Origin of the sequence: Amycolatopsis sp. NPDC051061, from assembly GCF_040682935.1 — a bacterium.
GTDB lineage: Bacteria > Actinomycetota > Actinomycetes > Mycobacteriales > Pseudonocardiaceae > Amycolatopsis.
Window position 1 is genome coordinate 1 of the sequence record NZ_JBFBBZ010000054.1, and the last position, 55,404, is coordinate 55,404.

Below are 55,404 nucleotides of genomic sequence, written 5' to 3' on the forward strand. Positions count from 1 at the left end.
CAAAACCCCAAAACAGGGGGCCCCCCAAACACACACACCCCACCCCACACCCCCCCCCGCCCCCGGGCCCCCCCCCGGGGGGGGGCCCACCCGGCGGGGGGGCGCCCCCCCCCCGGGGGCCCCCCCCCGACGGCAAAAATGTTAGCGATAACACTTGCCCGGGAGAAGATCGTGATGAACAGAAGAAGTATCCGGCCCCGGATCGCCGCACTCGCCGCCGCGGCGACGGTCGCGGCGGCGTCGGCGGTGACGCTGGGCGCGAACTCGGCCCTGGCCGACGTCACCGGCGCCCTGCACGGCGCCGGTTCGGGTCGCTGCCTGGATGTCCCGAACGCCACCCAAACCGACGGCACCCTCCTGCAGATCTACGACTGCTCGGGCGGCGCGGGCCAGCAATGGACGTCGACCGCCGCCGGCGAGCTGAGAGTGTTCGGCAGCAAGTGCCTGGACGTGCCCGGCGGCGCGACCACCGGCACCCGGGTCCAGATCTGGACCTGCCACGGCGGAGCCAACCAGCAGTGGCGGCTGAACTCCGACGGCACGGTGGCCGGGGTCCAGTCCGGGCTCTGTCTCGACGTCACCGGCGCCGGCACGGCCAACGGCACCGCGGTGGAACTCTGGACGTGCCACGGCGGCGGCAACCAGAAGTGGACGGGCCTGTCGACGACCCCGACGACCCCGACCACGACCACGACCGGTGGGGGCAGCAGTTGCGCACTCCCGTCGTCCTACCGCTGGTCCTCGACCGGGGTGCTGGCGACGCCCAAGAACGGGTGGGTCTCGCTCAAGGACTTCACCAATGTCGTCTACAACGGCAAGCACCTCGTCTACGCGTCCAACGTCTCGGGCTCGTCCTACGGCTCGATGGCCTTCAGCCCGTTCACGAACTGGTCGGACATGGCCTCGGCGGGCCAGACGGGGATGAATCAGGCCGCGGTGGCGCCCACGCTGTTCTACTTCGCGCCGAAGAACATTTGGGTGCTGGCCTACCAATGGGGTGCCTGGCCGTTCATCTACCGCACATCGAGCGACCCGACCAATCCCAACGGGTGGTCGGCGCCGCAGCCGCTGTTCACGGGCAGCATTTCCGGTTCCGGGACCGGGCCGATCGATCAGACGTTGATCGCGGACGGTTCGAGCATGTATCTGTTCTTCGCCGGGGACAACGGCAAGATCTACCGGGCGAGCATGCCGATCGGGAACTTCCCGGGCAGCTTCGGCTCGTCGTACACGACGATCATGAGCGACACGCAGGCGAACTTGTTCGAGGCGGTCCAGGTGTACAAAGTCCAGGGCCAGAGCCAGTACCTGATGATCGTCGAGGCGATGGGCGCGAACGGGCGCTACTTCCGCTCGTTCACCGCGAGCAGCCTGAGCGGTTCGTGGACCCCGCAGGCCGCCGGCGAAAGCAACCCGTTCGCGGGCAAGGCCAACAGCGGCGCGAGCTGGACCAACGACATCAGTCACGGTGACCTGGTCCGCGCCAACCCGGACCAGACCATGACCGTCGACCCGTGCAACCTGCAGTTGCTCTATCAGGGCAAGTCGCCCAACGCCGGCGGTCCGTACGACCAGCTGCCGTGGCGGCCGGGTGTCCTGACGCTGCAGCGCTGACCGGCACCGCTCCGGGGAGGAATCCCAGCCGTCCGCCGGCTGGGGTTCCGCTCCGGCGGCCTCACTTCAGGGCCATTCCCGGGACCCGGGCGCGGATCGCGTCCATGGTCGCCTCGTCCGAGACGCCCTGCCAGTCGTACCGCGGCGTGTAGGGAGCGGTGAGGGCGCGGACGTCCTCGTCGGTGAGCTCGACGTCCAGCGACGCGACCGCGTCGTCGATCTGCTCGACCGACCCGGCGCCGACCAGCGGGGCGGTCACCACGGACTGACGGTGCAGCCAGGCCAGGGCGACGGACGCGCGGCTCACGCCGTGCTCGGCGGCGACTTTCCCGACCGCGTCGATGATGGCGTGGTTCGACGCCTCCTGCTCGGGCGAGTAGAGCGCGTCGGCGTAGGCGCCGTCGGTGCCGGAGCGTGCGGTCGACTTCGCGTCGTCCCACGCGCGCGCCAGGCGGCCGCGGGCCAGGGGGCTCCAGATGATCGTGCCGACCCCCTCGTCCAGGCAAAGCGGGATCATCTCGCGCTCTTCCTCGCGGGCGAGCAGGTTGTAGTGGTCCTGCATGGACACGAACCGGGCCCAGCCGTGCTGCTTCTGCAGGTGCAGCGCCTTGGCGAACTCCCAAGCGAACATCGACGACGCACCCAGGTAACGCACCTTGCCCGCCTTGACCAGGTCGTGCAGCGCCTCGAGGGTCTCCTCCAGCGGCGTCGCGTGGTCGTTGCGGTGGACCTGGTAGAGGTCGATGTAGTCGGTGCCGAGCCGCCGCAGGGAATGGTCGACCTCGGTCATGATCGCCTTGCGGGACAGTCCCTTCCCGTTGGGGCCGGGCCGCATCGGGTGCCGCAGCTTGGTGGCGATCACCACGTCGTCGCGGTCGGCGAAGTCCTTCAGCGCGCGCCCGAGGATCTCCTCGCTGGAGCCGTTCGAGTACATGTTCGCGGTATCGAAGAAGTTGATGCCCGCGTCCAGGGCGTGCTTGATCAGCGGACGGGACCGGTCTTCGCCCAGGGACCAGACGGGGTGGCCGCGATCGGGTTCACCGTAGGTCATCGCGCCGATGGCGATGGGCGAGACGTCGAGGCCGGTGGTGCCGAGCTTCACATAGCGCATGAGGGTCTCCTGGGGACACGAACACGCGGAGAGTTCTCCGCAAGTGCCACCAAACTAGCGGAGAGTTCTCCGCATGTCAAAGCGTGCGGCATCATCGAGGCATGACCGACCAGACGCCGGGCACCTACGGCACGCAGCGCATGGCCGCCGCGCGCAACCGTGTCGCGATCATCGAAGCCGCCCACGACCTGTTCGCGGACGATCCGCTCGTGCCGCTGAACGACGTCGCCAAGCGCGCCGGTGTCGGCGCCGGAACGCTGTACCGCCACTTCCCCACCCGGCAGGACCTGATCCTCGCGACCTACCAGCACGACATCGAGCGCCTGACCACCACCGCCGAGGAGGTGCTGACCCGGCATTCCTCGGCCAAGGCCGCGTTCGTCGAATGGTTCGAGACCCTCTCGGCCTACATCCGCGTCAAGCACGGCCTCGGCGACGCGCTGCACGGCGCCGCGGCCCAGGACGTGGTCAGCGCCTCCTGGGCTCCGGCCACCGCGGCGGTCGCGAAGCTGGTCGACGCGTGCGTCGCGGAGGGCACCATCGCCCCCGGGCACGATCCGGCGGACATCATCCTGCTGATGAGCTTCTTGTGGCGCGTCGCGAACGACGCCGAGGGCGCCGCCCAGGGACGGCGGTTGATCGCCGCTGTGTTCTCCGGCCTGCAAGCGGCACCCCGGCCGCTCTGAACGTGCCGGTCGCCGGCAGCGGGAACGCCTGGTCCACGATCTGCGGGGCGCAGCTTCCCCCGGTCCTCTGCCGGGATCTCACGCCGCCGTCATGAGGACGGCCGGGCGTGGTGGGCGGCGAGGTAGCCGAAGACCAGGCCCGCTCCGATCTGGCACCCGGCGCCCGGGTACTCGGAGGCGGTCATCGACGCGGCGTCGTTACCGCACGCGTAGAGCCGCGAGATCGGCTCACCACGGCCGTCGAGGACTTCGGCGTCGACGCTGGTGCGCAAGCCCAAGGCCGTCGCCAGCGGGGTCGGGACCACCGCGATCGCGTAATACGGCGGTCTCTCGACGGTACCGAGGTTCGCGTGGGGACGATGAGCCGGATCACCGTATTGGCGGCCGTACGGGCTCTGTCCCTTTCCGAACTCGTCGACGCCGTCGCGTGCCGCCCGATTCGCCGCGGCGACCGTCTCCGCCAGTCCGGCGGGGTCGACGCCGATCGCTCGCGCCAGCTCCGCCGGTGTCTGTCCACTGTGGAGATATCCGTCGCCGAGGTGCCGGCGGAGCACCGCCGGGCGGGCGTGCGGGCGGATCAACCCCAGTCCGTAGCGCTTCAGCGTGTCCGCGTCGAGCACCAGCCACGCCGGGATCGCGTCCTGCCCGGCGTACATCGCCCGGGTGAAGCGGTGGTAGGACACCGACTCGTCCACGAACCGGCGGCCCGCGGCGTTCACCGCCACGATGCCGGGCTTCGCGCGGTCCCAGATGTGCGGGAAGACCGCCGTGGACCCGTCCTTCCGGCGGCCGATCGAACTCGGGAACCACAACGCGTTGTCGTCGCGGGGTTCGGCCAGCGCGGCGCCGACGGACCGGGCCAAGGCGAACGTGTCGCCGGTGGCGCCTTCGGCCGCCGGGGTGAACTGCGGTACCGGCGAGGGCAGGTACTCGGCACGCAGTTCCGGGCTCGCCGAGAATCCGCCGCCCGCCAGGACGACCCCGCGGCGGGCGGCGATGCGCACCGTCCGTCCGCGGTGGGACACGACAGCGCCCGTCACGCCGCCGGCGTCGTCGGTCCGCAGTTCCGTGGTGCGAGCGGTGAACCAGACCTCGCCGCCTCGGCGGACGAGCTGGTCGCAGAGGGCGGCGACGAGCGCGTTGCCCATCGTCAGGCGGGTCCCGCGCCGGTGGCTCAGGCGGTCACGCGCCCAGCGCGCGCCGAGGCGGAGCGCCACGGCCATACCGCGCACCGACCCGTCGAACACCTTCAGCAGCTGGTCGGCCTCGCGCCGGCGGAGCATGAGAGTCCCGCCGAACAGCGCGAACTCCCGCACCGGCCAGCGGACGCGGTCGAAGCGCCACCGGCCCAGCCGGCGTCCGTCGAACACGCGTGGCTCGAGCGCCCGGCCGATTCCGGCGCCGGGCAGTTCCGGGTGGTAATCGACCACGCTCGCCGAGTGCCAGAAGCCGATGCCGAGCCGTTCGAGGTGGTCGATCACCTCCGGCCCGTGCCGCAGATAAGCCTCCCGCAGGTCCCGCGGCGCACGGTCGCCGACGAGCGCGTCGAGGTACCGGCGGGCCGCTTCGGTGTCGGCGACCGGGTCGGCCTGGTGCCGGTGCCCGGGGATCCAGCAGGTGCCCGCCGAGTAGGCGCTGGTTCCGCCGAGCCACTCCGTCTTTTCCAGCACCAGCACGGAAAAGCCCTCGGCGGCCGCGACGACGGCCGCCGCCAGGCCGGCCGCGCCGGACCCGAGGACGAGCAGGTCGGTCTCGTGTTCCGCGGTGGTCACGACCCGGCCGGGAGCGCCGTCGGCAGGATCGACGTCGGCATCGGCCCCTTGTTGCGCCGGCCCTGCGTCGTCTCTTCCCAGGCGTGGGCGAGGATCCCGACGCTGCGGCTCAGCACGAACAGCCCGCGCGCCAAGGGCGCCGGAAAGCCCAGCTCGGCGTAGATCACCGCGGTGGCGCCGTCGATGTTCATCGGCACGGGCTTGGCCCGCCCTCGGTTCAGCGACGCTTCGACGGCGAGCGCGGCACGCAGGAACTTCCCCTCGACGACTCCGTCGGCGACGGCCTCGTCCACCAGCGCCAGCAGGGGGTCGCGGCGCGGATCGCGCGGGTGGAAACGGTGACCGAAACCGGGCACATAACGGCTGTGCTCACGGAACTCCGCCACGACGGCCTCGGTGGCGGCCTCCAGCGGATCCCCGGCGGCCTCGCGCTCGACGATCGCCGACAGCAGCTCCACGCACTGCTGCCCGGCACCGCCGTGGGAGTCACCCAGCGCGTTCACCCCGGACGCCATCGCGTTGTTGAGGCCGACCCCGCAGGTCGCGGTCATCCGGGCGATCGCGATGGACGGGGCCTGCGGACCGTGGTCGACCGACGCGACCATCGCGGCTTCGAGCAGCGCGGCCTCCCGGGGATGCGGACTCGATCCCCGCACCATCAACCAGATCGTGGCGACGAAGCCGTGGGAGCCGATCAGCTCCTGCACGGGCTTGCCGCGCAGTTCGACGACGCCGGGTGCCATCCGGCAGATCGCGGTGGCCCACCAGTCCGCGACGTCGCCCACGGTTGCTTCGTCAGCCATCTCAGTCCTTGTCCGCGGGGGCGAGCGACGGTTCCGGTGCCGGCCGGGGAATGGCGGTGCCGGTGTTCCACCGGCGAGCGAGCTCGACCGCTTCGTCGTTGTGTTCCCCGAGCAGCGGCGGTCGCGCACTCGGCCGCAGCGGCTCGCCGTCGAGCAGGACGCCGTTGCCGCTGGCACGCAAGGTCCGTTCGGCCTGGCCGGGGAACGGCAGCTCCGTGAAGAACCCGCGGTGCGTGAGCTGTTCGGACTCGATCGCTTGCGGCACCGTGAGGATCCTGGCCGCCGGAACGCCCGCGTCGGAAAGCAGGCGCTCCCATTCCAGAGCGGGCCGGGCGCCCAAGGCCTGGTTCAGCTCCGCGTCGAGATCCGCGCGGTGGGCCTTGCGGTCTTCCCGGTCGGCGAACCGGGCATCCGTGATCAGGTCGGGCCGTCCCACCAGCGTGCACAAGGTGGTGAACTGCTCCTGCCGGTTCGCCGCGATGTTCAGCGGCCCGTCCGCGGCGAAGAACGTGCCCGAGGGTGCGGCGGTGGCGTTGTCCCGGCCCATCGGCACCGGCGCGACACCGCTGATGACGTAGTTCGACACCGCCCAGCCCATGGCCGAAATGGACGCTTCGAGCATCGACAGGTCCAGGAAACACCCTTCGCCCGAGCGGTCCCGGCCGACCAGGGCCGCCGAGATCGCGAGGGCGGCCATCAGGCCGCCGACGGTGTCCGAGACCGGGAACCCCACGCGCAGCGGCGCGGTTTCGGGCGTTCCGGTCACGCTCATCATGCCCGAGAGGCCTTGGATGATCTGGTCGTACGCCGGCGCCTGGCTCATCGGGCCGCTCTGGCCGAACCCCGAGATGGCGCAGTACACCAACCCGGAATTGAGGGCCCGCAAGCGTTTCCAGCCGAACCCGAGGCGGTCGAGCACGCCCGCCCGGTAGTTTTCGAGGACGACGTCCGCGCCGCGGACCAGGTCCTCGAACAGCGCTCGTTGCCCACCGTCCTTGAGGTTCAGCTCGATCGACTTCTTGCCGGCGTTCTGCGCCAGGAACGACGTGCCGATCCCGGCCCGGTTCAGGACCGCGTCCGGCCCCAGGTTCCGGGCGAGGTCGCCCGACCCCGGCAGCTCGACCTTGACCACCTCGGCACCGAACAGCATCAGCTGGTAACTGCAGTACGGTCCGGCGAGGACGTTGGTCAGGTCGAGCACCCGGATACCGCGAAGCGGTCTTTTCGTCATTCCCTCTCCTTGCACCAGACGACGAGCCCCGGCCGGAGTCAGCCGGCGAACGGATGGTCGAAGCCCCGCTCGCTCATCCGCGAAGCGGACTCGAGGAGGTCGGCGACGAACTCGGCGATCCGGTCTTCGGAGAATCGGACGGTGGGGCCGCTCAGCGACAACGCGGCGGCGACGGAACCGCTCTTGCCGAGCACGGGAACCGCCACGGCCGACAGGCCCGCCTCGCGTTCGCCGTGACTCACCGCGTACCCCTGGTCGGCCGCTTCGGACAGTCCTTTGTGGATACTGTCGGTCTGGTCGACGCCACCGGGGGAACTGCGCGCGATCCGCTTCAGCAAAGCAGGAGAAGCGTCGCGGAGCAAGACTTTCGACGAAGCACCGCCCCACAGCGGAAGTTCGTCACCGACCCGCACGACGTGCCGAAGCGGCTGCGGGCTTTCCTGCTGGGCCACGCAAACCCGGTACATGTCCCGCCGGACGTAGAGGTTCACCGTCTCCCGCTGACGATCGCCGAGCTCGCGCATCAGCTGCATCATCTCCGCCGGCAGTTCCCAGCTCTGCCGGGCGAGGTGCGCCCACCGCCACAGCCCGGGTCCGGCCATGTAGCCCTTGCTGGTCGACCACAGCAGGCCGTTCAGCTCCAGCGTCTGGGCCAGCCGGATCGCCGTCGTCTTCGCGAGACCGGTCGCTTTCACGATGTCGGAGATCGTCACGGCGGGCCGCTCGTCGGTCAGCAACCCGAGGATGTCCAACGCGCGCTGGACGCTTCGCACGCCCCCTTCGCCGGGTGAGCCCTCTCGTTCGTCGGCACCGTCGTCCTTCATCTCTGCCTACCCCTTCGTTCCGTTGCGGGTCCCCGGCCGGCGGACCAGTTCACAACGAGTTCGGATCCCTCTCTTGCCACCGGTGGGCGGCTGACCGTACGTTACACGGAGTCCGCAGAGCGGTCCAGATGTGCCGTTTGATGGTTCACAAGGGAGTGTGGCGGTGCTGGAGCAGATCCTCGAAGCCGCGAAATCCGATACCCCGGCCGAGGCCGCCGCGTTCGTCGCCGGGCAGTGGTCCCGCGCCGGATCGCCGGCCGAGCGCATCGGCCCCTACCAGCGAAAAGTGGTCACCACGTCGTTCACCGCGGACGATGACCAAGTTGCCCACGCGGTCCGCTACGCCGCCGAGTCCGCGCCCGCCGTCGCGCGGCTGGCGCCGGCCACCCGCGCGGCGATCCTGGAGCGCGCCGCGCGGCTGGCCGAAGACCACCGGGACGACATCGCCCGGCTCATCGCCCTCGAACTCGGGAAGCCGCTCAAGGACGGGCGAGGCGAGCTCGACCGGGTCGCCGACACCTTCGCCGTCTGCGCCGCGGAAACCCGCCGCATCGGCGGCGAGAACCTGCCGGTCGCCGGCTGGGCGCGCGGGACCGGGAACACGGCGCTGACCTACCGCGCCCCGGCCGGGGTGGCCTTGGCGATCACCCCGTTCAACGCCCCCGCGAACCTGCTCGCCCACAAGCTGGGCGCCTCCTTCGCCGCGGGCAACACCACGCTCGTCAAGGCCCCACCGCAGGCGCCGGCCACGACCGCCGCCGTCGTCGCGCTCCTGCTCGAAGCGGGCATGCCACCGGAAGCGGTCCAGCTGCTGCACGGCGGCGGAGACGTCGGCGCCGCACTCTGCGCGGCCCGCGAAGTCGCCGTCATCAGCTTCACCGGCAGCGCCGAAACCGGCAACGCGGTCGCCCGGGCCGCCGGAGCGAAGCGGCTGGTCCTCGAACTGGGCGGCAACGCCGCGACACTCGTGTGCGCGGACGCCGACCTCGCGCTCGCCGCGCGGACCTGCGCGCGCACCGGCTACAGCAACTCCGGCCAGAGCTGCATCTCCGTCCAGCGGGTCTACGTGCACCGCAGCCGGTTCGACGACTTCCTCGCCGCCTTCCGCACCGAGGTCGAAGGCCTGAAGGTCGGCGACCCGCTCGACCCGGCCACCGATATCGGCTCGATGGTCGACGACGAGGCCGCGGCCCGCGTCGAGAAGTGGACCGCCGAGGCGGCGGCCGGGGGCGCGCGGGTGCTGCTGGGCGGGACTCGTGACGGGGCGACGCTGCGGCCCACGATCGTCGCCGACCCCGCGCCGGACGCGACAGTTGTCGTCGAGGAGGTCTTCGGCGCGCTGGTCGCCGTGCTGCCCTTCGACGACCTCGGCACCGTCATCGCCTCGTGCAACGCCAGCCGGTTCGGGCTCCAGGCCGGGATCTTCACCCAGGACGTCGCCGCGATCTTCACCGCCTGGCGGGACCTGCAGGTCGGCGGCCTGATCGTCAACGGGTCGTCCAACTTCCGGCTCGACCACGTGCCCTTCGGCGGGGTCAAGGACTCCGGCTTCGGCCGCGAATCCCCCGGCCCCATGATCGACGACTACACCGTCGTCAAGACCCTCGTGCTGCGCGGCCTGTCGATCTGGGGCGAGCAGTGACCGGAACCGCCGAGCGACCGAGGAGTTCGACCTCGATGACCCACCCCGCCGCGACCATCACCGCCGCCGAAGCGCTCGTCCGCCAGCTGGAGTCCTACGGCGTCGAGTACGTCTTCGGCCTGTGCGGGCACACGAACATCGCGTTCCTGGACGCCTTGGGCCGCAGCCGCATCGACTTCGTGATGGCCCGCCACGAGCAGGCCGCCGCCCACGCCGCCGACGGCTATGCCCGCGCCACCGGCAAGCCCGGCGTCCTGCTGGTGCACGTCGGCCCCGGCATGATGAACGCGGTCACCGGCGTGGCCACCGCGGCGTTCGACTCGGTGCCGCTGATCACCATCTCCGGCGACATCCCGTCCTACTTCCACGGCCGGCACCCGCACCAGGAAGTCAACCTGCACGCCGACGCCGACCAGACCGCCATCTACCGCCCGTTCGTCAAGCGGGCCTGGCAGGTGCACCGCGCCGAGGACCTCGCCCGGTTCACCGAGCGCGCGTTCTGGACGGCGACCTCGGGCCGTCCGGGCGCCGTGCTGCTCAGCGTCCCGATGGACCACTTCTCCCGCGAAGTCCCGCTCGTCGAATACCCGCTCGTCGCACACACGGCGAAGCCCGCGCTGTCGGACGCCGACGCCCACCGGATCGCGCAGGTCCTGGCCGGTGCCGAACGCCCGCTCGTCTACCTCGGCGGCGGCCTCCGCTCACCGGAAGGACGGGCCGCGCTGCTCGAACTGGTCGAGCACCTGGACATCCCGGTGGCGCACTCCCTGATGGCCAAGGGCACCCTGCCCGACCGCCACCCCCTCGTGATGGGCATGACCGGGTTCTGGGGGCTCGAGCTGACCAACGAGTACACCCGCAAGGCCGACGTCGTCCTGGCGCTGGCGACGCGGTTCGCCGAGACCGACGCCAGTTCGTGGAACTCGGAGTACACCTGGGCGTTCCCGCCGGGCCGGCTGATCCAGGTCGACCTCGACGCGGCCGAGATCGGCCGCAACTACCCCGTCGAGATCGGCGCGGTCGCCGACGTGAACCACGCGGTGCCGGCGATCACCGCCGCCGTCAAGGGCTTGGTGGCCGAGCCCGTCGAGCGGTCCGACGTCCGCGAGCAGATCGGCACGGTCCGCGCCGAGCTGTTCGCCGCGAGCCAGGAACGCGGCCGCAGCACCGATTTCCCGCTGCGGCCCGAGCGGATCCTGGAAGACCTGCGCACCACGCTGCCCGCGGACGCCGTGCTGGTCACCGACGTCGGGTGGAACAAGAACGGCGTGGCCCAGTGCTACGAGCTGCCCGAAGAGGGGCGGTTCATCACCCCCGGTGGCGCGTCCACGATGGGCTTCGGCCCGGCGGCCGCGGTCGGCGTGCAGCTGGCCCAGCCCGACCGCGTCGTCGTCGCGCTGGTCGGCGACGGCGGGATGAGCGCCCAGCTGCCCGCCGTGCCGCTGGCCGTCGAGCGGGGACTGCCCGTGCTGTTCGTGGTGATGAACAACAAAGCGCACGGCACCATCGCGGACCTGCAGGCCCACAACTTCGGCCGGAGCTTCGGCTGCGAGTTCCGCGACCGCGACGGCAACCCCTTCTCCCCCGACTTCGCCGCCTTCGGCCGGTCCTGCGGCGCCGACGGCTACACCGTCGAAAGCCCGGACGGCTTCAGAACCGCACTGCGCGAGGCGATCGCGAACCGGCGCCCGGCCGTGCTCGACGTCCCCATGGTCAACGAGCCGGTGCCGACGCCAGGGCACTGGAACATCAACGACATCTACCAAGGCGTCTTCGAATGATCCCCGCCACCGCACACAACGGAGTGTCCCCCATGAACCGACCCGGAATCAGACTGCTCCTCGCGTCGATGACCGTGCTCGCCGCGGCCGCCTGCAGCGCACCCGGCGGCTCGTCGCCGTCCACATCGGACAGCAGCGGCCCGATCAAGATCGCGGTGGTGAACGCGCAGAGCGGCCAGCTCAGCTCGCTCGGCGCGTGGGAGTACAAGGGCGCGAAGCTGGCCGTGGACCAGTGGAACGCCAAGGGCGGCGTGAACGGCCGCAAGATCCAGCTCGACGTCTTCGACGACGCCGGCGACCCGACCGTGGGCACCAACCTGGCGCGCAAGATCGCCAGCGAGGGCTACCTCGCGATGATCGGCACCGCCGAGAGCGCGGTCACCGTGGCGATGGCGCCCGTCCTGCAGCAGTCGAAGATCCCGAGCATCACCTCCGGGCAGTCGCCGGCCATCATCGCGGTGAAGAGCCCGTTCCAGTTCCTCAACGGGCCGACGAGCACGACCTACGACGAGACGCTCGGCAAGTACCTGGTGGACCAGAAGGGCCAGAAGAACATCGCGTTCATCACGAACAACGGCTCCTACGGCAAGGGTGAGCACGACGCGTTCGGCAAGGTGCTCGCCGGTCGCGGGGTCACGCCGGTCGACGACCAGGTCGTCACCACCGACCAGAAGGACTTCAGCGCCGCGCTGACCTCCATCCGCCAGAAGAACCCGCAGGTGCTGTTCGTCGGGACCGAGGAGGTCGAGGCGGGGCTCATCGTCAAGCAGGCCCGCGAGCTGGGCATCACCGCGACCATCGCCGGCGCCGCTCCGATGGGCACGACGGTGTACCTCACCACGGCCGGCGCGAGCAACGCCGAAGGCACGGTCGTGAGCAGCCCGTACCTCAGCAACGAAACCAGCGACGCGGCCCGCCAGTTCGCCCAGGCGTACAAGGCGGCGTACAACGAAGACGCGGAACTGCACGGGGCCAAGGCCTACGACGGCACCAGCATCTTCCTCACCGCGCTGAAGACGTCGAACGGCGCCACCGGCCAGCAGCTGGCCGACGCCATCCGCGGCACGAAGTACCCCGGACTGCTCGGGAACTTCACGTTCGACCAAACCGGTGTCGGCATCCACGCCACGTCGATCGGTGTCATCACCGGCGGCAAGCTCGTCGCGGCTCCCGCCAGCTGATCCGCCTCCAGGGGGCCGCGCCGCCGGAGTGCGGCCCCCTGCCGGTGAAAGGACCCCTCATGCAAGTTCTGCTCCAGACGCTCGTCGGCGGGCTCAGCTTCGGAGCCGTCTACGCCCTCGTCGCGATGGGCTTCTCGATCGTCTACCGCACCATGGGCCTGGTGAACTTCGCCCACGGCCAGGTGGTCATGGTCGGCGCTTACGCGGCATCGACCTTCTACATGTCCTCACGGCTCCCGTTCATCCTCGCCATCGTCGTCGCCATGGTGGTCACCGGGCTCATCGCGCTGGTCATGGAGCGCGTGCTGCGCCCGCTGGAGAACAAGGACTTCGACCTGATGCTGATCGGCACGATCGGCTTCGGGGTGGTGCTGGAGGCGCTCGCCACGATCATCTGGGGTGCCACCGGGCACGCGGTCCCGACGCCGGTCGACTCAGGGCCGCTGGATCTCTTCGGCGTGCGCGTCCGCACCTACAACCTCGTGGTGCTCGGCATCGCCGCCGTCGCCACGGTGCTGCTCCTGCTGTTCCTGCAGCGCACCAAGCGCGGGGCCGCCATGCAGGCGGTGGCCATGGACCACGAAGCCGCGACGGCCGTCGGCATCCACGTCGGACGCAGCAACGCCATCGCGTTCGCGATCGGCGCGGGCCTGGCCGCCCTCGCCGGCGGGCTGGTCGGCCCGCTGCTCTACGTCAGCCCCACCCTCGGCGGCACGCTGGGCATCAAGGGCTTCGCCGCGGCCATCCTCGGCGGCTTCGGCAACATCGGCGGCGCCATCGCGGGCGGGCTCGCCATCGGCTTGCTCGACTCGTACGCCTCCGGCCAGTTCCAGGGCTATTCGGACCTGGTGGTGTTCCTCGCCTTCACGGTCATCATCATGATCCGGCCGACCGGGTTCTTCGGCGAACGGACGGTGAACCGGGCATGAGCCTCCTGCGCACCAGACCGGCCGCGATCAAGGTGCTCGCGGCCGCCGCGATCGCCGTCGCCGCCTGGTTCCTGCCCTACGGCCTGGACACCTACGGCATCCACGTCATCAACATCGCCGTGGTCTTCGCGCTGCTGGCCGTCGGCCTCGGCCTGGCCATGGGCGTGGCCGGGCAGATCAACCTCGCCCAGGTCGCGTTCTTCGGCATCGGCTCCTACGCCTTGGCGATCTTCACGACGAACTCGGGCCTCGGCTTCTGGGTCTCGGCCGTGCTCGCGATGCTCGCCACCGCGCTGGCCGGGCTCTTCGTCGGGATCCCGGCGTTGCGGGTCCAGTCGCACTACCTCGGCATCGTCACCCTCGGACTCGCCCTGGCCTTCACCAACTGGGTCACCAACGCCCAGGTCGCCGGCGGCGCGTCGGGCATCAACGGGATCCCGGCCCCGCCGGCGTTCGGGATCGACCTGACCAACGAGTACCTGTACTACTACTTCGAGCTGATCGTCTTCGCGCTCGCCATCGGGTTCGCGCTCTTCCTCGTCCGCACCGCGCTCGGCCGGCGGTTGCGGGCGATGCGCGACGACTCGCTGGCCGCGGGCGCGGTCGGCGCTCCCGTGCCCCTGCTGCGCATGACGGCGTTCCTCGCCGCGAGCGTCTACGGTGGCGCGGCCGGGATCCTCTACGCCGGGCTGATCCACTACATCGCGCCCGAGTCCTTCAGCGTGGCCAACATGTTCCTGCTGCTCGCGATGGTCATCATCGGCGGCCGGCAGAGCATCATCGGCTGCGTGATCGGCGCGATCGCGCTCGCGCTGGTGCGGGAGGCGCTGGTCGACTTCTCCATCTACGCGCAGCTGGGCTACGGCTCCGTCGTGGTGCTGATGGTCGTGTTCGCGCCCACCGGCCTGGCCGGGCTCCCCCAGCGGATCCGGACGGCGATCCGGCGACGGCGGCACCGGGCACCGGGGGCGCTCGCCGCGTTCCGGCCGTACGAGCCGGCCACGGAGGAGTCCGCGTCCGGCTCGCTGGAGATCTCGGGGATCAGCAAGCAGTTTCGCGGGCTGCGTGCCCTCGACGGCGTGACGCTGTCGGTCGAGCCCGGCGAGATCCGCGGCATCGTCGGGCCCAACGGCTCCGGCAAGACCACGCTGTTCAACGTGATCAGCGGGATCTACACCGCGAGCGGCGGCACGGCGACGTTCGACGGACGGCAGCTCGTCGGCCGGCGGCCGTACCAGCTCTCGCACCAGGGGATGTCGCGGACCTTCCAGAACCTGCGCCTGTTCGGGGAGATGACGGTCGAGGAGAACCTCCTGGTGGCCCTCGACCGCACCCCGATGCGGGCGGCGTGGCGGTACGTGGTGTGGCCGATCGGCATCTGGCAGCACGAACGCCGGCTCCGGCGGGCCTCGGCGGACCTGCTCGACCGCTTCGGCCTGACCGATTTCGCCGAGGCCGCGCCGCGTTCTCTCCCCTACGGCATCCAGCGGCGCGTCGAACTCGCCCGGGCCATGGCCGCCGAGCCCAGCCTGCTGCTCCTCGACGAGCCCGCGGCGGGCCTCAACGGGCAGGAGGTCGGGCAGCTGCAGGAGATCGTGCGGTCCATCCGCGACAGCGGCGTGACGGTGGTGCTGATCGAACACAACATGAGCCTGGTGATGTCCCTGTGCGACCGGGTCACGGTGCTGGCGAGCGGCCGGGTGATCGCCGAAGGCACCCCGGCGGAGGTCGCCGTGCGCCCCGAGGTGATCGAGGCCTACCTCGGCGACTCGTTCAGCACGGCCGAAGTCGTGGAAGCCGTGGAAACGGAGGCGTTGCCGTGAACCCCGAGACCCGAGGCGACCTGGTCGTGGAGGACCTCGCCGTGCACTACGGCGGGGTCCGGGCGGTCAACTCCGTGTCGTTCACCGTCGGGGCCGGCCGCTGCCTCGGCATCATCGGGGCGAACGGCGCCGGGAAGACGTCGACGTTGAAGGCGCTGATGGGGCTGGTGCCCCGCAAGGTCGGCACGTTCCGCCTCGGCGACCGGGACCTGACCAAGGTGAAGCCGAAGGACATGGTGCGCCACGGCATCGGTTACGTGCCGGAGGGCCGGCACGTGTTCACCGGCTTGACGGTGGAGAAGAACCTGCTGCTCGGCGCCTACCTGCGGTCGTGGAAGGGCAAAACGCGGGAGACGCTCCAAGAGGTCTACGAGATGTTCCCGGTGCTGGGCGAGATGCAGCACCGGCTGGCCGGGGCGCTGTCGGGCGGTCAGCAGCAGATGCTGGCCATCGGGCGCGCGCTGATGTCCGAGCCGAGGCTGGTGCTGCTGGACGAGCCGTCGATGGGCCTGTCCCCGAAGCTGGTCGAGGAGATCCTCGGCACGCTGCAGCGGCTGTCGGCTTCGGGGCTCGGGCTGCTGTTGGTGGAGCAGAACGCGAAGCTGACCTTCGAGGCGACGGAAACCTGCGTGGTCATGGAGAACGGGCGGATCGCGATGACCGGCAGCTCGGCCGAGCTGGCCCACGATCCGCTGGTCCGGCAGATCTACCTCGGACTCTGACGACCGCGTGCGAAACCCCCGGCCGGAATTCCGGCCGGGGGTTTCGCCTTCCCAGGGTCAGCGGCAGAACGGAGCCGCGCCGGCGGCGGACTTGATGCCGTTCGCGATCAGCGTCTGGAAGTACGCCGCGCCGTCCGCGGTCGTCGTGTTGGTGAACGCCCAGCTCTCGTGGCCCAGCGTGGTCACCCACGACCGGCCGCCGTCGTAGTACTGGCACCAGGCGACCGGGTGGTTGTCCCCGTGTCCGGGGTGCCCCATCGAGCCCTTGACGCCCTTCGCCAGGGTCGACTCGTCGACCTTGGCCAGGAACCGCACGTCGCTCGGGAACGGGACGAGGTTGTACCACTCGTCGGTGAAGGCCCACCGGTTCGGCAGGCCCTTCGTCGACACGTCGTCGCGGTCCACCGTCTGCACCACGCCGGCCTGCGCGGGGCCGTGGTCGTAGTAGTTCGCCCCACCGAGCAGGCCTTCGTACCAAGGGAAGTTGTACTCGGTGCCGAAAGCGTTGTGGATGCCGACGAACCCGCCGCCGCCCCGGATGTACTGCCGCAACGACGTCTGCGCCGCGTCGTCCAGCGCGTCGCGCGTGGTGCTCATGAAGATGACGGCGTTGTACTTGAACAGGGTGTTCGGGCTGGCGAGCTGGGTGACGTCTTCGGTCCAGTCGACGGCGAACCCGTTCTTCTTGCCGAGTTCGATCAGCCCGTTCTGCGCGACGTTCGCCGCGGTCAGCGGCGGGTTCAGGCCCGGCCCGAGCGCCGGCCCCAGGTTCGCGTGGCGCGGACCGGCGGTGCGCGAATAGACGAGGACCTTGACGCCCTTGCTCAGGTCGAAGTTGCCCCAGTTGTGGTAGCAACGCGCGTCGAGACCGCGGCACACGCCGTAGTCGGGGTCGCCGAGCGCCTGGGCGCCCTGCTGGTTCTTCCCGTCGTGGGCCGAGGCGGGCATCCCGATCAGGGCGGCCGTGGTCAGCGCCGCGGTCACCGCGCTCCCGACCATCGTCACCAACGTCGTTGATCTCTTCTTCATGGTGTTCCGACCTTTCTCCGGGCACGGCGGTGCCACGGGGTCCATGGGGAGGGGAGCCGGTTACAGCTCGAGCGATTGGCCGTCGAAGGCCACGGCCGCACCCGCGGCGACGACTTCGGCCGTCTCCGGCGCGTCCGGCCGGAGAAGCGGGTTGGTGTTGTTGAGGTGGGTGAACAGGAAGCGCGTGCGCGGGCGGGCGTGGATCAGCGGGAGCTGCTCGCGCACGGCGAGGTGTCCCATGCCCGACGCCGGGCGCGCGGGACCCATCTCGTCTTCGGTGAAGAACGTGCCGTCCACCGCGGCGAGGTCGGCGTCGGAAATCGCTTTCTCGAACGCGGGGGTCCAGGCGGCGAGGCCGGGTGCGTAGACGAAGGAGCGGCCGCCGGCGTCGAACCGGTACGCGCACACCGCTTCACCGGGCGCCTGCTCATTCGCGTAGCGGGGACGCTTGGCACTCAGCACGGTGGCCGTGACGCGGAGGCCGCCGGCCAGCGTGACCGGTTCCCCGTCGCGGACGTCGTGCCGGCGCACCCGGGTGTATCCGGAAAGGACGGTGTGCAGGGGGAACGCCGTCGTCAGAGCCTCGTGCACCCACGCGGTGGCGTAGACGTCGAGTTCGGCGGCTTCGCGGAGGCCGAGCAGACCGAGGGTGTGGTCGAGTTCGGCGCTGGTGAACAGGATCCCGCGCACCGGGGTGTCCCGCGTTCCGGCGGGCGGGCGCAGTTCGGCGGTGGCCAGCAGCTGCGCGCGCAGGTCCGGGGAGGCGTTGACGAGGTACCACGCGCGGCCGTCCCCGCTGACCGCCACGCCGTCCTGGGTTCGCGACCTCCCGGTCGCCCGGGCCTCCTCGCACTCCGGGCAGCCGCAGTTCCACTGGGGAGAGCCGCCGCCGGCCGCGGTGCCGAGGATGCGGATCTTCATTGCATCCGCCGGGGTACGGCGGGTTCCGGGGCGAGCTCCGCGATCCCGGCCAGTACGAGGTCGTGGTGCTCGGACAGGTCGCAGACGGGGTCGGTCACGGTCGCGTCGCCGGTCAGCTGGTAAGCCTGGCAACGGCAACCGCCGAAGTCGATCTCCTTGAGCGCGCAGCCACCGCAGGGTTCGGGCAGCCACTCGGTACCGCGGAACTTCCGGAACGCCGGCGACTCGTACCAGATCGCCGCGAGCGGATCCGTGCGCACCGAAGGGACTTCCAGCCCCGGCAACGTCTCCGCGGCCAGGCAGGGCAGCACGTGACCGTTGGGCGTGACGGTCAGCTGCCGCGCGCCCCAGCCGTAGTTGCACGGCTTGGGGCGGGGGTCGTAGTAGTCGGCGGCGACGTGCACGACCTCGAAGCCGTACCGCTCCCGGACCTCGGCGACGTCCCGGGCCGCCCGGTCCACCTGCTCGCGGGTGGGCATGAGCGCGGCGCGGTTGCGCAGCGCCCAGCCGTAGAACTGCGTGTGGGCCAGCTCCAGGCGGTCCGCGCCCAAGCGGTCGGCCAGCGCGGCGATCGCCGGGACGTGACCGGCGTTTCCGCGGTGCAGCACCACGTTGAGGGTCAACGGGAGACCGGCGGCGCGAACCGCCTCGGCGACGACGAGCTTGCGGTCGTGCGCCGCCCGCCCGGCGACGCGGTCCGCGGGGGCCGCTTCGGCGTCCTGAAGGGACAGTTGGAAGTGGTCGAGACCGGCCTCGGCGAGGCCCGAGATCCTGTTCGCATTCAAGGAAATGCCGCTGGTGACCAGGTTCGTGTACAAGCCGAGCCCGTTCGCGGCCGCGACCAGGTCGGCCAGGTCGCGGCGCAGCCCGGGTTCCCCGCCGGACAGGTGCAGCTGCAGCACCCCGAGGTCCCGCGCCTGGCTGAAGACGTCCAGCCAGGTGGCCGTGTCCAGCTCGTCCCGGTAGTCGCCGAGGTTGAGCGGGTTCGCGCAGTACGTGCACTGCAGGGGACACCGGTAGGTCAGCTCGGCGAGCAGGCCGAGCGGCACCGGTGACCGCGGCGGTGTCGTTTTTCCCGGACGCGGTGACGGCACCCGGGCCGGCCGGGCGTCCGGCGTCTCCCCCACCAGCCCGCGGTCTTCGAGGTCGGCCAGCGTCCGGAGCACCGAGCCGGCCTCGACGCCGGCGTACTCGGCGGCGAGGTCGTCGACGACGTCCGCCACCGAGCGCCGGGTGTCGCATCGGGACACCACGGCCGCCGCGGTTTCGTTGAGCAGCAGCACCCCTTCGGGGAACAGCAGCACCGGACGGCCGCGGACGGCGTCGAACTCCAGCCGCACCCCACGGCGCAGCCCGGGCCTGCTGCCGGCGGTCACGCTCATGACGCCCCCGCGTAGTCCACCGCGTCGAGCACCGCCCACAGCACGTCGCACTTGAACGACAGCGCGCGGACGGCGGCGTCCTGCTGCTCCGCGGTGACGCAGTGGTCGAGCACGAGGCGCAGCGTGAGCGCGCTGTCCTCGCGCGCCGCGGGGATCCGGCGTTCGAAGTAGGCGAACCCTTCCGGTGCGATCCAGTCGTAGTGCTCCCGCCACGCGGTGACGCGGTCGGTCATGTGCCCCGGCGAGAACACCTCGGTCAGTGCCGCCGCGACGCTCTCGATCCACGGCTTGGTGCGGCAGAAGTGCAGGTACCCGTCGACGGCGAACCGCACGCCGGGCAGGACGTGCCGCTCGTCCAGGACTTCCGCCCTGCTCAGCCCGACCGCTTCCGCCAGGCTCAGCCACTGTTCCATGCCTCCCTCGCCGGCGTTCGCGCCGTCGTGGAAGACGATCCGGTCCACCCACGCGCGGCGCACTTCCGGCAGCGGGCACGCCGCGATGATCGCGGCGTTCTTCCGCGCCAGGCACTTCTGGTAGTACCAGCGGTTGGCCACCCACCGGCGCAGATCCGCCGGCGAGCACTGGCCTTCGTGCAGCCGGAGGTGGAACGGGTGGTGAGCCCAGTAGCGCTTCTCGAGGCGGAGCAGGGCGTCGGTCAGCTCCGCCCGGCTCAGCGAGCCCGCCACGGCTCGCTCTCGCCGGCGTACGCGGTGACCTCCGGGCGGGTCTCGTAGCACTCGACCACCGGATCCGACCACTGGGGAAGAACCCCGCCTTCACCCTGTGCCACAACGGTTTCCAGAACTGCGGACATACCGGGACTCCCTTCGGTACGGCGGGACGACGATGTCCCTCAGGTCCACCCAGCGGTCCCTTCGGTCCGCCTGGCGTTCCGCGACAGTACCCCGGCCGCGGCGCGCCGAACAAGAGGCGAATCCTCTTGTTCCGCGCACGCGGCAGTTCTAGACTCGACCGTCGAGCGGTCCGATAGTACCACTAGATGGACCAGTTGCTCGCCCGATCATCTCGTCGCAGCGCGCTTTTCCTCAACGAAGAGAGGGCCCACCCGATGGATCGACGCAAATTCCTGACCGGCGCGACGGGGGCCGCCGTGGCGGGGACCGTGCTCGCCGCCCAGCCCGCCGGCGCCGCGCCGGCCACGGTGGACACCCCGCGCCAGCCCGACGCCTTCGGCCGGCCGGGGCGGGACTTCACCAAGGTCGGCGGCGACCTCGGCAACCAGAACCACACGCCGCTGCACCAGATCACCCGGCAGAACGTCACCCGCCTCGGCGGCGCCTGGCACGTCAACCTCGAAGGCGGGGACACCTCCCGGGCGCAGCAGAGCACGATCGTCGCCCAGAACGGCGTCCTCTACGTCCAGACCACCCAGCAGAACGTCTTCGCCGTCGACGGCCGGACCGGCGCCGTGCGCTGGAAGACGAACCTCGGCACCGAGACCACCAACATGCGCGGGGTGGCGCTCGGCCAGGGCAAGGTGTTCTCGACCTCGGGCGCCAACATCCTGTACGCGCTCGACCAGCGGACCGGCGCGGTCGTCTGGAAGACCGAGTTGCTGACCGAGGATGCGTCGCAGGGCACGCCCGAGCCGTGCGACCCGGCGAACGGCCAGTGCGGCGGCAGCATCGGCAGCCTCGCCGGCGCGGTCGTCTACTCGGACGGGCTCATCTACGTGGGCATGCAGGGCAGCACGGCCGGCGCCCGCGGCCGGGCGTACGCCCTCGACGCCGCCACCGGCAAGGTCGCCTGGACCTTCTGGGCCGTTCCCGGCCCGGGCGAGTTCGGCCACGACACCTGGGAAGGCGAGTCCTGGAAGACCGGCGGCGCCGTGCCGTGGATCCACCCCGCGGTCGACCCGGAACTGGGGCTCGTCTACTGGACCTTCGGGAATCCCTACCCCCGCACCAACGGCTCGACGCGCGGCGGTGACAACCTCTTCGCCAACACGATCGTCGCGATCGACGCGAAGACCGGCAAGCGCCGCTGGCACTTCCAGTCCGTGCACCACGACATCTGGGACTACGACAACGTCATGGCGCCGGTCCTGATCGACCTGCGCGTCGACGGCAGGCTGCGCAAGGTCGTGGTCTACGGCAGCAAGGTCGGCATGTACTACATCCTCGACCGCACCAACGGCAAACCGGTCCAGGGCGTGACCGAGCGCCCGGTCCCCCAGGACCCGCGCCACAAGACGGCACCGACCCAGCCCTTCCCCGAGGGCGATCCGTTCGTCCCGCAGGAGCCGCGCCTGGACAACGCGACCCGGCCGGTGCCCTTCTACCCCAACGGCGGCCTGTTCGCGACGCACTGGGATCGCGCGACGATCATCTTCCCCGGCGCGGGCGGCGGTGCCGACTGGTCGCACGTCTCGTTCAACCCGAACACCGGCTGGGTCTACGTGGGCTACGGCCTCATCAACTCGGCCTACTCCAACACCACCGGCGGCCGGGTCAACACCGCCCGCCCGTACGGCGAGTACTTCGCCGGCGGCCTCGCCGCGGTCGACCCGCGCACCAACAAGCTGGTGTGGAGCAAGGACAGCGAGTGGTCGCTGGCCCACGGCAACGGCATCCTCACCACCGATGGCGGCGTGCTGTTCCAGGGCGGCCCGGACGGCAACCTCCTGGCGATGAACGACGTCGACGGGCGTGAGCTGTGGCGCTTCCAGTGCGGCGCCGGCGTCCACACCAGCCCGATCAGCTACGAGATCGACGGCGACCAGTACCTGGCGGTGTTCGCCGGCGGCAACGGCCTGCCCTACCCGGACATCCCCAAGGGTGACCACCTCTGGGCGTTCAAACTCGGCGGGAAGGTCGCCCCGGCGGCGGCTCCGACCCCGCCGTCGAAGCGCAACCAGATCCGCACCGCGGCCGTGACCGCCGCGGCCGCGCACTACACGGTCACGCTCGGCCGCGTCTGGGACGCCGCCGCCGGAGCGCCGGGCGCCCAGGAGAACACGGTCGCGCAGACCGCCATGGCGCCGCAGAACCTGAGCGTTCCGGTGGGCACGGAGATCACGTTCGTCAACCCGGCGGGCAACGCCTCGGCCCACGGCGCGGTGTCGTTCTTCGAGTACGAATTCGACAGCGGCGCCCTGATGCCGGGGCAGTCCTTCAAACACACGTTCACGAAGAAGGGCGAGTTCTTCTACAACGACCCGATCTACCCGCAGAGCACGGGGAAGATCGTCGTCACCTGAGCGCACCCCGCCCTACGGTGGAGGCCGGTCGACGCGGCCCGCCTCCACCGTTTCGTTCAGACGTCGCGGCGACGCAGCAGGACCGCCGCGGCGAGCAGGGGAACCACCACCCACGCGGCGAACACCGCGGCACCACCGCCGGCGCCCAACAGGTTCGCGGCCGGGCTGATGCTGGTGAACGCGTCACTCGCGTTCGACGGCAGGAACTTCAGCACGTCGTCCCGCCACGAGGCCGGGAGCACCAGGCTGCCGAGACCGGGCACCAGGAAGACCAGCGCCACCAGGGTCGAGATCGCGGCCGCGGTGTTGCGCATCAAAGTGCCCGAGGCGAGTCCCATGATCGCGACGCCGGTCATCGTGACCGCCGACCCGAGCAGGGCGCCGAGGACACCCGGGTCGGCGAGGGTCGCGGACGGGTGACCGTTGCCGCTCATGAGCGCCTGCCCGGCGAAGAAGACCACGAACGCACTGGCCAGCATGACCGGGAACACCGTCATGGCCACGACCACGACCTTGCCGGCCAGCACCGGCACCCGCGACGGCACCGCGGTCAGCGTCGACCGGATCATGCCGGTCGAGTACTCGCTCGACACGGACAGGACGCCGAGCACGCCGACGATCAGCTGCGCGAACATCCCGCCGGTCAGGGTGACGCCGGTCGGTTCCGTGACGCCGTTGGCGCCGTCGCTGTCGCTGCCGAAGGTCGCGGCGAAGATCAGGCCGACGGCGATCAGGATGACCGCGGCGCCGGCCAAGCTCAGCGCGCTGGACCGGAGGGAGCGCAGCTTCACCCATTCGCTGCGCACAACCCCCGCGAACGTCAGTCGCGCCTTCGCCGGCGTCGCCACGGCGGGGGTCCTCGTCATCGTCGTGCTCATCGGGCTGCCTTTCCGGCGGAGTGGGTGGTCGTACCCTGGTACTCGACGGCGTCACGGGTCAGTTCCGTGTACGCCTCTTCCAAGGAAGCGTTCTGCGGGGTGAGCTCGGCCAACGGGACCCCGGCCCGCAACGCGTGCCGCCCGATGGCCTCGGCGGACAGTCCCGCGACGTGCAGCAGGTCGCGCTCGACCGTGGTGATTTCCGCTCCGTGGGGCCGGAGCACGCTCACCAGCTCGGCGGACCGCGGTGTGCGCACGCGCACGCCCAGATCGGCCGAGCGGATCAGCTCGTCGACCGAGATGTCCGCGATCAGCCGGCCCCGGCCCACGATGATCAGGTTTTCCGCCGTCAGCGCCATTTCGCTCATCAGGTGCGACGAGACGAACACGGTGCGCCCCTCGGCCGCGAGGTCCTTGAGCAGGTTCCGGATCCACTTGATGCCGTCCGGGTCGAGGCCGTTGACGGGTTCGTCGAGCATCACCGTCCGCGGGTCTCCGAGCAGGGCCACCGCGATTCCCAGCCGCTGCCCCATGCCGAGCGAGAAGTTGCCCGCGCGCTTGCGTGCCACCCCGGTCAGGCCGACGAGCTCGAGGACCTCGTCGACCCGCTTGGCCTTGATACCGTGCGTGCTCCCGAGCGCCAGCAGGTGATCCCGGGCCGACCGTCCCGGGTGGACGGCGCGCGCCTCGAGCAGGGCGCCGATCTCCCCCAGCGGCGCGCGATGCCGGCGGTAGGGCTTCCCGTTGACGCGCGCGGTTCCGGAGGTGGGCGCGTCCAGTCCGACCAGGACCCGCATGGTCGTCGACTTGCCCGCCCCGTTCGGGCCCAGGAACCCGGTCACCACACCTGGTTTGACGCTGAAGCTCAGCCCGTCGACAGCCGCTTTGCCGCCGTAGACCTTCTTGAGGTTTTCCACTTCGATCATGAGTGCTCCCCGGTTCTCGGTGTGCACCGAGGATTACAGCTTTCGCGCCGCGCATCGTCGTTCCGGCGCAGACATCCGGCGTACCGCGATCGCAGTACCGCCGGTCATTGCACCCGGGTAAATCGACACATGCAAGGCAGTCATTTGAAACCCGCTCTCCCTCTCCTTAACGTGGGTGACACACGAATGCGCGAGGGGAAAGAGAAAAGGGCGAAGCATGACGGCAGCCGAACCGGCCCGGGTGTCGGCGATGGGCCGGATCCGCGCGGTGACGCGACGGTACCCCACCATCGTCGACGCCCTCGGTGTCGTGGTGCTGTACGTGATCAGCGCGGCCGACCCGGCCGGCGACGAGCCGCGGACCCGGACGGCGGCCGTGCTCCTGCTGCTGGCGGCGGACCTCGCGGTCCTCGCGGCCCGCCGGAAGTGGCCGAAGTGGACACTGGCGCTCACGGCCCTGGGAACCGTCCCGGCGCTGCTGCTGGGCGCCGACCTCGAGCCGTTCCTCATCCCGGTGGCGATCGCGACCTACACCGTCACCGTCCGGACCGATCGGTGGACTCCCCGGGCGCTGGCTGCGCCGGTCGCCTCGCTCGCCGTGCTCGTCGGGGTGATCCTGGCGGCCGGTCCGGGCCTCACGCAGGAGGGTCTCGGCCGGCTCGCGGTCACGGGCCTCGCCATCGCCGTGGCCGTCGCGGTGCGCAACCGCCGGGCGTACCTCGCCGCGTTCGAGGAACGCGCGGTCCGCGCCGAGCAAACCCGCGAAGAGGAAGCACGGCGCCGGGTCGTGGAAGAGCGGCTGCACATCGCCCGTGAACTGCACGACGTCGTCGCGCACCACATCGCCGTGATCAACGTCCAAGCCAGTGCGGCCGCTCAGCTGGTCGGCTCCCGGCCCGAGGCGGCCGCCGAGGCGCTCGAGCACGTCCGCCGGTCCAGCCGGGCCGTGCTCGACGAGCTGCGCGGACTTCTGGGCGTCCTCCGCCGCCCGGAAGACGCGGAAGAGCCGTCCACCCAGCCGATGCCGGGGGTGGCGCAGTTGCCGTCGCTCATCGAGGCGTTCCGCTCTTCCGGACTCGAGCTGCGGTGCACGTTCGCCGGCGCGACGCAGCCCCTGCCGTCGACGGTCGACCTGGTCGTCTACCGGGTGGTCCAGGAAGCGTTGACGAACGCTCATCGGTACGGCAGCGGTACGGCACGCCTTTCCCTGAGCTACACCGCGACGTCGCTGGTCCTGGAAGTCGTCAACCCGCCGGCCGCCGAGCCGCGCATGCGCGGCAGCGGCCTCGGCCTGGTCGGCATGAAGGAGCGGACCGCGGTGGTCGGGGGAACCCTCGGCACCGGCCTCGGTCCGGACGGCCGGTTCCACGTCCGAGCCGTCCTGCCGATCCAGTGGGGAGAAAACTCGTGACCATCCGCGTTCTGCTGGCCGACGACCAGGCACTCATCCGGGCCGGTTTCCGCGTTTTGATCGACGCGGCCCCGGACCTGGAGGTCGTCGGCGAGGCCGGCAACGGAGCCGAGGCGCTCGAACTGCTCCGCCGAGCGCGCGCGGACGTCGTGCTGATGGACATCCGGATGCCCGAGCTCGACGGCATCGAGGCCACCCGGCTGATCAGCGCCGACGACGACCTCGCGGGCGTGAAGGTGATCATGCTGACCACGTTCGAGATCGACGAGCACGTCGTCCGCGCCCTCCACGCCGGCGCCAGTGGTTTTCTGGGCAAGGGCGTGGAGCCCGCGGAGCTGCTCTCCGCCATCCGGAAAGTCGCGGACGGCGACGCACCGCTGTCGGCGCCGGCGACCCGAGCGTTGATCCGGCACCTGCGCGACGGGCCCGCCACCTCGGCGTCCGATGCCGAACGGCTCAAGGTGCTGACCCAGCGCGAGCGCGAGGTCGTCGTGCTGGTCGCCGCCGGGCTGTCGAACGACCAGATCGCGGCCGAGTTGTTCGTCTCGCCCCTCACGGCCAAGACCCACGTGAACCGGGCGATGATGAAGCTGCACGCGCGTGACCGTGCTCAGCTCGTGGTACTCGCGTACAAGTCGAGGCTCGTCCGTCCTTGAAAGCGCTTCACCGCGCTCGGCGCGGAACTCCTCGAAGACGGCGAACACGCGGTCGTGGTGAGTGACGTCGAGGGCGCGGGTGACGACCTCGATCCCGGGGTGCGCCGCGCGCATAACGCGAGGTTGCGCCCCATGGCGGCGAACCGGCGGGCCATGCCCTCACCCAAGCCGCTGCTCGCGCCGGTGATCAGGATGTTCTTCCGGAACCTCATGCGGCAACGACAAGGGTCGGTTCCGATGATTCATGATCGACGCCGGCCCGTGCGCCGCCCGGGAACGAGGAGGTCGACCGCGATGGCCAGGCGGCCGAGATACGCCTCCCGCGTCTCGACCTGGTGCTTCAGCCCGACCGAGGCGCTGATCAGGGTCTGCGCGACACCGGCTGCCCCCTCCCCGCCCACCGCGGCGACTACGAGTTCTTCGAACCGCTTCGGTGCCGTGTGGACGATCGGCCCGAGGAGGTCCGGGTTCTGCTCGATCACCATCGGGACGTCTCGGCCCATCGGTCCGATGTAGCGGCCCGCCCACCGGTCGAACGCGCCGATCAGCCGTTCCCGCACCGGTTTCGCGGTGTCTTCGAGGATCTCCCCGGCGGCGGCGAGGTCCTGCTCGAGCGCCCGGGTGACGGCCGCGCGGAACAGGTCCTGTTTGGACGCGAACAGGAAGTACAGCCCCGGCCGGGAGATCCGGGCCGAGCGCGCGACCTCGTCCATGGAGGTCTTCCGGTACCCGTGCCGGGCGAACGTCAGCAGCGCCGACTCGAGCACCGCGTCCCGGCGACCGGTGTCCGGGGCTTCGGAAACGTCCATGGGACGACTATACGGGGTTCGAGCTCACTATACAGTTCCTGTCGAGTATGTATAGTTGCGGCGTGACCACACCCAAGCTCATCACCACGCCGTTCACAGCCGCCAGCACCGCGGACGACGTCCTCGCGGGCGTCGACCTCACCGGCGTCCGCGCCATCGTCACCGGCGCCTCCTCGGGGATCGGCGCGGAAACCGCTCGCGCGCTGGCGGCCGCGGGAGCCGAGGTGACCCTCGCGGTCCGGAACCCCGCCGCGGCTCCCCGTTCGCGGGTCGTCCGGCTCGACCTCGCCGACCAGGCGTCGGTCCGCCGATTCGTGCGGCAGTGGGACGGGCCCCTGCACCTCCTCGTGAACAACGCGGGCATCGTCACCGGCGGACCGGCGCACACCGCGGAGGGCTGGGAACTGCAGTTCGCGACGAACCACCTCGGCCACTTCGCCCTGGCCACCGGCCTGCACGCGGCCCTGGTCCGCGGGGCTGCGGATCGCGGCGAGGCGAGGATCGTTTCGGTCAGCTCGACGGCACACATGCGCGCCGGCGTCGACTTCGGCGACCTGCACTTCGAACACCGCCCGTACGATCCCCAGATCGCTTACGCGCAGTCCAAAACGGCGAACTCGCTGTTCGCGGTGGAAGCGACCCGCCGCTGGGCGGCCGACGGGATCTTCGCGAACACCGTCAACCCCGGCGGAGTCGCGACCGGACTGCAGCGGAACTTCACCCCGGCGCAGCGGGAATCCCTCGCCGCGGCCGAAGCCGCGGGTGTCTTCACCTACAAGACCGTCGGGCAAGGAGCCGCGACCACCATCGTCGCCGCGGTCTCGCCCGAATTCGCCGGCACGGGCGGCCACTACCTCGACGACGCCCGGGAGGCGTACCGCGTGCCCGACGACGCCGACCTCGCCGACCACCCGCACGGCGTCAAGGAATGGGCCCTCGACCCCGTCGCGGCGGAGCGCCTGTGGACCGTTTCGGCCGCTTTGACCCGCGGCTGACCGCAATCCGGTCAGCCGCGGGCGCTGCCCAAGCGATCAGCGCTGCGCCCCTTGCCAGGCTTGCTGCCCGCCCGGTGCCCCTTGCGGGTACGCGAACACATCCGGCGGCGGCGGAGCCGGTACATCCGCGGCAGCTTTCTCAGCCGCGTCTTCTCGTTCCTTCACCCGCTCGACCCAGTAGCCGACGATCACCGTGACGATCAGCGACAGGGAAATCAGTCCCTCCGCGATGAAGAACGAGCCGAAGTCGATGACCGACCCGATGGGCGGCTGGCCCGGTGCAGCGTTGCGCAGCGGAACGAGCGCGAACAGCAACGCACCCATGAAGCTCATCGGCGGCCAGAGCAGACCCCGCCGGTTGCCCACCACGAACCAGGCGGCCACCACCGCCGCCAAGCTCAGCAGACCCATGAACAACATCAGGAACAGGGCGAAGGCGAACGTCCCGGTCGATCGGGTCGCGTCCACCGTGAAGATCAGCCCGCCATCGGCGGCTTTCACGTCCTGCGGCTCGATCTTGAAGAAGGAATCCGCGTTGACCAAGGTCACGCTCGACGGCACGACCGCCGTGGCGCTCGCCACCGAGACCCCGACGTCGATCTTGTAGCTGTCGAACGGGTAGTCCGTGACGACGCCGTCGCTGGACGCGAGCTTGACGTCGGTCGTGCTGGGGCTCTTCCCGGCTTTGAACGGCAGGGTGTCGCCCTTGGTGCCATTGGTGAAGATCGTCAGGTCCTGACTGGGCGAGCCGGTCTCGTCGGCCAGCGCGCCCTGCGGAACGATCTCGACCTGCGCCGAAAGTTCCTGCGCGATCGGATCGAACTTCTGCACGAAGAGGTGGATGTCGACCCGGTCCGGCGTCGTGGTGTCGCCCATGACGACTTGGACCTGCCCGTCCGCGCGCTCGACGAGGTACACCACCAGGCTGCCCGCCGTGACGAGGAGCACCGCCACCACGGCAATGATCGTTTTCAGCGAGCCGAAGAAGCCCCGCTTGCCGCTCTTGGAGTTCATGAGGACCACTGTCTACCCCACCGGATCTACTGTGGACAGGCGTTGGTGCGGACCGGACGAGAAATCTGCCCGATCGCGCACCACGCCAGAACCGGCCCGACCCCAGGGAACGGAAATCCTGCCCTTTGGGTCACCCGTGCCGAGTCGTGGTTGCGGCACCGGTACTTCCGTGCAGAATTCGCGCCATGAGCAACCCATCAATCCAGGCTGGGTCGAACGCGCCCGGACGCGCCACGCGGCCGACGACCATCACCGTCGCCTTCTGGGCCTTTCTCGCCTCCACGCTGCTCGGGCTGGCCAATGGAGTCGTGACGCTCCTCAGCGGGAACTCCGTGGGCAACGCCACCAGCACGGTCATCGTCGACAACGGCACCGAACTGACCGAGACGCAGGTCGACCAGGTTGCCACCGCGACCAACGCCGGTGCGCTCGTGTTCTCCGTGATCATGTCGCTGCTGTACGTTCTTTTCGCCGCCAAGGTGCGGGCCGGGCGCAACTGGGCCCGGATTCTGCTGACCGTGGTCACCGGCCTCCAGCTGCTCGCCATCACGTTCGGGCAAAGCACGACCCTCGGATACTTGAGCGCATTGAGCGCGCTGGTCGGCGCCGTGTTGTGCTTCGCCAAGCCTTCGAACGACTATTTCGCGGCAGTCAAAACTTCGCGCTGATCTGCTCTCGTCCCGCTGGCGCGGAGAACGCTGCTCGCGCCGGCGTCACGGCCGGTTTCACAATGAATGATGACCTGCGTGCGACCGGAGACGGGCCCGGTCATCGTCGGGGGAGGGAATGACCGGGCCCGTGCGGAAATTCTAGCGAAGATGGCGACCGTTTTCCAGCTGTTCCGGGGTCACCCTACGAAAGTTTTTCCACGAGCGTGAGGTCCGCCTCCCGGCGTTTGAACGTCTGCGCATTTCCGTCGTCACCGTCGCGATAGGACTTCGCCGCCGTCTTGACGTTGTCCGCGAGCCCGCCCACGCCCTCGGCCGCGGCTGCCAGCGCCTCCTTGGCCTGCTCGCCCGTCGGCTTGATGATCGGCGGGAGAAACGCGCACAGCAAACCGTATGCGTCGTCCGACATTGCCGTGTCCGCCGCCGAGGCCGCCGTGTTCAGCCGGTCCACCAGGCTTTCGACGTGGCTCGCGTGCGCCGCCAGGCTGTCCGACTCGACTTCGAATCCGTCGCCCGCCATGTCCTCGCTCCCGTCCTGGTTCCGGAACACTTTCCCCGAACTTATCGGAAGGGGGGCGGTTACCCGCAACCACGACAAGTTCCCGAAAGGAAGTACTGCGCCGCGGCCGGATTGCGCCGAGTACCAGGACTCGTGCACCGTAGGAAACTGTGCGCGGACGACCTCGTAAACGCCGCGCGAGCCTGTCTATAGTCGGCGTCGTCCTGATCCGAGTTGTAGTCGAGCGCGCCTGTTTTCACGCGTATCAGGACAGATGTGTTTTGCACCAAAAGATGTGCTTGAACGCCTTCGCCGCATCACCCGTCCAGTTGGTGCTCGTCCCTTCTTCGTATCCGAGGTGGCGAGCCGGTGACATGCTGGCATGTCGGCGAAGTGGGGTGCTGAGGTGATTTCCCCGCCCTACCGCCGCTTCTAACGTGATCACCGTCAAGTTGGAACGACCCAGGGGATGACGATGACGAAGAAGGCATTCGGCGGGCGGCGGATCGCGGCGGTGGCCGTGCTGACGGCGTTGGCCGCGGGGGCGATCGCCTACAGCTCCACCGCGCAGTCCGCCACGGCCGCGCAGCAGCCGGCGGCCGGGCTGACCGAGGCACTGCACGACGCCCTCCAGAGCTACCTGGACGAACACCGCGCGAAGGACCACATGTCCACAGTGGCGCTGCGGGTGACCTATCCGGACCAGCGGCCCGCGACGGCGGTGAGCGTCAGCACCGGACAGCCGGTCCCGGACGACGCGCTGTGGCAGATCGGCAGCAACACCAAGGCCTTCACGTCCGTGCTCCTGCTCCAGCTGGAAGCCGAGGGACGGCTGTCCGTGCACGACAAGCTCGGGAAGTGGCTCCCCCAGTATCCGGCGTGGCGCGACGTCACCATCACCCAGCTGCTGTCGATGACCAGCCGCATCCCCGACTACGCCCAGCAGGACGCGTTCGGCGAGGTGATCGTCGGCGACCCGGCCACCGTGTTCACGCCGAAGCGGCTGGTGTCCTTCGTCTCCGGCCTGCCGCTGGGCCCGGCCGGCTACAACTACTCCAACACCAACTACATCCTCGCGCAGATGATCATCGAACGAGTGACGCACGACAGCTACGACTCCCAGCTGCACCGCCGCATCCTCGGCCCGCTCGGGATGCACGACACCTGCCTGCCGCCGGCTTGCCCGCCGGACACGTCCCGGCGGATGCCGGCGGGGTACTCCGGGGTCTCCGCGCTCCCCACGTGGCTCGGCAAGCCCGTGCCCGCCCTCGCGCTGTCCTGGGCCCAGGGGGCCGGTGGGCTGGTCGGCTCGCTGCCGGACCTGACCACCTGGACCCGGGCGCTCTACGACGGACGGTTGCTGCCGCCGGCACAGGAGCGCGAACTCCGGTCGCTGGTCTCCGTGACCACCGGCAAGCCCATCCCGACCGTCACCCCGCAGGACCCGGTCGGTTTCGGGCTCGGCGTCGCCCAGCGCATCGACTCCGGCACCGGCCGCCCCGTCTGGGCGTACCGGGGCGAGACGTTCGGGTTCCAGGTGCTGCACACCTACGTCCCGGAGTCCGGGATCATCATCACCCTCGCCGTGAACAGCACGGCGGACCAGGACACGCTGACCGGTTTCGCCGACACCGTCCACAAGACGCTGGACACGTCGCGGCCGTACTGACCGGCTCGGGCCAGAAAGGCGAACCGGTGAACCACCAGGGTCTGGGCTTCATCTTCCGCAACGCGCTGACCGGGCTGCGAGCCGGCGGCCAGCTCGTGCGGTGGCCGGTCTGGCTGGTGCTCGGGCGGGATCCCCGGCCGGCCGCGGACGCCCTCGTCGAGCACCAGGACCGGGTGGAGGGCAGTGCCCCCGCCGGCCGCCGCGAAGGCACCCGCCGGCGGGTGCGCTGGCTGGCCGTCCAGGCGGTGCTCGGGCCGGGAGTGCTGGCGCTGACCGTCGCCATGTGGGCGACGGCGGCGGTCGTGGTCAGACTGACCGCCTCCCGGGCCGACGCGCTGCAGGTGCAAACCGCCGAACTGCGCCGGATCGAACGCGACCTGCACGACGGCGCCCAGGCCCGGCTGGTGTCGGCCGGAATGCTGCTCGGCCTGCTCGACGTCAAGCTCGACGACCTGCCGGCCGGCCGCCGGCAGCTGCTCACCGAAGCCCGCTCGGAGGTCGGCGAGGCGTTGCAGGAGCTACGGGACCTGGTGCACGGCGTGTACCCGCCGATCCTGGCCGACCGCGGCCTGACCGGCGGCATCGAGTCGCTCGTCGAGCGCAGCGCGCCGGTGATCGGATCGGTCACGGCCCTGGACCGTGGTGTCCGCCGTGGACGATCCGGACGCGCTGCTCGACGCGCTCGAGCAGCACCAGCCCGACGTGGCCATCGTCGACATCAGGCTGCCACCGACCTACCGCGACGAGGGCCGGCTACCTGCTCAAGGACCGCGTCAGCGACGTCCGGCAGTTCATGACCGACCTCCGCGCGGTCGCCGCGGGCGGGACGGTACTGGATCCCCAGGTCGTCCGGGCGGTCTTCGACCGGCTCGCCAAGACCGCTCCCCAGGCCCAGCTGACACCGCGGGAACGCGAGGTCCTGGGCCTGATGGCCCGCGGCCTGTCGAACTCCGCCATCGGCGTCGAGCTCGACATCACCGAACGCGCGGTCAGCAAGTACATCAACCGGATCTTCGCCAAGCGGGACCTCCCGCCGGGCGACAACGTCCACCGCCGGGTCCTCGCGGTTCTGCACTACCTCGACGACATCGAGACCTGACGGCAGCTCCGCCGCCCCGGAGGCAGCCGGGACTGTCCGGGATCCTGCTCGATCCTGTCCGCGGCATGGCGTTCGGGCTGTCCGAGCGGCCCGTTCGCGATCATTTCCAGTCCGCGTCGGTCCAGTCGCCGATCACCGGAGGCGCCACCACCTGGTCACCCGCGAAGTAGTCCGGGTCACCGCTTTCGAGGAAGCTGGCCACCTTGTGCTCCTTGTCGTCTTCCTTCTTCGCACCGGCTCCCATGGCGCCCATCCCCGGAGTGCCCGACGCGCCGGGCGCGCCGCGTCCGGACTGCGCGCCACGCGCTGCCGCGGCTTCGGCGTCGACGGCCGGACCGGACACCGCACCGCCGCTCAGGTTCCCCGCGCCACGGACGTTCGCGCCGCCGGCCGCGCCGGTGCCGGCTCCGCCGATGATCCCGCCGGTACCGGCGGTACCGGCGGGCAAACCCGTGATCGGGTCGATGCCGGGCGTGGCGAATCCGCTACCGGTGGGCGGGCCGCCGCCGCGGACGCCGCCGCCACCGGACGTGTCGGGGATGCTCAACGGCATCGGCGCGTAGCCGATCCCGCCGCCACCTCCGCTCCCCTGGGTGCTCTCGATGCCCTCGATCCCGGAGGGCGTGAAGCCGGACGACGTCGTCGAGTTGTCGAGGCCCGGGACCGAAGATCCAGGGATTCTGGCGCCGCTGAAACCGCTGCCGCGGGAAAGGTCCGGCGGGCTGAAGCTCGACGGAGCGCCGGCGCCGGAGAAACCGGTCGGCGCCACACCGCTACTGCCCACTTGGGAGCCGCCGACGGGAATGCGGCCACCCGCGAACCCGGCACGGTCCACATCGGAACCACCAGGAACGCCGCCGCTTCCGGCTCCAGCACCCGGCGTTCCGGGAACGCCCGCGCCGCCCAGGCCGTCGAACGCCGCTGCGCTCTCGCCCGCGGACGTCGCTCCGGTGGACCAGGCCGTCAACGGCCGCGTGCCATCGGCCACGCCACCACCCACACCGTCAAACCCCGCCGAACTGTCACCCGACGACCACGCCGTCAACGGCGGCGCACCACCGGCCACGCCACCACCCACACCCTCAAACCCCGCCGAACTATCACCCGACGACCACGCCGTCAACGGCCGCGCACCACCGGCCACGCCACCACCCACACCCTCAAACCCCGCCGAACTATCACCCGACGACCACGCCGTCAACGGCCGCGCACCACCGGCCACGCCACCACCCACACCCTCAAACCCCGCCGAGCTATCACCCGACGACCACGCCGTCAACGGCCGCGCACCACCGGCCACGCCACCACCCACACCCTCGAACCCCGCCGAGCTATCACCCGACGACCACGCCGTCAACGGCCGCGCACCACCGGCCACGCCACCCTGCGTCGCCGCGGCGACCGTCGAAGGAAGCTTGGGCGGGGGCGGGAACATCGGCGTCGCGACCGCACCGGCGATCGTCCGGTCGTACTGCGTCATGATCTGCGCCGCGTGCTCGCGCGCGGCTTGCTGCGCGCGATAAGCCTGCACGGCCTCGCCCGCCACGGCCGCGTATTCCACGGGGTCGGTCATCGACATCAACCGCTGATTGGTGCTCTGCAGGTCGAACTGCACCGGCGGGTTCGCCGCCATCTGCCGCTGGGTCTCGTCGAGCGCCTGCGAGTGGATCTCCTGCTGCCGGCCGGTGAGCGTCGCGCCCTGCGCGGTCGCGCCCAGCCACCGGCCGACGCCGGCGAGGTGCTCGCGAACCGCGTTGCCGCCCTCGCCCTGCCAGTTCCCGACACTCTCGTCGATCGCGTCGGTCAGGGTCTTCCGGTGCGTGCCCAGGTCGTCGCCGACCCGCACCCACTCGTCCGACATCTCCGCGACAGTCGCCGGGTCGGCGTCCTGCGTGATGGCCTCGGTCATCTGCTCGTGACTCACGTTGCCCCACAGCGTGCGAGGCAGGTCGCCGACCTCGCGCAGGGAAAGGTCTTCGTCGCGCAACGCCGGATCGAGCCGGCCGGTGGTGGTCGCCACGGTCTCCCTCAGCTCTGGTCGGCGGCCGGGAGCGAGGTCAGCACCGCGCGGGTGTCCTCGTCCCGGGACTGGTAGTTCCGCTTGGCCAGCTCGATGGCCTCGATGTAGGTCGGGAACTCCTGCCGCGCCGCCTGCAGCTGGGTGAGCAAGCCGTGCTCGTCGGCCGCGGTGCCGACCATCCGCGCGGCCACCCATTGCCCGGTCGGGGTCCGGCTCATCGCCGGGGCGTCGTGCAACCGCTGCAGCGTGGCCCAACGGGATTCCACCGTCTCGAGCACGCCTTCGAGCGCCTCGATCAGCCGGTCGCCCGTGGTCTCGTCCACCGCGAAGCCGCCGCTTTCGGCGAGCTGCTTCATCTCGGTCCCCGCGAGACCGGTCAGAGCCACGAGAGCCGGGCTGAGCGCCTGGCTTTCCGGCGTCAATTCATCCAGTAGTTTCGGCGTGGCCGTCACATCATCCCGCGAGGCGGGGACGAGATCGGCCGCTTCCCGGCCGCTGGGGGCCATTGCCAGGTCGTCGGTCATCACCACGGTTCCTTTCCCGGTCGGTTCGGACGTTAGCGGCGCCGGACGGCCGGAAGCCGTTTATCCGGACCGCAGGCCCGAAAGATCGCGAAGCTTGTCCTATCGGGTAGCGCTAGATCAGCCCGGCTCGCAAGGAAAACGCGATGGCGTGCGCCCGGTTCCGGACACCGAGTTCCTGCTTCACCTTCGACACCACGTTCTTGACGGTCCGCTCGGAGCAGGCCAGCTTCTCGGCCACCATCCGGGTACCGAACCCGTCCGCCAGCAGCTGGAGGACTTCGATTTCGCGGTGCCCGAGCCGGTACCGGTGCGAGCCCGACCTCGGCTGCACTTCCGACTGGTACCGGCCGACGTCCTTCAGCAGGTCACCGAGCAGGGCCGCGGACAGGAAACCACCACCCGCGACCACCACCTCCACCGCCCGGAGCAGTCCTTCCGCGTCGACGGACCGCGGCACGACGGCGAACGCGCGATACCGCGCCGCCCTGAGCAGCTGCGACCCGCTGACGTCATCGGCGACGAGCAGGACGGGCGCGCCCGTCCGGGCGGATATCCGCTGCAGCACATCGAAAGTGGCTTCGGTGAACCGCTCGACACCCACCACCACCAGGTCCACGCTCGCGTAGTCGCCTCGGGAGACGACCACACGCGACGACGACTCGAGGTACGACACAAGTCCGGCGTGCGTCAGCGGATCGTTCGCGGTGACGGCGACACGAGTCGATTTCGCGAACTCCCGGCCGATCCCGGCGCCGTGAAGCGGATGAACCACCGACGCAAACTAGCACCGGCCGGGCACTTACTTTCAAGGGTCGTTGATCCCCACCGGGAACCGGGGTGTCCACACTGGCCACTCTCTCCCGGAGAGTCGTGACCCTTGCGGGTAACTACACCCTCGAACGTATCTTGGCGGGGGAGGAAACCTGATGACCAGTGTTTGCGAGACCGGACGACACCGGACCCACGACGTCTACGAAGCCCAGTGCCCGTGCCGGGCCATGCTCGACCTCTTGGCGAACAAGTGGTCCGCGCTCGCCATCGGCGCGCTCGAAGACGGCCCTCTGCGCTTCGGCGAGCTTCGACGGCGGCTGCAGGGCGTGAGTCCCAAGGTGCTCACGCAAACCCTGCGACGGCTGGAAGAACACGGGATCCTGAAACGCGTGGTCTACCCGTCCGTCCCGTTGCACGTCGAGTATTCCCTGAGCGAGCTGGGGATGAGCGCCGCCGTCCCGCTCGCGGCGGTTCGCGACTGGGTCGAGCGGAACATCGACAAGACCTCGGCGCCGTCCCGGTCGGAGGCGACCGGAGAAGCCGGGTTCGGCTAGCGGCCGGAGGGTGCCCGTCATCGATCCGCATCGGGATCCGGCGAGGGGCGCACCATCTCGTCGATGTTCTCGTCGACCCAGTTCCGCAGGTCTCGCGACAGACCGGCGGCACCGCGTCCGACTTCGGTCAGCGAGTATTCGACGCGGAGGGGGATGTCCGGGTAGACGACCCGGTTCACGAGCCCGAATTCCTCGAGTCTCCGCAGCGTCCGGGTGAGCACCTTGGGACTCACCCCCCGCAGCCGGCGCTGCAGCTCGCCGAACCGGAGGGCGCCGTCTTCCAGCGCCCCGATCGCCGACGCCGACCACTTGTTCGTGAACAAGCTGACCAGGGTGCGAAGACGAGCCTCCTCCGGCGCCCCGCCGACGGCGGCTCCGGTGGCCTCACAAGTGCTACTCATCGAATCTCCCGAACTTCGTGGACAACGTTGACAGCGAACACATCGGCAAATCCGGTCGTATTGCCAAAGCGGGGGCACGGCCACTAAAGTGACGCTGAACGTAGTGACGTCACACGGTGGACCGTGGCGACCGAGTGGCCGCGATGATGTGAATCTCCCTCTTCGGCGACAATAAGAAAATTCTCGCGGCCGGGCGTCCTACGAAATGGGGATCCGGCCGTACCCCTCTGGGGGTAGGCATCCTCGCCGCCGGGAGGTCGGCCGCCGTTCGGCTACCGTGACGGTGTGCGCGCCAAGCTCCCCGCCCCCGTGCTCGACGGCCTGATCGCCGCGGCCCTCGTGGCCCTCACCATCGCCAACGTCGCCGCCCGCCCGGGCGGGGGCTGGGTCGTCTACCTCCTCGGGATCCTGACGGTCGCCCCGCTCGTCCTGCGTCAGGTCGCCCCGATCGCCGTCATGGTGACGATCGCCGGTGCGGTGACCGCGTATTCCACCCTGGAATCCGCGGAACTCCCGAACGCGGGCATCGGCCTGCTGCTCGCGGTGTTCACCGTGGGGACCATGCGCGCCACCTCGGTCGCCGGCGCGATGTGGCTCCTGTCCGCTTTTTGCTTCGTCCCCTCGTTCCTGGCGCCCTCCGGTGACCTGACGCTGCCCAAGCTGATCGAGACCACGCTGGTGCTGCTCGGCGCGTGGGTGCTCGGCGAAAGCACCAAGCGGTGGGCGCAGCGGGTGCGGCAGGAGGCCGAAAACGCGCGCCGCGCCGCGGCCGACGAACGCGTCCGGCTCGCGCGGGAGCTGCACGACGTCGTCGCGCACCACATGTCGGTGATCTCCCTGCAAGCCGGCTTGGCGGGCTACGTGTTCGACAGCGACCGGCCGAAGGCCCGGGCGGCCGTCACCACCGTCGAGGAGACCAGCCGGGAAGCGCTGCTGGAGATGCGGCGGCTGCTGGACGTGCTCCGGCTCGACGACGACGACGACAAGATCGACCTCTCCCCGCAACCGGGCCTCGAGGAAGTGCAGGGGCTGGTCGAGCGCGTGCGGGCGGCGGGCCTCCCCGTGGACCTCGTGGTGACGGGCCGGTCGAGACCCGTTCCGCCCGGCGTCGCGATCTCCGCCTACCGGATCGTCCAGGAATCGCTGACCAACGTCCTCAAGCACGCGGGCCCGGCGTCGGCGCGCGTGGAAATCGCCTACCACGGCCGGTACCTCGAGGTCTCGATCACTGACGACGGCGCCGGCTCCCGAGTCGAAAGTGGACCGTCGTCGTACGGCATCCACGGGATGCGCGAGCGCGCGGACCTCTACGGCGGTACGTTCGACGCCGGACCACGGCCCGGTGGTGGCTTCGCCGTCGTGGCGTGCTTGCCGATCGAGGAGAGCGCATGACGATCCGGGTACTGGTCGCCGACGACCAGCCGCTGGTCCGGGCGGGACTGATGGCGCTGCTCGACGCCGCTCCGGGCATCGACGTGGTCGCCGACGCCGCGAACGGACTCGACGCGGTGGCCCTGGCCGCCACCAGCCGGCCGGACGTCGTGCTCATGGACGTACGGATGCCCGGCCTCGACGGGATTTCCGCGACCCGGCAGATCCTGAGCCGCGACAACGAACGGCCACCGCGGATCATCATCCTCACCACCTTCGACGTCTCGGAGTACGTCTACACCTCGCTGCGCGAGGGGGCCGCCGGCTTCCTGCTCAAGGACACGCCCGCCGACCGGATCATCGCCGCCGTCTACTCCGTCGCGGCCGGCGACGTCCTGCTGTCGCCCCGGATCACGCGGCGCCTGATCGAAACCTTCGCCCAGTACCACCGGCCGTCGAAGTACCGACGCGACCACCTGGCCGCCTTGACCAGCCGGGAGACGGAAGTGCTGCACCTGGTGGGCCACGGGCTCAGCAACACCGAAATCGCGGACCGGCTCACGCTCAGCGCGGAAACGGTGAAGACCCACGTCAAGCGGATCATGGGCAAGCTGGAGCTGAGCAGCCGGGCGCAGGCCGTGGTGGCGGCGTACGAATCCGGTCTGGTCGTGCCCTCGGCGGGGTGACCGGCTCAGGCTGCCGGCCGGCATGGGAACCCACCCAGGTCCACAGCGCGTCGAGCGGCTCCGCGGCACTGCGCCCCAGCCGCGTCAGCGCATACTCGACGCGCATCGGCACGACGGGATAGATCGTGCGATCGACCAGACCGTACCGCTCGAGCCGCCGCAGCGTCTGCGCCAGCACCTTGGGGCTGACGTGGGCCAGCCGGCGCCGCAGCTCACCGAACCGCAGCGGCTCGTCCTCGAGCACGCCGATGACGAGCACCGTCCACTTGGTACCGAACAGGTCGGACAACGCACGGCACGGGCGGCCGGGCGCGCACGCACCATGCGCACTCGGCCGCCGGGTGTCACTGACGCTGGCCAAGAAGCCTCCCGACGACGGTCACGCGCGGACTCGATCGCCATCGTCGCCGGGTCTCGTGGGCGCGGAAAGACGTCCGACCGTCAAAAACCGCAAGGAACCTGCCACCCTGGCTTCAGTACGGGCAGCCCGGGGCCCCAGAGCCGTCAGCACGCCGACGCCGATCGAGACCACCGCGAGTACCCCGAACCCCCACCACGGCAGCAGGCTCTTCCCGTCGGGGTGGGTGCTCACCACCAGCCACGTCGAGGCGGCGGCCGCGACCGCGACGCGCGACGTCGGCCACGCGGTCGCCGCCCCGAGCACCAACGGCCACGTGAAGTACCAGGGAAGCGACACCGGCGCGAGCACCACCGTCGCGAACAGCGCGGCCGCGGCTCCGCGGACCGCAGCCGCTCCCCCCGCGCGGGAACGCCACCACAGCCACGTCACCACGCCGGCGAGGACGACCCAGCCGGCTCGCCGGCACGTCGCGACCGCGGAACCGGGCAGGACCAGCCCGCAGATCTTCCCGAGCGCGGTCGGGAGCGACAGCCACGGTTCCAGCACCGAGTTGGCGCTCAACGCCCGGATCCAGCCGAGATCGACGCCGGCGGCGACGCAGCACAACCCGAAGGTAGCGACCACAATGGACACCGAGGCCGCGAACACGACGAAGTGGCTTCGCGGCGAAGGCCGCCCGCCCGACCGTCGCGCCGCCCACACCCACACCAGGAACGGCAACGCCACCGCCGCCGGAGCCTTCACCGCGGCAGCCAGCGCGACCGACGCGAATCCCAGCTCCGGCGCGCCGGTGAGCACCAGCGCCGTCCCGGCCGCGAGCAGTCCGACCATGAGCAGGTCGTTGTGCCCACCGGACACCACGACCAGCACCGTCAACGGATTCGCCACCGTCATCCACAAGGCACGGTCCGGCCGGGCGCCGAGGTGACGGCACAGGACCGGTAAGGCGAAACAGAGCAACGCCAGCCCGGCGACCATCGTCAGCCGGGTCAGGAACGCGCCGAGGACGACGTTCTCACCGGTCACCGCGAGCACGGACTTCACGATCAGGATCTGCAGCGGCCCGTACGGTGACGGGATGGACATCCACCCGCCGGCGGCGCTCTCGGTGATCGCGCCGGGAACTTCCGCGGGAACGTGGGTGTACGGGTCGAGTCCGGCGTGCGCCACCGCACCCTGCGCGAGGTAGGTGTACAGATCGGTGCTGAACAACGGCGGCGCGCAGAGCAGCGGGACGCACCACAGCCACGCCGCCCGCACGACCTCGCGCGCGTTCGTCCGGCCCGCCCGCACCGAGTGTCCCATTCGGACCCAGTCCCCCAGCAGCAAGGCAAGGCCGACGTACAGCACCGCGGTGGCGAGCACCCGGCCGTTCCCGGCCGGCCAAGCGCTGAACAGCACGGGATCGCGGGGCGTCGCACCCGCGCCGAACGCCCCGAGCGAGACCAGCACGGAACCGCCGATTCCCAACGCGCTCTTTCCGGCGAAGATCATGGGGCAGGTCTAGTCAGGGGCCGCTCACGGGCCGGTAAAATCGGCGTTTATCCGGCCTTTATCCGTCCGGCGTTCTACTGAGGCTCGTGGGGAGGGAAACCATGCGCGTACTGGTGGCCGAAGACGAGCGGATGCTGGCCGACTCCATCACCGAGGGGCTGCGGCACCTGGGCATGGCGGTGGACGTCTGCTACGACGGCGACGCCGCGCTCGAACGCGTCGCGGTCCACCGGTACGACGTCGTGCTGCTCGACCGCGATCTGCCGCTGGTGCACGGCGACGAGGTCTGCCGGAAGATCACCGGCGGCGACGGCGAGACCCGCGTGCTGATGCTCACGGCCGCCGCGGGCATCCGCGACCGGGTCGACGGGCTGGGCCTCGGCGCGGACGACTACCTCACCAAGCCGTTCGCCTTCGCCGAGCTCGTCGCCCGGGTGCACGCGCTGGCCCGGCGCGCCCGGCCGGCGCTGCCGCCGGTGCTCGAACGCGACGGCGTCGAACTGGACCCGGCGAAGCGGTTCGCGTCCCGGGAGGGCCGGCCGTTGCCGTTGTCCCCCAAGGAGTTCGCCGTCCTCGAGGTGCTGCTGCGGGCCGAGGGACGGGTCGTCAGCCCGGAAGAGCTGTTGGAGAAGGCATGGGACGAGCACGCCGACCCGTTCACGAACACGGTGCGGGTCACGGTGATGACCTTGCGGAAGAAGCTCGGCGCGCCGCCGGTGATCCACACCGTGCCCGGAGCGGGCTACCGGCTGGGTACCTGAGGCGCGCCCGGGCGTCGGTGCGCGGCCGCGTCGAGCTGGTCGTCCTCGGTGTCCTGCTCGCCACCCTGGCCCTGGCGTACCCGGTCATCAGGGCACTGGGAGTCGTGCTGGGCACGTTCGTGAGCAACGACTTGTGCCCACGCGGTACCGGTTGCCACAGCGTGGCGGGCGGGATCCTGTGGCTCCTGCCGCTCGTCGCCTTGGTCGTCCTGGCGATGGTCGTACGCCGTCCGCTGGCGTCCTGGGTGCTGCGGCCGCTGCCGGACCTCGCGGCCACGATCGAGCAGCTGGGGCCGCGGAACCTCGGTCAGCGCATGCGGCTGGAGCAGACCGACGGCGAGGTGCGCGCGCTCGCCGCCGCGGTCAACGGGATGCTCGACCGCATGGCCATCGGCTTCGAGGGCCAACGGCGGTTCGCCGCGAACGCGTCGCACGAGCTCCGGACCCCGCTCGCGGTGCAGCGGACACTCGCCGAAGTCGCGGTGGTCACCGGGGGCGGCGAAGACGTGCGGCGGCTGGCGACGCAGCTGCTGGCGGTCAACGAACGCAACGACCGGCTCATCGAGGGGCTGCTCGTGCTGGCCGAGGCGGACCGGGGGCTGCCCGCCGCGGTGCCGGTGCGGCTGGACGAGCTGGTGGACGCGGTCCTCGCCCGGTACGCCGAGCGGCTGGCCGAAAGCGAGCTGACCCTGCGGTGCGACTCGGCGGAGCGCAGCGTGCCCGGTGATCCGGTGTTGCTGGATCGGCTGATCGCCAACCTGGTGGACAACGCGATCAAGTACAACCGGGCCGGCGGCTGGGTCGAGGTGGTCGTCGGCGGCGACCCGGCGCTGAGTGTGCGCAATTCCGGCGAGCGCGTGCCGGCGGAATCGGCCGACTCGCTGTTCCAGCCGTTTCGCCGCCTGGCCGCCGACCGCACGAGCCACCGCGACGGCGCCGGGCTCGGACTGTCCATAGTGCACTCGATCGCGAGCGCGCACCACGGGCGGGTGTCGGCGGTCCCCGGCGAGGACGGCGGCCTGCGGGTCGACGTGGTCCTCCCCCGACCCGAGTCAGCCGGCTGACGGCTGGTCCTGCGCCTCCAGCCGTTCGCGCACCTTGTCGCCGATGGCGGCGAGCGCTTCGAGTTCGGCCGGAGTGAGGTGGTCGACGACCACCTCACGGATGTCGGCGACGTGCCGGGGCGCCGCCGCCTCGATCAGCTCGGTGCCCTCGGCGGTGATGGCGATGACCGCGCCGCGCTGATCAGTGTGACACCGCTCGCGGCGCACCAGGCCGCGTTTCTCCATCCGGGTCAGGTGCTGGGACAGGCGGCTCTTCTCCCAGTGCAGCAGCCGGCCGAGCTCGAACGACCGCAACGGGTCGGCCGCCTCCGACAGGTGGGCCAGCACCTGGTAGTCCGCGTGGGACAGACCGCAGCGGTGGCGGAGTTGCCGGTCGATGAACTCCGCCAGGCCCTCCTGCATCGCCATCAGGCTGCGCCAGGCCCGCTGTTCCCGTTCGTCCAGCCACCGCACCTCGGTCATACCGCCACTCTACCCATCTGGTTGACACGTTAACAAGTTGCGGCGTAGCTTCGAGTTAACACGTTAACCAAATAGGCAGGGAGGCAGCATGAAGGTCGCGAACGTCTCGGGACGACTTCATCTCGTCCGTGACGGGCGGGTGCTCGACGTCGGCAAGGCGAGCGACGGCCGGTTCTCGCCGGAGCCGGGTGAGGCCTACGCCCGGTGGCCGGAGCTGACCGCGTGGGCCGCGGAGCAGCGCGACGACGCGTTCACCGATGCGCTCGATGTCGCCGAGCTGGGCGCCCCCGTTCCGGCGCCGCGGCAGGTGTTCGCGCTCGGCACCAACTACCGCACGCACGCGGCGGAGGTCGGCTGGCCGATCCCGGAGACCCCCATGGTGTTCACCAAGTTCCCGAGCTCCGTCACCGGGCCCGTCGCGCAGGTGGAGATCACCGGGTCGCAGGTGGACTGGGAGGTCGAGCTCGTCGTGGTGATCGGCACCGGTGGCCACCGGATCGCCGAAGCCGACGCGTGGCAGGCGATCGCGGGATTCACGGTGGGACAGGACATCTCCGACCGCGACGTACAGATGCGGCCGAAGGCGAGCCCGCAGCTCGGGCTGGGCAAGTCCTTTCCGGGCTTCTCGCCCATCGGACCGGTCGTGGCCGACCTCGACGAGGTGGGCGATCCGCACGACCTCGGCCTGCGGTGCCGGGTGAACGGCGAACTGGTGCAGGACGGCCGCAGCGACGATCTCGTGTTCACCATCCCGCAGCTGGTGGCGTACCTGTCCGACGTCGTCACGCTCCTGCCCGGTGACCTCGTCTTCACCGGCACCCCGTCCGGGGTCGGGATCGCCCGCCGCCCACCCCGGTTCCTCGCTCCGGGCGACGTACTGCGCAGCGAAATCGACCGGATCGGCGAACTGACGACGACCTTCGTCGAGCGACGGGTGCGTGCCTGATGCCGAACCCTCGCAAGCGCCGCCCCATCATCGCGCCGAAGCTGCACCACGCCACCTTCCTCACGCTCAAGCTTGACGAGATGGCTTCCTGGTACGAGCTGGTCTGCGGCCTGACCCCGGTCCACTACAGCGACGGCGCCGCCTGGCTGACCAACGACGAGGCCAACCACCGGATCGCACTGCTCACGCACCCGAAGACCAAGAAGCCGGTCGACAAGCCGACCAGTGCCGGCCTGCACCACACCGCGTTCGAATACGCCGCGTTCGACGAGTGGCTCGACAACTACGTGCGGCTCAAGGACGAGGGAATCCTCCCGTTCATGTGCCTCGACCACGGCATGACCATGTCGATGTACTACGCCGATCCCGAGGGAAACGGCGTGGAGATCCAGGTCGACCTGTTCGGCGACTGGCACGTCTCCACCGAGTGGATGTGGGCCTCGCGCGAGTTCGCCGAAAACTCCACCGGCGTGTGGTTCGACTCGGACAAGCTGGTCGAGGCGCGCGCACAGGGCGTGCCCCACGACGAGATCCACGCCAACGCCCGCTCGGGCAAGTACACCCCGGAAAACCCGCCCGCCGACATCCTCCTGCCGGAGGTGTACTGACATGAAGTTCGGGATGATCGGAGCCGGGACGCTATCCCAGGCCATCGCCACCCACCCGCTGAAAGCGGGCCACGAAGTGGTCTTCAGCAACAGCCGGGGACCGGACACCCTGACTGAGCTGGTCGAACGGCTCGGGCGGGGCGCCTCCGCCGGCACCATCGCCGAGGCGGGCGAAGCCGATTTCGTCATTCTCGCCGTGACTTGGCGCCGCGTGCGCGAGGCGTTGGCGGCGCTGCCGTCGCGGCCGGGACGAATCCTGATCGACGCGACCAACCAGTGGGCGGACCCGCCACCGGCCGCCGTCCTCGACGTCCTGGACGTCGGTGGCAGCGAGTTCGTCGCTTCCCTGCTACCGGACGCTCACGTGATCAAGGCGTTCGACAACCTCTACGGGCCGGTCATCGCCGCCGACCCGGTCACCCCGGCGGGCCGCCGGATCCTCTTCTACGCCGGCGACGACGCCGGCGCGAAGTCCGGCTTCCGCGCGGTCGTCGACGACTTCGGCTTCGCGCCGGTGGACCTCGGACCGCTGACGATGGGGCGGCTCATGCAGGTCGACGGCCCGCTGACGGGCCTGCACGCGGTCCGTGAGGAAGTGCCCCATCCGGTCGGCCTGAACGGCCGGTCGTAAGCAATCTTTGCCAGGAAAGGAAACCAAGATGAACGCCGTCCTCAAGCGATTGGATCCGGAAGCCAAGGAGGTGTTGTTCACCGGCGCCCGGACCGCGAACAGCTTCGCGGACACGCCGGTGAGCGACGCGGAGCTGACGGAGATCTGGGAGCTGGCCAAGTGGGCACCCACGTCTGCCAACACCCAGCCCCTGCGTGTCCTGTTCGTTCGTCCGGGAGAAGGTCGGGACCGGCTCGTCAAGCACCTGACCGAGGGAAACCAGGCGAAGACCCAGTCCGCGCCCGCGGTCGCGGTACTGGCCATGGACACGCGGTTCCACGAGTACATCCCGGCGCTCCTGCCCTTCAAGCCGGAGCTGAAGGAGGTGTTCGCGGCCAACGAAACGATGCGCGACGGGACCGGGACGTTCAACGCGACCCTGCAGGCCGGTTACTTCATCCTCGCGATCCGCGCGGTCGGGCTCGCGGCCGGGCCCATGGCGGGTTTCGACGCGGCCGGCGTCAATGCCGAATTCTTCCCGGACGGGCGCTTCCGCTCCATCCTGGTCGTCAACATCGGGCACCCGGGAGAAAACCCGTGGTTCGAGCGGTTGCCACGCCTGGAGCACGACGACGCGCTGCAGTGGGTTTAGCGCCGGACTCGGTCACCCGCGCCGCGTCGACGGATCTTCACCCGTCGCATACCTGACCACGGACGGCGGTCCGGGACTTCGCCGTCGCGACCTTGCGCCGGCACGAGGAGCCGACGACCGCCGTCCTCGGTCGGTGGGCCGCGGCCGGGCACCCCGAGGAGGACCATGACCACGAAAGACCGCAACCACGCCTTGCTGAGCACCCGCCGATCGGCGGACCAGGTCGAGGTGTCCGTCCGCGAAGTCGAGCTGCCCCGACCGATCGACTCCGACGACATCGTCGTCCGGATGCTGGCGGCGCCGATCAACCCCTCCGACATCGGATCGATGCTCGGCCCGGCGGACCCCGCCACAGCACAGCCCGGGGGGGACGCGAGCGTGCTGCTGCGGGTGCCGGACGCGGCCGAGGTCGATCCGGCCACGCTGGGGGTGGCCCGCCCGCTCGGGCTGGAGGGGGCCGGCCGGGTCGTCGCCGCCGGCCCCGCCGCCCGCGACCTGCTCGGCCGGGTCGTCAGCCTGATGGGTACCGGCACCTTCGCCCGGTACGTGCGGGCCCGGGCGCGCGACAGCGTGCCCCTGCCCGAGCACGTCCCGGCCGCGCAGGGCGCTGCCGCTCTCATCAATCCCCTGACGGTGCTCGGCATGGTCGAAACGATGCGGGAAGAGGGCTTCACCGCCCTCGTCCACACCGCCGCCGCGTCCAACCTCGGGCAGATGCTGCAGCGGCTCTGCCTCGCCGAGGGCATCGGCCTGGTCAACATCGTGCGACGGCCCGACCAGGTCGAGCTGCTGCGCTCGCTCGGAGCGGACCACGTGCTGAACACGTCCTCCCCCGCCTTCTTCGACGAGCTGGTGGAGGCACTGCACGCGACCGGTGCGACGCTGGCCTTCGACGCCGTCAGCGGCGGGACACTGGCCGCGGACATCCTCTCGGCCATGGAGCAGGCCGCGATCCGCGGCGGCGCCGGTTTCCCTCACGGCCCCCGCTACGGGACGACCGTGCCCAAGAAGGTCTACTCGTACGGCGGTCTCGACCCCAGCCCGATCACGGTCGAGCGCCGCTTCGGGTTCACCTGGTCGATCGGCGGCTGGCTGGTGTTCTCGTTCCTCGAGCGGATCGGACCCGAGCGAGCCGCCCGGCTCAGGCGCCGCGCCGTCGACGAGATCGGCACGACGTTCGCCAGCCGCTACACCCGCACCGTGCCGCTGTCCGCCGTCACCGATCCCGAAACGCTGCGCGCCATCAGCCGGCGCGCGACCGGCGAAAAGTACCTCCTCGACCTCGACGAAGGGACCGACGATGACCGACGCGTCCGATGACCTGACCTTCGATCCGCACGGCGACGGCCGGACGCTCGAGGAACTGCTCCCGGACCTGCGGCAGGTCCAGCTGTACATGATCCGGATGGACATGATCGAGCCGGTCGAATCGCCGATCGGACCACCTGCTGCCGCACCTGCGCGAGCACGCCCTGTGGCTGCGCCACCAGGAGCGGACCGGTGCGCTGTCCATGTCCGGTCCCAACCGGTGCGACGAAGAATGGAACGGCAGCGGCACGGCGATCGTCCGAGCCGGTTCCTGGACCACGCCCGCCGGATCGCCGAGACCGAGCCGTTCCACAGCAAGGGTCTGCGCGTGAATTCGGTACACGGGTGGCAGCTCAGCGAAGGGGCGCTGCGGCTGAGCGTCGACCTGTTCGACAACCGGTTCGAGATCCGCTGACGTGGCCGCGTACGCGCCCGTCTGGTGCCCTGACCCGGACCTGGTGGCCGGCTCGGCCCTCGCCCGCTTCACCGCGCACCTCGGCCGGTCGTCCGAGACCTATTCGCAGCTGTGGCGGTGGTCGGTCGATCACCTCGAAGAGTTCTGGGCCGCGGTGTGGGACTTCTTCGACGTCGAGGCCGAAGGTCGGCCGGCAGCCGTGCTCGCCGGCAGCTCGATGCCCGGTGCCCGCTGGTTTCCCGGCACCCGGCTGAACTACGCCCGGCACGCCTTGCGCCACGGCGACCAGCCGTCCACAAGGGATACCGTCGCCGTGACCGCGATCGACGAGAACGGCGACACGACCACCACCACCTGGGCACAGCTACGCGCTCAGGTCGCCTCCGTCGCCCACTGGCTGCGCGGCATCGGCGTCGGCGAGGGCGACCGGGTGGTCGGCTACCTGCCCACCACGACGCCCGGCTTGGTCGCCTTCCTGGCCACGGCGAGCGTCGGCGCCGTGTGGTCGGCCTGCGGACCCGACTACGCCGCCACCGGGGCGATCGCGCGTTTCGCGCAGCTCGAACCGGTCGTGCTGTTCGCCACCGACGGATACCAGTGGAACGGGCGCGGTCACGACCGCCGCACGGAGGTCGCCGCCCTGCGGGACGGGCTGCCGACGCTGCGTGCCACCGTCCACGTCCCGCATCTCGGAACGGAGACCGGGCCCCGAGCCGACGTCACCTGGGACCAGGTGAGCACCCAGGCGGCCGAGCTCGAATTCACCGCGGTCGAGTTCGAGGCGCCGCTGTGGGTTCTCTTCTCCTCCGGGACGACCGGGGTGCCCAAAGGCATCGTGCACGGCCACGGGGGCGTGCTGCTCGAACATCTCAAGCTGCTCGCCCTGCACCTCGACGCCGGGCCCGGCCGACCGCTGTTCTGGTACACCACCCCGAACTGGATGATGTGGAACCTCCTCGTGTCGGCATTGCTCGTGGGCGCGCCGATCGTCCTCTACGACGGCAGTCCCACCCACCCGGATCCCCTGCGCCTGTGGCGCATCGCCGCCGAGCGGGGCGTCACCGTGCTCGGCGTCAGTCCCGGTTACCTGCAGGCGAACGCCAAGGCGGGCACGCACCCGGCCCGGGACCTCGACCTGTCCCGGCTGCGCACCCTGGGGGTCACCGGGGCGCCGCTGCCCGCGCCGTCCTACCGCTGGGTCCGCGACGAGATCGGGCCGCACGTCCAGGTCGCCTCGACCAGCGGCGGCACCGACGTCGTCAGCGGGTTCGCGGGCAGCGCGCCGACAACTCCGGTCTGGGCCGGCGAAATCTCCGCACCGCTGCTCGGGGTCGCGCTCGAGGCGTGGGACGAGTCCGGGCAGCCGGTGGACGACGGCGTCGGCGAACTCGTCGTCACCAAGCCGATGCCGTCGATGCCGCTGTACTTCTGGAATGACCCCGGCGGCCGCCGCTACCGTGAGGCCTACTTCTCCCCCTATCCGGGCGTTTGGCGCCACGGCGACTGGATGCGCACCACCGGACACGGCTCGGTGATCATCTCGGGTCGCTCCGACTCCACCCTCAACCGCAACGGCGTACGCCTGGGCAGCGCCGAAATCTACACCGTGGTCGACAAACTGCCCGCGATCACCGAATCCCTGGTCATCGGCGCCGAGCTGGCCGACGGCGGCTACTGGCTGGTGCTGTTCGCGGTGCCGGCCGAGGGCGCGGGCTTCTCCGCGGAGCTGACGGCGAGCATCAAGGCGGCGATCGCGGCGGAGGCGTCACCGCGGCACGTGCCCGACGACGTCATCGCCGTGCGCGCCCTGCCCCACACCCGGACCGGAAAGCGGCTGGAGGTACCGGTCAAGCGCCTCATCCAGGGGCACTCCCTGGACGAGGTCGTCAGCCGGGACGCCGTCGACGACTTCGCCGCTCTGGCCCAGTTCACGGCCTACGCACGACGACGATGACGCCGCGGCTCAGTCGGCCTTCGCGTAGCTCCACTCGGGCTTGCCGCCGGCCGCGTTCGACGTGACGTCCGGTCCGATGATAAGAAACCGCACCTCATCCTCCGCCACCGGACAGTGCTCGACCCCGCGCGGGATGACGAACAGCTCGCCGGACCCGAGCTCGACATCACGGTCCCTGAGCTGGATCGTGATACGGCCCGACAGGACCAGGAACGTCTCATCCTGGTCCTCGTGTGAATGCCAGTTCGTCGAACCGACGCCCTTCGCGACCTTGAACAGGTTGCCGTTCGCCTCGGCGAGCACCCGCTGGGACCAGAACTCCGTGAGGTCCGCGGCCGCCGCGGCCAGATTCACCTTGCCCATCTGCTCGATATTCGTCATGAGTTCAGCATCTCCCGATCACCGGCCTCACGGCCACCACAGAACTGTCAGAATTCGCAGGGATCCTGCGCCCTCAGTCCACAACGGCCTGAAACGCGCCGCGGTCCCGGTGCTGCCGCCACAGGACGTCGGCCACCTTCGCCGGCTCGTGCTTGAGCCCCGCGCCGAGCGCGCCGACGACGGCCGTGTGCGCCACGTGCACGCCGTCGGCCGCGACGGTTTCGTGCAGCATCCTGGCGTAGGCGACCTCGGCCGCATACGTGATGCCGGAACTCGCCAGCGCGGCCTGGGGCGCGATGGCGCCGCCTCCTGTGGTGAACAGCACCGTGCCGTGCCCGCGCCGGCGCATGCCCGGCAGCACGGCGTTCACCGCTGCGACGGCCCCGACGACGCTGAGCTCCAGGGAGGCACGCAGGTCCTCGGGGCTCGTCTCGGTGACCGGCTTGATCCAGCCGAGGGACGGCAGCGGGCTGAACAGCAGCGCGTCGACCGGCCCGAGCCGGTCGGCGATGCGGTCGAGCGCGGCGGCGGTGCCCTCCGGGTCGCGGGCGTCCGCGGCGACGCCGGTCGCCGTGACGCCCTCGCCGGCCAGCTCCCGGACCAGGCCGTCCAGCTTGTCCTGACGGCGGGCGACGAGCCCGACGCCGAAGCCGGCTTCGCCGAACTTCCGTGCCGTCGCCAGGCCGAGACCGGCTCCGGCGCCGAGGATCGCGAGCGTCGTCATTCCGTCACCTCCGTGCTCTTGCTGAGGTCTTCCCACCGGGCGAAGTCGCGCTGCAGGGAGTCGAGCTTCCCCCGGGCGACCTTCAGGGCGGCCGTGCCGAGCAGCAGCCGCAACGACGGCTCTTCGGCTTCGAGCACGGTCACGATGGCCTCGGCCGCACGGACCGGGTCGCCGGGCTGGCTGCCGTAAGTGGCCAGCGTCGCTTCCCGGCGCTTGCCGGCGGTCTCGGCGTAGTCGTCGATGCGGATCGGGGACTGCTTCATCGACGGCCCGGACCAGTTGGTGCGGAACGCGCCGGGCTCCACGATGGTCACCCCGATGCCCAGCGGCGCGACCTCGGCGGCCAGGGACTCCGACAAGCCTTCCACAGCGAACTTCGTCGCGTGGTAGTAGCCGGTCGCGCCGAACCCGGCCAACCCGCCGAGCGAGGAGATGTTGACGACGTGACCGGAGTGCCGGGCGCGCATGCCGGGCAGCACGGCCTTGGTGACCTCGACCAGACCGAACACGTTCGCGTCGAACAGCGCGCGGACCTCGGCGTCGTCGCCTTCTTCGATGGCGGCCAGGTAGCCGTAACCGGCGTTGTTGACCAGGACGTCGATCCGGCCGAAGACCGCTTCCGCCTGCTCGACCGCGTCGGCGACCTGCCCGGGATTCGTCACGTCGAGGGACAGGGCCACGGCCCGGTCGCCGTGGCGGTCGACGAGGTCGGCGACCGTCCGCGGGTCGCGGGCCGTGACCGCCGCCCGCCAGCCGCGCTCCAGCACGTACGTGGCCAGCGCCCGGCCGAGGCCGGTCGAACAGCCGGTGATGAACCAGACCGGGGATTCGGTGAGTGTCATGAGAACTCCTTTTCTCTTCCTGGCCCCAGGTTCGGTCCGGCGGCCGGCGGCTGCCAGTCGTCCCGTCTTCCTGGGACTGGCGGTACCAGGCAGATCCGGCGCGGGCGGCGCACACTGGCGGACATGGCGAATCCCCAGTTCGGGCAGGCGGTGCGACGCTGGCGCGACCGCGCCTCCCCGGACGCCGTCGGCCTGCCCGCCGGCGGGCACCGGCGCGCGGCGGGCCTCCGGCGCGAGGAGCTGGCCATGCTGGCCGGGATCTCGGCCGACTACCTCACCCGTCTCGAACAGGGGCGGGCGTCCCACCCTTCGGCCCAGGTCGTCGAGACCCTCGCCCGGGCCTTGCGGCTGTCCCGGGTCGAGCGGGCACACCTGTTCCACCTGGCCGAGCTGGCCCCGCCCGGCCCGGACGCGGTGCCCGCCTACCTGACGCCGAGCGTCCAGCGCCTGCTCGACCGGCTCACCGGAACGCCGGTCGCGGTGTTCGACGCGTGCTGGACGCTGCTGGTCGCCAACCCGCCGTACGCGGCGTTGCTGGGCGACCCGTCCGGGTGGCGCGGGCACGAACGCAACGCGGTGTGGCGCAACCTGCTCGGCCCGGGCACCCGGGTCCGGCACACGCCGGAGTCGAGGCGGGCCATGGAACGCAGCCTCGTCGCCGACCTGCGCGCCGCCGCGGGCCGCTACCCCGCCGACCGGCAGCTGCGGCGGCTGGTCGCCGAGCTGCGCGCGAACAGCGACCGGTTCGGCGAGCTCTGGGACTCCGGCGCGGTCGATCACTACGAGTCCGCGCACAAGATCGTCGATCACCCGCGGGTGGGACCGCTGACCCTGGACTGCGACATGCTCACCGTCGCGGGCAGTGACCAGCGCATCATGGTCTATACCGCCGAGCCGGGCTCCGCCGACGCCGAGCGGCTGGCACTGGTCACCGTGCTGGGCACCCAGGAACTCACCGGCTGACGCGGAGGGATGCTGCATTCGGCGGCTGACTTGTCTTGTGGACAACGTTGACAGTGGTTGCGCCGGGCTCGGAGCGTGGGCGAGGAGTGCACATGTCGCTGAAGACGATTCCCCTGATGACGGCGATCCTGATCACGGTCGCGGGAACCGCGGCCGCGCAGGACGCGCCGGCCCCGCTCGCCGACCAAGCGGTCATCCAGGACGGCCACGCCCGGTTCGAGGTGCTGACGCCGACGCTGATCCGGCTCGAGTACGCCGGCGACGACCGCTTCCAGGACCAGACCACCTTCACCGCCGTGAACCGGTCCTTCGCCGCGCCGAGCTACACGACCACGGTGAGCGGCGGCTTCCGCGAGATCCGGACCGCGAACCTCACGCTGCGGTACCGCCAGGGCAGCGGTCCGTTCACCCGGGACAACACCTCCGTCCAGCTGACGACGACGAACGTCACCGCGACTCCGCTGTTCCCGTCCTACTGCGTCTTCGGCACGGCGTGCGAAGCCGAAAACGGCCTCCCGGGCGGCTCGGCGGCCACCGCCTACGACCACGCCGGACGCACCGGCTCGGGCTTCCTCGCCGGGTACACCTCCGTCGGCGCGTCGCTCGCGCAGGACGTCTCCGCCGTGCCGTCGGCCGGGCAGTACAAGCTGACGGTCCGGTACGCGAACGCCCAAGGCGGCGACGGCCAGACCACCGCGCGCACGCTGTCCACCACCGTCAACGGCGCCCCCGGCCCGAGGTTCACCCTGCCGGCGACGTCGTCCTGGGACACCTGGGCGACCGCGTCGGTGACGATCCCGCTCAACGCCGGGACGAACAGCGTGCGCGTCGAGCGGAAGTCCGGCGACTCGGGCAACGTCAACCTCGACAGCCTCGCCGTCACCACGGCCGCGGCGAGCTACCCCGCCGCCGACACCTCGCTGCTCACCACCGCTTACGGCGCGGGGCCGAAGTCCGTGCTGGGTGGCTGGGACCGGTCGCTGGACAACCCGGAAGCCGTCCCGACCCCCGAGCACCCCGGCCTGCTCGACCGCGACGGCTGGTACCTGCTCGACGACACCCGCTCGGCCGTGCTCAACGCCGACCGGACGGTCACGGACCGGCCGTCGCACGGCGCGCAGCCGTATCAGGACGGCTATTTCTTCGGCTACGGCAAGGATTTCAAGCGCGGCTTGGCCGACCTCAACGCGCTCACCGGCGGCACGGCGCTGCTGCCGCGTTCCGCTTACGGCGTCTGGTTCTCCCGCTACTTCGCCTACTCCGACAACGACTACCGCACGACGCTGTTGCCGAAGTTCCGTTCGACGTTCACCCCGATCGACTGGCTGGTCGTCGACACGGACTGGAAATCGCCCTCGCAGTGGAACGGCTGGAACTGGAACTCCGCGCTGTTCCCCGATCCCCAGGGCTTCCTGAACTGGACCAAGCAACAAGGTCTGGCCGTCTCGCTCAACGTCCACACGTCCATCGCGGGCAACGACCCGCGGTTCGCGGCGGCCAACGCGACCGCGGGCGGACTGATCCCCGACGGCGGGAGCTACGTCTGGGACTGGTCGAACCCGGCGCACCTGCGCTCCTACTTCGACCTGCACAAGCCCTTCGACGCCCAGGGCGTCCGGACGTGGTGGCTGGACTACTGCACCGGCTGCGGCCGCTCGACCGCCTCCGACCCGGGCGTCGCGCCGGACAACTTCATCAACCAGGCCTACGCCGACCACGCGGCCGCCCAAGGCCTGCGCGGGTTCTCCTTCGGGCGCATCGGCGGGGCCGAGCAGGGCGGCATCCACAGCAGCTACCCACTCGGCCCGTGGTCGGAGCGCCGCAACACGCTCCAGTTCACCGGTGACACCCCGATGAGCTGGGACATGCTCGCCTACGAAGCCCACTTCACGCCGGACGAGGCGGCCGCCGGGCTCAGCAACGTCAGCCACGACATCGGCAGCTTCCACGGCGGTCACCTGCCCGACGAGCTCTACGCGCGGTGGCTGCAGCTGGGGACGTTCCAGCCGGTCGACCGGCTGCACTCCGACCACGGCGACCGGCTGCCGTGGGACTATCCCGGCGCGGCGGGCGACAGCGCGGAGAAGTTCCTGCGCCTGCGTGAATCCCTCGTTCCCTACACCTACACGCTGGCGCGCCAGGCGAACCAGACCGGCGTGCCGATCGCTCAGCCGCTCTACCTCGACTACCCGGACCAGGACGCGGCCTACACCCACCCGCAGGAGTACCTGTACGGC

The 55,404-nt window shown here is 70.6% G+C and carries 55 protein-coding genes and 1 pseudogene (1 of these 56 only partly in view); 30 read left to right on the top strand and 26 right to left on the bottom strand.

What is annotated here, in order from left to right; all coding sequences use genetic code 11:
* The first annotated feature begins 174 nt into the window (after positions 1-174).
* Positions 175-1,614 (top strand): non-reducing end alpha-L-arabinofuranosidase family hydrolase, encoded by a 1,440-nt coding sequence (locus AB0N03_RS43440; protein ID WP_364385593.1) that lies wholly within the window; start codon positions 175-177, stop codon positions 1,612-1,614.
* A gap of 61 nt (positions 1,615-1,675) precedes the next feature.
* Here the strand turns inward: AB0N03_RS43440 and AB0N03_RS43445 are convergent, their stop codons facing one another.
* The gene (locus AB0N03_RS43445; protein ID WP_364385596.1) at positions 1,676-2,725 is read right to left on the bottom strand and encodes an aldo/keto reductase; all 1,050 of its coding nucleotides are present in this window, start codon (positions 2,723-2,725) and stop codon (positions 1,676-1,678) included.
* 101 nt (positions 2,726-2,826) lie between these two features.
* Between AB0N03_RS43445 and AB0N03_RS43450 the strand changes: the two genes are divergently transcribed.
* The gene (locus AB0N03_RS43450; protein ID WP_364385599.1) at positions 2,827-3,411 is read left to right on the top strand and encodes a TetR/AcrR family transcriptional regulator; all 585 of its coding nucleotides are present in this window, start codon (positions 2,827-2,829) and stop codon (positions 3,409-3,411) included.
* An 89-nt stretch (positions 3,412-3,500) separates the two neighbouring features.
* Here the strand turns inward: AB0N03_RS43450 and AB0N03_RS43455 are convergent, their stop codons facing one another.
* From AB0N03_RS43455 to AB0N03_RS43470, 4 genes are read right to left on the bottom strand one after another with little or no spacing between them, the layout of a single operon-like run.
* Complete coding sequence (locus AB0N03_RS43455) at positions 3,501-5,183, bottom strand: FAD-dependent oxidoreductase (protein WP_364385602.1); 1,683 nt, start codon at positions 5,181-5,183, stop codon at positions 3,501-3,503.
* The gene (locus tag AB0N03_RS43460) at positions 5,180-5,986 is read right to left on the bottom strand and encodes a citryl-CoA lyase (RefSeq protein ID WP_364385605.1); all 807 of its coding nucleotides are present in this window, start codon (positions 5,984-5,986) and stop codon (positions 5,180-5,182) included. Before AB0N03_RS43460 ends, AB0N03_RS43455 begins: the two co-directional genes overlap by 4 nt.
* 1 nt (position 5,987) lies before the next feature.
* Positions 5,988-7,217 (bottom strand): CoA transferase, encoded by a 1,230-nt coding sequence (locus AB0N03_RS43465; protein ID WP_364385608.1) that lies wholly within the window; start codon positions 7,215-7,217, stop codon positions 5,988-5,990.
* A 38-nt stretch (positions 7,218-7,255) separates the two neighbouring features.
* Entirely contained in the window at positions 7,256-8,041 is a 786-nt protein-coding gene (locus tag AB0N03_RS43470; RefSeq protein WP_364385611.1) for an IclR family transcriptional regulator, read from the bottom strand.
* 163 nt (positions 8,042-8,204) lie between these two features.
* Here AB0N03_RS43470 and AB0N03_RS43475 point away from each other — a divergent pair, with 163 nt between their 5' ends.
* The 6 genes from AB0N03_RS43475 to AB0N03_RS43500 are packed head-to-tail and all read left to right on the top strand — an operon-like array spanning position 8,205 to position 16,119.
* Positions 8,205-9,683, top strand: a complete 1,479-nt coding sequence (locus AB0N03_RS43475) for an aldehyde dehydrogenase family protein (protein ID WP_364385614.1) — start codon at positions 8,205-8,207, stop codon at positions 9,681-9,683.
* A gap of 35 nt (positions 9,684-9,718) precedes the next feature.
* A complete protein-coding gene (locus AB0N03_RS43480; protein WP_364385617.1) occupies positions 9,719-11,464 on the top strand; it encodes a thiamine pyrophosphate-binding protein in 1,746 nt (581 codons plus the stop codon).
* Between the two features lie 32 nt (positions 11,465-11,496).
* Complete coding sequence (locus tag AB0N03_RS43485) at positions 11,497-12,645, top strand: ABC transporter substrate-binding protein (protein ID WP_364385620.1); 1,149 nt, start codon at positions 11,497-11,499, stop codon at positions 12,643-12,645.
* Between the two features lie 59 nt (positions 12,646-12,704).
* Positions 12,705-13,574: a branched-chain amino acid ABC transporter permease gene (locus AB0N03_RS43490; protein ID WP_364385622.1), complete on the top strand. Its 870-nt coding sequence runs from the start codon at positions 12,705-12,707 to the stop codon at positions 13,572-13,574.
* Entirely contained in the window at positions 13,571-15,397 is a 1,827-nt protein-coding gene (locus AB0N03_RS43495) for a branched-chain amino acid ABC transporter ATP-binding protein/permease (protein ID WP_364385625.1), read from the top strand. The genes AB0N03_RS43490 and AB0N03_RS43495 overlap by 4 nt, the downstream gene beginning before the upstream one ends.
* The gene (locus AB0N03_RS43500; protein WP_364385628.1) at positions 15,394-16,119 is read left to right on the top strand and encodes an ABC transporter ATP-binding protein; all 726 of its coding nucleotides are present in this window, start codon (positions 15,394-15,396) and stop codon (positions 16,117-16,119) included. Before AB0N03_RS43495 ends, AB0N03_RS43500 begins: the two co-directional genes overlap by 4 nt.
* A 57-nt stretch (positions 16,120-16,176) precedes the next feature.
* Here AB0N03_RS43500 and AB0N03_RS43505 read toward each other — a convergent pair whose 3' ends face one another.
* The 5 genes from AB0N03_RS43505 to AB0N03_RS43525 are packed head-to-tail and all read right to left on the bottom strand — an operon-like array spanning position 16,177 to position 20,265.
* Positions 16,177-17,148, bottom strand: a complete 972-nt coding sequence (locus AB0N03_RS43505) for a ThuA domain-containing protein (protein ID WP_364385631.1) — start codon at positions 17,146-17,148, stop codon at positions 16,177-16,179.
* A 60-nt stretch (positions 17,149-17,208) separates the two neighbouring features.
* Positions 17,209-18,069 (bottom strand): MBL fold metallo-hydrolase, encoded by an 861-nt coding sequence (locus tag AB0N03_RS43510; protein WP_364385634.1) that lies wholly within the window; start codon positions 18,067-18,069, stop codon positions 17,209-17,211.
* On the bottom strand, positions 18,066-19,451 hold the full coding sequence (gene pqqE, locus AB0N03_RS43515) for a pyrroloquinoline quinone biosynthesis protein PqqE (protein WP_364385637.1): 1,386 nt from the start codon (positions 19,449-19,451) through the stop codon (positions 18,066-18,068). Before pqqE ends, AB0N03_RS43510 begins: the two co-directional genes overlap by 4 nt.
* Positions 19,448-20,137, bottom strand: coding sequence for a pyrroloquinoline-quinone synthase PqqC (gene pqqC / locus AB0N03_RS43520; protein ID WP_364385640.1), 690 nt, complete (start codon positions 20,135-20,137; stop codon positions 19,448-19,450). Before pqqC ends, pqqE begins: the two co-directional genes overlap by 4 nt.
* Complete coding sequence (locus tag AB0N03_RS43525; RefSeq protein WP_364385643.1) at positions 20,122-20,265, bottom strand: hypothetical protein; 144 nt, start codon at positions 20,263-20,265, stop codon at positions 20,122-20,124. Before AB0N03_RS43525 ends, pqqC begins: the two co-directional genes overlap by 16 nt.
* A gap of 255 nt (positions 20,266-20,520) precedes the next feature.
* On the opposite strand from AB0N03_RS43525, the gene AB0N03_RS43530 reads away from it, so the two are divergent.
* On the top strand, positions 20,521-22,671 hold the full coding sequence (locus AB0N03_RS43530) for a PQQ-binding-like beta-propeller repeat protein (protein ID WP_364385646.1): 2,151 nt from the start codon (positions 20,521-20,523) through the stop codon (positions 22,669-22,671).
* A 56-nt stretch (positions 22,672-22,727) separates the two neighbouring features.
* Here the strand turns inward: AB0N03_RS43530 and AB0N03_RS43535 are convergent, their stop codons facing one another.
* Positions 22,728-23,537 carry an ABC transporter permease gene (locus tag AB0N03_RS43535; RefSeq protein WP_364385649.1) on the bottom strand — a complete coding sequence of 270 codons (810 nt, stop codon included), beginning with the start codon at positions 23,535-23,537 and terminating at the stop codon, positions 22,728-22,730.
* Positions 23,538-23,545: 8 nt separating this feature from the next.
* Positions 23,546-24,475 (bottom strand): ATP-binding cassette domain-containing protein, encoded by a 930-nt coding sequence (locus AB0N03_RS43540; protein ID WP_364385652.1) that lies wholly within the window; start codon positions 24,473-24,475, stop codon positions 23,546-23,548.
* A 217-nt stretch (positions 24,476-24,692) separates the two neighbouring features.
* On the opposite strand from AB0N03_RS43540, the gene AB0N03_RS43545 reads away from it, so the two are divergent.
* Both AB0N03_RS43545 and AB0N03_RS43550 read left to right on the top strand, forming a co-directional pair.
* The gene (locus tag AB0N03_RS43545) at positions 24,693-25,886 is read left to right on the top strand and encodes a histidine kinase (RefSeq protein WP_364385655.1); all 1,194 of its coding nucleotides are present in this window, start codon (positions 24,693-24,695) and stop codon (positions 25,884-25,886) included.
* The gene (locus AB0N03_RS43550) at positions 25,883-26,542 is read left to right on the top strand and encodes a response regulator transcription factor (protein WP_364385658.1); all 660 of its coding nucleotides are present in this window, start codon (positions 25,883-25,885) and stop codon (positions 26,540-26,542) included. The genes AB0N03_RS43545 and AB0N03_RS43550 overlap by 4 nt, the downstream gene beginning before the upstream one ends.
* A gap of 9 nt (positions 26,543-26,551) precedes the next feature.
* Here AB0N03_RS43550 and AB0N03_RS43555 read toward each other — a convergent pair.
* Positions 26,552-26,754 (bottom strand): annotated as a pseudogene (locus AB0N03_RS43555) (SDR family NAD(P)-dependent oxidoreductase); the annotation flags it as partial.
* 30 nt (positions 26,755-26,784) lie between these two features.
* Positions 26,785-27,351 carry a TetR/AcrR family transcriptional regulator gene (locus AB0N03_RS43560; protein WP_364385661.1) on the bottom strand — a complete coding sequence of 189 codons (567 nt, stop codon included), beginning with the start codon at positions 27,349-27,351 and terminating at the stop codon, positions 26,785-26,787.
* Positions 27,352-27,413: 62 nt separating this feature from the next.
* Here AB0N03_RS43560 and AB0N03_RS43565 point away from each other — a divergent pair, with 62 nt between their 5' ends.
* Positions 27,414-28,346, top strand: a complete 933-nt coding sequence (locus tag AB0N03_RS43565; protein ID WP_364385664.1) for an SDR family NAD(P)-dependent oxidoreductase — start codon at positions 27,414-27,416, stop codon at positions 28,344-28,346.
* A gap of 36 nt (positions 28,347-28,382) precedes the next feature.
* Here the strand turns inward: AB0N03_RS43565 and AB0N03_RS43570 are convergent, their stop codons facing one another.
* Entirely contained in the window at positions 28,383-29,360 is a 978-nt protein-coding gene (locus AB0N03_RS43570) for a DUF4436 family protein (protein WP_364385667.1), read from the bottom strand.
* A 185-nt stretch (positions 29,361-29,545) separates the two neighbouring features.
* On the opposite strand from AB0N03_RS43570, the gene AB0N03_RS43575 reads away from it, so the two are divergent.
* Positions 29,546-30,028, top strand: a complete 483-nt coding sequence (locus tag AB0N03_RS43575; protein WP_364385669.1) for a hypothetical protein — start codon at positions 29,546-29,548, stop codon at positions 30,026-30,028.
* Positions 30,029-30,212: 184 nt separating this feature from the next.
* Here the strand turns inward: AB0N03_RS43575 and AB0N03_RS43580 are convergent, their stop codons facing one another.
* Positions 30,213-30,548, bottom strand: a complete 336-nt coding sequence (locus AB0N03_RS43580; RefSeq protein ID WP_364385671.1) for a type VII secretion target — start codon at positions 30,546-30,548, stop codon at positions 30,213-30,215.
* A gap of 454 nt (positions 30,549-31,002) precedes the next feature.
* On the opposite strand from AB0N03_RS43580, the gene AB0N03_RS43585 reads away from it, so the two are divergent.
* Genes AB0N03_RS43585 through AB0N03_RS43595 form a run of 3 tightly spaced genes read left to right on the top strand, consistent with a single transcriptional unit; the run spans position 31,003 to position 33,295 of the window.
* Positions 31,003-32,196, top strand: a complete 1,194-nt coding sequence (locus AB0N03_RS43585) for a serine hydrolase domain-containing protein (RefSeq protein WP_364385673.1) — start codon at positions 31,003-31,005, stop codon at positions 32,194-32,196.
* A 26-nt stretch (positions 32,197-32,222) separates the two neighbouring features.
* Positions 32,223-32,993: a histidine kinase dimerization/phosphoacceptor domain-containing protein gene (locus AB0N03_RS43590; RefSeq protein ID WP_364385675.1), complete on the top strand. Its 771-nt coding sequence runs from the start codon at positions 32,223-32,225 to the stop codon at positions 32,991-32,993.
* Positions 32,990-33,295 (top strand): LuxR C-terminal-related transcriptional regulator, encoded by a 306-nt coding sequence (locus AB0N03_RS43595; RefSeq protein ID WP_364385677.1) that lies wholly within the window; start codon positions 32,990-32,992, stop codon positions 33,293-33,295. The genes AB0N03_RS43590 and AB0N03_RS43595 overlap by 4 nt, the downstream gene beginning before the upstream one ends.
* A gap of 100 nt (positions 33,296-33,395) precedes the next feature.
* Here the strand turns inward: AB0N03_RS43595 and AB0N03_RS43600 are convergent, their stop codons facing one another.
* The 3 genes from AB0N03_RS43600 to AB0N03_RS43610 form a co-directional block, all read right to left on the bottom strand.
* Positions 33,396-35,315 (bottom strand): hypothetical protein, encoded by a 1,920-nt coding sequence (locus tag AB0N03_RS43600; protein WP_364385679.1) that lies wholly within the window; start codon positions 35,313-35,315, stop codon positions 33,396-33,398.
* 8 nt (positions 35,316-35,323) lie between these two features.
* Positions 35,324-35,839, bottom strand: a complete 516-nt coding sequence (locus AB0N03_RS43605; protein ID WP_364385681.1) for a hypothetical protein — start codon at positions 35,837-35,839, stop codon at positions 35,324-35,326.
* Between the two features lie 112 nt (positions 35,840-35,951).
* Positions 35,952-36,611, bottom strand: coding sequence for a response regulator transcription factor (locus tag AB0N03_RS43610; protein WP_364385683.1), 660 nt, complete (start codon positions 36,609-36,611; stop codon positions 35,952-35,954).
* Positions 36,612-36,765: 154 nt separating this feature from the next.
* Between AB0N03_RS43610 and AB0N03_RS43615 the strand changes: the two genes are divergently transcribed.
* Positions 36,766-37,164, top strand: coding sequence for a helix-turn-helix domain-containing protein (locus AB0N03_RS43615; RefSeq protein WP_364385685.1), 399 nt, complete (start codon positions 36,766-36,768; stop codon positions 37,162-37,164).
* 17 nt (positions 37,165-37,181) lie between these two features.
* On the opposite strand, the gene AB0N03_RS43620 is transcribed toward AB0N03_RS43615, so the two are convergent.
* Positions 37,182-37,565 (bottom strand): helix-turn-helix domain-containing protein, encoded by a 384-nt coding sequence (locus tag AB0N03_RS43620; protein ID WP_364385688.1) that lies wholly within the window; start codon positions 37,563-37,565, stop codon positions 37,182-37,184.
* Between the two features lie 285 nt (positions 37,566-37,850).
* On the opposite strand from AB0N03_RS43620, the gene AB0N03_RS43625 reads away from it, so the two are divergent.
* Together AB0N03_RS43625 and AB0N03_RS43630 are read left to right on the top strand one after the other, a co-directional pair.
* Positions 37,851-38,957 carry a sensor histidine kinase gene (locus tag AB0N03_RS43625; RefSeq protein ID WP_364385691.1) on the top strand — a complete coding sequence of 369 codons (1,107 nt, stop codon included), beginning with the start codon at positions 37,851-37,853 and terminating at the stop codon, positions 38,955-38,957.
* On the top strand, positions 38,954-39,622 hold the full coding sequence (locus tag AB0N03_RS43630) for a response regulator transcription factor (protein WP_364385693.1): 669 nt from the start codon (positions 38,954-38,956) through the stop codon (positions 39,620-39,622). The genes AB0N03_RS43625 and AB0N03_RS43630 overlap by 4 nt, the downstream gene beginning before the upstream one ends.
* Here the strand turns inward: AB0N03_RS43630 and AB0N03_RS43635 are convergent.
* Positions 39,537-39,983, bottom strand: coding sequence for a helix-turn-helix domain-containing protein (locus tag AB0N03_RS43635; protein WP_364385696.1), 447 nt, complete (start codon positions 39,981-39,983; stop codon positions 39,537-39,539). The two genes, AB0N03_RS43630 and AB0N03_RS43635, sit on opposite strands and share 86 nt — an antisense overlap.
* Positions 39,984-40,001: 18 nt before the next feature.
* Positions 40,002-41,477 (bottom strand): polyprenol phosphomannose-dependent alpha 1,6 mannosyltransferase MptB, encoded by a 1,476-nt coding sequence (mptB, locus tag AB0N03_RS43640; RefSeq protein ID WP_364385699.1) that lies wholly within the window; start codon positions 41,475-41,477, stop codon positions 40,002-40,004.
* 101 nt (positions 41,478-41,578) lie between these two features.
* On the opposite strand from mptB, the gene AB0N03_RS43645 reads away from it, so the two are divergent.
* Both AB0N03_RS43645 and AB0N03_RS43650 read left to right on the top strand, forming a co-directional pair.
* Complete coding sequence (locus AB0N03_RS43645) at positions 41,579-42,238, top strand: response regulator transcription factor (protein WP_364385702.1); 660 nt, start codon at positions 41,579-41,581, stop codon at positions 42,236-42,238.
* 17 nt (positions 42,239-42,255) lie between these two features.
* Complete coding sequence (locus AB0N03_RS43650) at positions 42,256-43,302, top strand: HAMP domain-containing sensor histidine kinase (RefSeq protein ID WP_364385705.1); 1,047 nt, start codon at positions 42,256-42,258, stop codon at positions 43,300-43,302.
* Here AB0N03_RS43650 and AB0N03_RS43655 read toward each other — a convergent pair.
* Positions 43,291-43,764 carry a MarR family transcriptional regulator gene (locus tag AB0N03_RS43655; RefSeq protein WP_364385708.1) on the bottom strand — a complete coding sequence of 158 codons (474 nt, stop codon included), beginning with the start codon at positions 43,762-43,764 and terminating at the stop codon, positions 43,291-43,293. The genes AB0N03_RS43650 and AB0N03_RS43655 overlap by 12 nt on opposite strands.
* An 88-nt stretch (positions 43,765-43,852) precedes the next feature.
* Here AB0N03_RS43655 and AB0N03_RS43660 point away from each other — a divergent pair, with 88 nt between their 5' ends.
* The 7 genes from AB0N03_RS43660 (at position 43,853) to AB0N03_RS43690 (ending at position 50,257) form a co-directional block, all read left to right on the top strand.
* A complete protein-coding gene (locus AB0N03_RS43660) occupies positions 43,853-44,710 on the top strand; it encodes a fumarylacetoacetate hydrolase family protein (protein WP_364385711.1) in 858 nt (285 codons plus the stop codon).
* Positions 44,710-45,318, top strand: coding sequence for a VOC family protein (locus AB0N03_RS43665; RefSeq protein ID WP_364385714.1), 609 nt, complete (start codon positions 44,710-44,712; stop codon positions 45,316-45,318). The genes AB0N03_RS43660 and AB0N03_RS43665 overlap by 1 nt, the downstream gene beginning before the upstream one ends.
* A gap of 1 nt (position 45,319) precedes the next feature.
* Positions 45,320-45,949, top strand: coding sequence for an NAD(P)-binding domain-containing protein (locus tag AB0N03_RS43670; RefSeq protein ID WP_364385717.1), 630 nt, complete (start codon positions 45,320-45,322; stop codon positions 45,947-45,949).
* Between the two features lie 28 nt (positions 45,950-45,977).
* On the top strand, positions 45,978-46,580 hold the full coding sequence (locus AB0N03_RS43675) for a malonic semialdehyde reductase (protein ID WP_364385720.1): 603 nt from the start codon (positions 45,978-45,980) through the stop codon (positions 46,578-46,580).
* Between the two features lie 165 nt (positions 46,581-46,745).
* Positions 46,746-47,900: a hypothetical protein gene (locus AB0N03_RS43680; protein WP_364385723.1), complete on the top strand. Its 1,155-nt coding sequence runs from the start codon at positions 46,746-46,748 to the stop codon at positions 47,898-47,900.
* On the top strand, positions 47,881-48,303 hold the full coding sequence (locus AB0N03_RS43685; protein WP_364385726.1) for a hypothetical protein: 423 nt from the start codon (positions 47,881-47,883) through the stop codon (positions 48,301-48,303). Before AB0N03_RS43680 ends, AB0N03_RS43685 begins: the two co-directional genes overlap by 20 nt.
* 1 nt (position 48,304) lies before the next feature.
* Complete coding sequence (locus tag AB0N03_RS43690; RefSeq protein ID WP_364385729.1) at positions 48,305-50,257, top strand: acetoacetate--CoA ligase; 1,953 nt, start codon at positions 48,305-48,307, stop codon at positions 50,255-50,257.
* Between the two features lie 9 nt (positions 50,258-50,266).
* On the opposite strand, the gene AB0N03_RS43695 is transcribed toward AB0N03_RS43690, so the two are convergent.
* The 3 genes from AB0N03_RS43695 to AB0N03_RS43705 form a co-directional block, all read right to left on the bottom strand.
* Positions 50,267-50,638, bottom strand: coding sequence for a cupin domain-containing protein (locus AB0N03_RS43695; protein ID WP_364385732.1), 372 nt, complete (start codon positions 50,636-50,638; stop codon positions 50,267-50,269).
* Positions 50,639-50,711: 73 nt separating this feature from the next.
* Positions 50,712-51,362: an SDR family NAD(P)-dependent oxidoreductase gene (locus AB0N03_RS43700; protein ID WP_364385735.1), complete on the bottom strand. Its 651-nt coding sequence runs from the start codon at positions 51,360-51,362 to the stop codon at positions 50,712-50,714.
* On the bottom strand, positions 51,359-52,204 hold the full coding sequence (locus tag AB0N03_RS43705; protein ID WP_364385738.1) for an oxidoreductase: 846 nt from the start codon (positions 52,202-52,204) through the stop codon (positions 51,359-51,361). The genes AB0N03_RS43700 and AB0N03_RS43705 overlap by 4 nt, the downstream gene beginning before the upstream one ends.
* 123 nt (positions 52,205-52,327) lie before the next feature.
* Here AB0N03_RS43705 and AB0N03_RS43710 point away from each other — a divergent pair, with 123 nt between their 5' ends.
* Positions 52,328-53,167, top strand: coding sequence for a helix-turn-helix transcriptional regulator (locus AB0N03_RS43710; protein WP_364385741.1), 840 nt, complete (start codon positions 52,328-52,330; stop codon positions 53,165-53,167).
* A gap of 92 nt (positions 53,168-53,259) precedes the next feature.
* Positions 53,260-55,404: the 5' portion of a ricin-type beta-trefoil lectin domain protein gene (locus AB0N03_RS43715; RefSeq protein ID WP_364385744.1), read on the top strand. It continues 1,302 nt past the right edge of the window; only the first 2,145 of its 3,447 coding nucleotides appear in the window; the start codon lies at positions 53,260-53,262; the stop codon falls past the right edge of the window.

Coding starts and splice junctions, on each gene's coding strand:
- AB0N03_RS43440 (WP_364385593.1), top strand. CDS start 175: ATGAACAGAAGAAGTATCCGGCCCCGGATCGCCGCACTCGCCGCCGCG.
- AB0N03_RS43445 (WP_364385596.1), bottom strand. CDS start 2,725: ATGCGCTATGTGAAGCTCGGCACCACCGGCCTCGACGTCTCGCCCATC.
- AB0N03_RS43450 (WP_364385599.1), top strand. CDS start 2,827: ATGACCGACCAGACGCCGGGCACCTACGGCACGCAGCGCATGGCCGCC.
- AB0N03_RS43460 (WP_364385605.1), bottom strand. CDS start 5,986: ATGGCTGACGAAGCAACCGTGGGCGACGTCGCGGACTGGTGGGCCACC.
- AB0N03_RS43465 (WP_364385608.1), bottom strand. CDS start 7,217: ATGACGAAAAGACCGCTTCGCGGTATCCGGGTGCTCGACCTGACCAAC.
- AB0N03_RS43470 (WP_364385611.1), bottom strand. CDS start 8,041: ATGAAGGACGACGGTGCCGACGAACGAGAGGGCTCACCCGGCGAAGGG.
- AB0N03_RS43480 (WP_364385617.1), top strand. CDS start 9,719: ATGACCCACCCCGCCGCGACCATCACCGCCGCCGAAGCGCTCGTCCGC.
- AB0N03_RS43485 (WP_364385620.1), top strand. CDS start 11,497: ATGAACCGACCCGGAATCAGACTGCTCCTCGCGTCGATGACCGTGCTC.
- AB0N03_RS43490 (WP_364385622.1), top strand. CDS start 12,705: ATGCAAGTTCTGCTCCAGACGCTCGTCGGCGGGCTCAGCTTCGGAGCC.
- AB0N03_RS43495 (WP_364385625.1), top strand. CDS start 13,571: ATGAGCCTCCTGCGCACCAGACCGGCCGCGATCAAGGTGCTCGCGGCC.
- AB0N03_RS43505 (WP_364385631.1), bottom strand. CDS start 17,148: ATGAAGAAGAGATCAACGACGTTGGTGACGATGGTCGGGAGCGCGGTG.
- AB0N03_RS43510 (WP_364385634.1), bottom strand. CDS start 18,069: ATGAAGATCCGCATCCTCGGCACCGCGGCCGGCGGCGGCTCTCCCCAG.
- pqqE (WP_364385637.1), bottom strand. CDS start 19,451: ATGAGCGTGACCGCCGGCAGCAGGCCCGGGCTGCGCCGTGGGGTGCGG.
- AB0N03_RS43525 (WP_364385643.1), bottom strand. CDS start 20,265: ATGTCCGCAGTTCTGGAAACCGTTGTGGCACAGGGTGAAGGCGGGGTT.
- AB0N03_RS43530 (WP_364385646.1), top strand. CDS start 20,521: ATGGATCGACGCAAATTCCTGACCGGCGCGACGGGGGCCGCCGTGGCG.
- AB0N03_RS43535 (WP_364385649.1), bottom strand. CDS start 23,537: ATGACGAGGACCCCCGCCGTGGCGACGCCGGCGAAGGCGCGACTGACG.
- AB0N03_RS43540 (WP_364385652.1), bottom strand. CDS start 24,475: ATGATCGAAGTGGAAAACCTCAAGAAGGTCTACGGCGGCAAAGCGGCT.
- AB0N03_RS43545 (WP_364385655.1), top strand. CDS start 24,693: ATGACGGCAGCCGAACCGGCCCGGGTGTCGGCGATGGGCCGGATCCGC.
- AB0N03_RS43560 (WP_364385661.1), bottom strand. CDS start 27,351: ATGGACGTTTCCGAAGCCCCGGACACCGGTCGCCGGGACGCGGTGCTC.
- AB0N03_RS43570 (WP_364385667.1), bottom strand. CDS start 29,360: ATGAACTCCAAGAGCGGCAAGCGGGGCTTCTTCGGCTCGCTGAAAACG.
- AB0N03_RS43575 (WP_364385669.1), top strand. CDS start 29,546: ATGAGCAACCCATCAATCCAGGCTGGGTCGAACGCGCCCGGACGCGCC.
- AB0N03_RS43580 (WP_364385671.1), bottom strand. CDS start 30,548: ATGGCGGGCGACGGATTCGAAGTCGAGTCGGACAGCCTGGCGGCGCAC.
- AB0N03_RS43585 (WP_364385673.1), top strand. CDS start 31,003: ATGACGAAGAAGGCATTCGGCGGGCGGCGGATCGCGGCGGTGGCCGTG.
- AB0N03_RS43595 (WP_364385677.1), top strand. CDS start 32,990: ATGACCGACCTCCGCGCGGTCGCCGCGGGCGGGACGGTACTGGATCCC.
- AB0N03_RS43605 (WP_364385681.1), bottom strand. CDS start 35,839: ATGACCGACGACCTGGCAATGGCCCCCAGCGGCCGGGAAGCGGCCGAT.
- AB0N03_RS43615 (WP_364385685.1), top strand. CDS start 36,766: ATGACCAGTGTTTGCGAGACCGGACGACACCGGACCCACGACGTCTAC.
- AB0N03_RS43620 (WP_364385688.1), bottom strand. CDS start 37,565: ATGAGTAGCACTTGTGAGGCCACCGGAGCCGCCGTCGGCGGGGCGCCG.
- AB0N03_RS43630 (WP_364385693.1), top strand. CDS start 38,954: ATGACGATCCGGGTACTGGTCGCCGACGACCAGCCGCTGGTCCGGGCG.
- mptB (WP_364385699.1), bottom strand. CDS start 41,477: ATGATCTTCGCCGGAAAGAGCGCGTTGGGAATCGGCGGTTCCGTGCTG.
- AB0N03_RS43645 (WP_364385702.1), top strand. CDS start 41,579: ATGCGCGTACTGGTGGCCGAAGACGAGCGGATGCTGGCCGACTCCATC.
- AB0N03_RS43655 (WP_364385708.1), bottom strand. CDS start 43,764: ATGACCGAGGTGCGGTGGCTGGACGAACGGGAACAGCGGGCCTGGCGC.
- AB0N03_RS43660 (WP_364385711.1), top strand. CDS start 43,853: ATGAAGGTCGCGAACGTCTCGGGACGACTTCATCTCGTCCGTGACGGG.
- AB0N03_RS43665 (WP_364385714.1), top strand. CDS start 44,710: ATGCCGAACCCTCGCAAGCGCCGCCCCATCATCGCGCCGAAGCTGCAC.
- AB0N03_RS43670 (WP_364385717.1), top strand. CDS start 45,320: ATGAAGTTCGGGATGATCGGAGCCGGGACGCTATCCCAGGCCATCGCC.
- AB0N03_RS43675 (WP_364385720.1), top strand. CDS start 45,978: ATGAACGCCGTCCTCAAGCGATTGGATCCGGAAGCCAAGGAGGTGTTG.
- AB0N03_RS43680 (WP_364385723.1), top strand. CDS start 46,746: ATGACCACGAAAGACCGCAACCACGCCTTGCTGAGCACCCGCCGATCG.
- AB0N03_RS43685 (WP_364385726.1), top strand. CDS start 47,881: ATGACCGACGCGTCCGATGACCTGACCTTCGATCCGCACGGCGACGGC.
- AB0N03_RS43695 (WP_364385732.1), bottom strand. CDS start 50,638: ATGACGAATATCGAGCAGATGGGCAAGGTGAATCTGGCCGCGGCGGCC.
- AB0N03_RS43700 (WP_364385735.1), bottom strand. CDS start 51,362: ATGACGACGCTCGCGATCCTCGGCGCCGGAGCCGGTCTCGGCCTGGCG.
- AB0N03_RS43705 (WP_364385738.1), bottom strand. CDS start 52,204: ATGACACTCACCGAATCCCCGGTCTGGTTCATCACCGGCTGTTCGACC.
- AB0N03_RS43710 (WP_364385741.1), top strand. CDS start 52,328: ATGGCGAATCCCCAGTTCGGGCAGGCGGTGCGACGCTGGCGCGACCGC.